Source organism: Alteromonas sp. ABV2_168 (assembly GCF_056161165.1).
Map to the genome: position 1 here is coordinate 1 of NZ_JBSWYQ010000002.1, position 57,671 is coordinate 57,671.

The 57,671-nt window shown below is 44.5% G+C and carries 52 protein-coding genes and 1 pseudogene (1 of these 53 running past the window's edge); 2 read left to right on the forward strand and 51 right to left on the reverse strand.

Translation table 11 applies throughout. The annotated features are described in order from the left end of the window. Nucleotides 1-569 precede the first annotated feature (569 nt). Nucleotides 570-1,301 carry a hypothetical protein gene (locus tag ACXAH4_RS02890; protein ID WP_474881080.1) on the forward strand — a complete coding sequence of 244 codons (732 nt, stop codon included), beginning with the start codon at nucleotides 570-572 and terminating at the stop codon, nucleotides 1,299-1,301. A 43-nt stretch (nucleotides 1,302-1,344) separates the two neighbouring features. Here ACXAH4_RS02890 and ACXAH4_RS02895 read toward each other — a convergent pair whose 3' ends face one another. The 36 genes and pseudogenes from ACXAH4_RS02895 to rnr form a co-directional block, all read right to left on the reverse strand. Next, entirely contained in the window at nucleotides 1,345-2,529 is a 1,185-nt protein-coding gene (locus ACXAH4_RS02895; RefSeq protein WP_474880663.1) for a nucleotide sugar dehydrogenase, read from the reverse strand. A 34-nt stretch (nucleotides 2,530-2,563) separates the two neighbouring features. Continuing rightward, nucleotides 2,564-4,282, reverse strand: a complete 1,719-nt coding sequence (locus ACXAH4_RS02900) for a glycosyltransferase family 2 protein (RefSeq protein ID WP_474880665.1) — start codon at nucleotides 4,280-4,282, stop codon at nucleotides 2,564-2,566. An 81-nt stretch (nucleotides 4,283-4,363) separates the two neighbouring features. Then, nucleotides 4,364-5,446: a dTDP-glucose 4,6-dehydratase gene (gene rfbB, locus ACXAH4_RS02905; RefSeq protein ID WP_474843481.1), complete on the reverse strand. Its 1,083-nt coding sequence runs from the start codon at nucleotides 5,444-5,446 to the stop codon at nucleotides 4,364-4,366. Then, entirely contained in the window at nucleotides 5,443-6,321 is an 879-nt protein-coding gene (rfbD, locus tag ACXAH4_RS02910) for a dTDP-4-dehydrorhamnose reductase (RefSeq protein WP_474880666.1), read from the reverse strand. The genes rfbB and rfbD overlap by 4 nt, the downstream gene beginning before the upstream one ends. Before the next feature lie 9 nt (nucleotides 6,322-6,330). Next, nucleotides 6,331-6,876, reverse strand: a complete 546-nt coding sequence (rfbC, locus tag ACXAH4_RS02915; RefSeq protein ID WP_474880668.1) for a dTDP-4-dehydrorhamnose 3,5-epimerase — start codon at nucleotides 6,874-6,876, stop codon at nucleotides 6,331-6,333. A 52-nt stretch (nucleotides 6,877-6,928) separates the two neighbouring features. Then, nucleotides 6,929-7,810, reverse strand: a complete 882-nt coding sequence (gene rfbA / locus ACXAH4_RS02920) for a glucose-1-phosphate thymidylyltransferase RfbA (protein WP_474880670.1) — start codon at nucleotides 7,808-7,810, stop codon at nucleotides 6,929-6,931. 166 nt (nucleotides 7,811-7,976) lie between these two features. Then, a pseudogene (locus tag ACXAH4_RS02925) lies at nucleotides 7,977-8,729 on the reverse strand (glycosyltransferase family 17 protein). 1,139 nt (nucleotides 8,730-9,868) lie between these two features. Beyond that, nucleotides 9,869-10,360 (reverse strand): hypothetical protein, encoded by a 492-nt coding sequence (locus tag ACXAH4_RS02930; RefSeq protein WP_474880672.1) that lies wholly within the window; start codon nucleotides 10,358-10,360, stop codon nucleotides 9,869-9,871. A gap of 95 nt (nucleotides 10,361-10,455) precedes the next feature. Beyond that, nucleotides 10,456-11,709, reverse strand: coding sequence for a glycosyltransferase family 2 protein (locus ACXAH4_RS02935; RefSeq protein ID WP_474880674.1), 1,254 nt, complete (start codon nucleotides 11,707-11,709; stop codon nucleotides 10,456-10,458). Between the two features lie 7 nt (nucleotides 11,710-11,716). Then, nucleotides 11,717-12,823 (reverse strand): hypothetical protein, encoded by a 1,107-nt coding sequence (locus tag ACXAH4_RS02940; RefSeq protein ID WP_474880676.1) that lies wholly within the window; start codon nucleotides 12,821-12,823, stop codon nucleotides 11,717-11,719. Then, nucleotides 12,807-16,025, reverse strand: a complete 3,219-nt coding sequence (locus ACXAH4_RS02945) for a glycosyltransferase (RefSeq protein ID WP_474880677.1) — start codon at nucleotides 16,023-16,025, stop codon at nucleotides 12,807-12,809. Before ACXAH4_RS02945 ends, ACXAH4_RS02940 begins: the two co-directional genes overlap by 17 nt. Nucleotides 16,026-16,034: 9 nt before the next feature. Further along, complete coding sequence (locus tag ACXAH4_RS02950) at nucleotides 16,035-16,772, reverse strand: hypothetical protein (RefSeq protein WP_474880679.1); 738 nt, start codon at nucleotides 16,770-16,772, stop codon at nucleotides 16,035-16,037. Between the two features lie 21 nt (nucleotides 16,773-16,793). Then, the gene (locus tag ACXAH4_RS02955; RefSeq protein WP_474880681.1) at nucleotides 16,794-18,767 is read right to left on the reverse strand and encodes a glycosyl transferase family 90; all 1,974 of its coding nucleotides are present in this window, start codon (nucleotides 18,765-18,767) and stop codon (nucleotides 16,794-16,796) included. Then, on the reverse strand, nucleotides 18,768-21,242 hold the full coding sequence (locus ACXAH4_RS02960) for a glycosyltransferase (RefSeq protein ID WP_474880682.1): 2,475 nt from the start codon (nucleotides 21,240-21,242) through the stop codon (nucleotides 18,768-18,770). It lies immediately after the preceding gene. Nucleotides 21,243-21,380: 138 nt separating this feature from the next. After that, a complete protein-coding gene (gene rplQ / locus ACXAH4_RS02965) occupies nucleotides 21,381-21,779 on the reverse strand; it encodes a 50S ribosomal protein L17 (protein ID WP_119499877.1) in 399 nt (132 codons plus the stop codon). A 41-nt stretch (nucleotides 21,780-21,820) separates the two neighbouring features. Next, a complete protein-coding gene (locus ACXAH4_RS02970) occupies nucleotides 21,821-22,810 on the reverse strand; it encodes a DNA-directed RNA polymerase subunit alpha (RefSeq protein ID WP_119499876.1) in 990 nt (329 codons plus the stop codon). 19 nt (nucleotides 22,811-22,829) lie between these two features. Then, a complete protein-coding gene (rpsD, locus tag ACXAH4_RS02975) occupies nucleotides 22,830-23,450 on the reverse strand; it encodes a 30S ribosomal protein S4 (RefSeq protein WP_119499875.1) in 621 nt (206 codons plus the stop codon). A 24-nt stretch (nucleotides 23,451-23,474) separates the two neighbouring features. After that, entirely contained in the window at nucleotides 23,475-23,867 is a 393-nt protein-coding gene (rpsK, locus tag ACXAH4_RS02980) for a 30S ribosomal protein S11 (RefSeq protein ID WP_070125761.1), read from the reverse strand. Between the two features lie 16 nt (nucleotides 23,868-23,883). Continuing rightward, complete coding sequence (gene rpsM / locus ACXAH4_RS02985) at nucleotides 23,884-24,240, reverse strand: 30S ribosomal protein S13 (RefSeq protein WP_119499874.1); 357 nt, start codon at nucleotides 24,238-24,240, stop codon at nucleotides 23,884-23,886. A 161-nt stretch (nucleotides 24,241-24,401) separates the two neighbouring features. Continuing rightward, complete coding sequence (gene rpmJ / locus ACXAH4_RS02990) at nucleotides 24,402-24,518, reverse strand: 50S ribosomal protein L36 (RefSeq protein WP_073325329.1); 117 nt, start codon at nucleotides 24,516-24,518, stop codon at nucleotides 24,402-24,404. Between the two features lie 25 nt (nucleotides 24,519-24,543). Further along, the gene (secY, locus tag ACXAH4_RS02995; RefSeq protein WP_119499873.1) at nucleotides 24,544-25,863 is read right to left on the reverse strand and encodes a preprotein translocase subunit SecY; all 1,320 of its coding nucleotides are present in this window, start codon (nucleotides 25,861-25,863) and stop codon (nucleotides 24,544-24,546) included. A 5-nt stretch (nucleotides 25,864-25,868) separates the two neighbouring features. Further along, complete coding sequence (gene rplO, locus ACXAH4_RS03000) at nucleotides 25,869-26,303, reverse strand: 50S ribosomal protein L15 (protein ID WP_474843511.1); 435 nt, start codon at nucleotides 26,301-26,303, stop codon at nucleotides 25,869-25,871. 3 nt (nucleotides 26,304-26,306) lie between these two features. Next, complete coding sequence (rpmD, locus tag ACXAH4_RS03005) at nucleotides 26,307-26,486, reverse strand: 50S ribosomal protein L30 (RefSeq protein ID WP_014950907.1); 180 nt, start codon at nucleotides 26,484-26,486, stop codon at nucleotides 26,307-26,309. A gap of 6 nt (nucleotides 26,487-26,492) precedes the next feature. Next, a complete protein-coding gene (gene rpsE, locus ACXAH4_RS03010) occupies nucleotides 26,493-26,993 on the reverse strand; it encodes a 30S ribosomal protein S5 (protein WP_119499871.1) in 501 nt (166 codons plus the stop codon). A gap of 12 nt (nucleotides 26,994-27,005) precedes the next feature. Continuing rightward, nucleotides 27,006-27,359 (reverse strand): 50S ribosomal protein L18, encoded by a 354-nt coding sequence (rplR, locus tag ACXAH4_RS03015; RefSeq protein WP_119503270.1) that lies wholly within the window; start codon nucleotides 27,357-27,359, stop codon nucleotides 27,006-27,008. Between the two features lie 12 nt (nucleotides 27,360-27,371). After that, complete coding sequence (gene rplF / locus ACXAH4_RS03020) at nucleotides 27,372-27,905, reverse strand: 50S ribosomal protein L6 (protein WP_474843514.1); 534 nt, start codon at nucleotides 27,903-27,905, stop codon at nucleotides 27,372-27,374. A 14-nt stretch (nucleotides 27,906-27,919) separates the two neighbouring features. After that, nucleotides 27,920-28,312 (reverse strand): 30S ribosomal protein S8, encoded by a 393-nt coding sequence (gene rpsH / locus ACXAH4_RS03025; protein WP_119499869.1) that lies wholly within the window; start codon nucleotides 28,310-28,312, stop codon nucleotides 27,920-27,922. A gap of 13 nt (nucleotides 28,313-28,325) precedes the next feature. After that, nucleotides 28,326-28,631, reverse strand: a complete 306-nt coding sequence (gene rpsN, locus ACXAH4_RS03030; protein WP_070125769.1) for a 30S ribosomal protein S14 — start codon at nucleotides 28,629-28,631, stop codon at nucleotides 28,326-28,328. A gap of 13 nt (nucleotides 28,632-28,644) precedes the next feature. After that, nucleotides 28,645-29,184, reverse strand: coding sequence for a 50S ribosomal protein L5 (gene rplE, locus ACXAH4_RS03035; RefSeq protein ID WP_119499868.1), 540 nt, complete (start codon nucleotides 29,182-29,184; stop codon nucleotides 28,645-28,647). A 16-nt stretch (nucleotides 29,185-29,200) separates the two neighbouring features. Beyond that, on the reverse strand, nucleotides 29,201-29,515 hold the full coding sequence (rplX, locus tag ACXAH4_RS03040) for a 50S ribosomal protein L24 (RefSeq protein ID WP_119499867.1): 315 nt from the start codon (nucleotides 29,513-29,515) through the stop codon (nucleotides 29,201-29,203). 12 nt (nucleotides 29,516-29,527) lie between these two features. Next, nucleotides 29,528-29,896 (reverse strand): 50S ribosomal protein L14, encoded by a 369-nt coding sequence (rplN, locus tag ACXAH4_RS03045; protein ID WP_070125772.1) that lies wholly within the window; start codon nucleotides 29,894-29,896, stop codon nucleotides 29,528-29,530. A 220-nt stretch (nucleotides 29,897-30,116) separates the two neighbouring features. Next, a complete protein-coding gene (locus ACXAH4_RS03050) occupies nucleotides 30,117-32,174 on the reverse strand; it encodes a GAF domain-containing hybrid sensor histidine kinase/response regulator (protein WP_474843518.1) in 2,058 nt (685 codons plus the stop codon). A 129-nt stretch (nucleotides 32,175-32,303) separates the two neighbouring features. Next, nucleotides 32,304-33,680: a DUF4397 domain-containing protein gene (locus ACXAH4_RS03055; protein WP_474843520.1), complete on the reverse strand. Its 1,377-nt coding sequence runs from the start codon at nucleotides 33,678-33,680 to the stop codon at nucleotides 32,304-32,306. A 231-nt stretch (nucleotides 33,681-33,911) separates the two neighbouring features. After that, a complete protein-coding gene (locus ACXAH4_RS03060; RefSeq protein WP_474843522.1) occupies nucleotides 33,912-36,029 on the reverse strand; it encodes a TonB-dependent receptor in 2,118 nt (705 codons plus the stop codon). Between the two features lie 177 nt (nucleotides 36,030-36,206). Beyond that, nucleotides 36,207-36,947 (reverse strand): 23S rRNA (guanosine(2251)-2'-O)-methyltransferase RlmB, encoded by a 741-nt coding sequence (gene rlmB / locus ACXAH4_RS03065; protein ID WP_119499863.1) that lies wholly within the window; start codon nucleotides 36,945-36,947, stop codon nucleotides 36,207-36,209. Beyond that, entirely contained in the window at nucleotides 36,948-39,347 is a 2,400-nt protein-coding gene (gene rnr / locus ACXAH4_RS03070; protein WP_474843524.1) for a ribonuclease R, read from the reverse strand. It lies immediately after the preceding gene. Between the two features lie 147 nt (nucleotides 39,348-39,494). Between rnr and ACXAH4_RS03075 the strand changes: the two genes are divergently transcribed. Then, nucleotides 39,495-41,189, forward strand: a complete 1,695-nt coding sequence (locus tag ACXAH4_RS03075) for an alkaline phosphatase D family protein (protein WP_474843526.1) — start codon at nucleotides 39,495-39,497, stop codon at nucleotides 41,187-41,189. A 32-nt stretch (nucleotides 41,190-41,221) separates the two neighbouring features. Here ACXAH4_RS03075 and ubiG read toward each other — a convergent pair whose 3' ends face one another. The 15 genes from ubiG to ACXAH4_RS03150 form a co-directional block, all read right to left on the reverse strand. Beyond that, complete coding sequence (ubiG, locus tag ACXAH4_RS03080; RefSeq protein WP_474843528.1) at nucleotides 41,222-41,986, reverse strand: bifunctional 2-polyprenyl-6-hydroxyphenol methylase/3-demethylubiquinol 3-O-methyltransferase UbiG; 765 nt, start codon at nucleotides 41,984-41,986, stop codon at nucleotides 41,222-41,224. Between the two features lie 151 nt (nucleotides 41,987-42,137). Next, nucleotides 42,138-43,565, reverse strand: coding sequence for an aldehyde dehydrogenase family protein (locus ACXAH4_RS03085; protein WP_474843530.1), 1,428 nt, complete (start codon nucleotides 43,563-43,565; stop codon nucleotides 42,138-42,140). 11 nt (nucleotides 43,566-43,576) lie between these two features. Continuing rightward, entirely contained in the window at nucleotides 43,577-45,217 is a 1,641-nt protein-coding gene (locus ACXAH4_RS03090; RefSeq protein WP_474843532.1) for an acetolactate synthase large subunit, read from the reverse strand. A 102-nt stretch (nucleotides 45,218-45,319) separates the two neighbouring features. Next, nucleotides 45,320-45,736 (reverse strand): DUF4112 domain-containing protein, encoded by a 417-nt coding sequence (locus tag ACXAH4_RS03095; protein WP_474843535.1) that lies wholly within the window; start codon nucleotides 45,734-45,736, stop codon nucleotides 45,320-45,322. Nucleotides 45,737-45,796: 60 nt separating this feature from the next. Continuing rightward, on the reverse strand, nucleotides 45,797-46,876 hold the full coding sequence (gene hemH, locus ACXAH4_RS03100) for a ferrochelatase (protein WP_474843537.1): 1,080 nt from the start codon (nucleotides 46,874-46,876) through the stop codon (nucleotides 45,797-45,799). A 187-nt stretch (nucleotides 46,877-47,063) separates the two neighbouring features. After that, entirely contained in the window at nucleotides 47,064-48,662 is a 1,599-nt protein-coding gene (locus tag ACXAH4_RS03105; protein ID WP_474843539.1) for an AbgT family transporter, read from the reverse strand. Nucleotides 48,663-48,876: 214 nt separating this feature from the next. Further along, nucleotides 48,877-49,761: a protease modulator HflC gene (gene hflC, locus ACXAH4_RS03110; RefSeq protein ID WP_474843541.1), complete on the reverse strand. Its 885-nt coding sequence runs from the start codon at nucleotides 49,759-49,761 to the stop codon at nucleotides 48,877-48,879. 3 nt (nucleotides 49,762-49,764) lie between these two features. Next, nucleotides 49,765-50,913, reverse strand: a complete 1,149-nt coding sequence (hflK, locus tag ACXAH4_RS03115; RefSeq protein ID WP_474843543.1) for an FtsH protease activity modulator HflK — start codon at nucleotides 50,911-50,913, stop codon at nucleotides 49,765-49,767. A gap of 113 nt (nucleotides 50,914-51,026) precedes the next feature. Continuing rightward, on the reverse strand, nucleotides 51,027-52,316 hold the full coding sequence (hflX, locus tag ACXAH4_RS03120) for a ribosome rescue GTPase HflX (RefSeq protein ID WP_119499853.1): 1,290 nt from the start codon (nucleotides 52,314-52,316) through the stop codon (nucleotides 51,027-51,029). Between the two features lie 17 nt (nucleotides 52,317-52,333). Further along, complete coding sequence (gene hfq / locus ACXAH4_RS03125; RefSeq protein ID WP_119499852.1) at nucleotides 52,334-52,588, reverse strand: RNA chaperone Hfq; 255 nt, start codon at nucleotides 52,586-52,588, stop codon at nucleotides 52,334-52,336. 80 nt (nucleotides 52,589-52,668) lie between these two features. Next, nucleotides 52,669-53,601, reverse strand: a complete 933-nt coding sequence (miaA, locus tag ACXAH4_RS03130) for a tRNA (adenosine(37)-N6)-dimethylallyltransferase MiaA (protein ID WP_474843546.1) — start codon at nucleotides 53,599-53,601, stop codon at nucleotides 52,669-52,671. Next, complete coding sequence (gene mutL / locus ACXAH4_RS03135; RefSeq protein ID WP_474843548.1) at nucleotides 53,598-55,406, reverse strand: DNA mismatch repair endonuclease MutL; 1,809 nt, start codon at nucleotides 55,404-55,406, stop codon at nucleotides 53,598-53,600. Before mutL ends, miaA begins: the two co-directional genes overlap by 4 nt. 19 nt (nucleotides 55,407-55,425) lie before the next feature. Continuing rightward, entirely contained in the window at nucleotides 55,426-56,760 is a 1,335-nt protein-coding gene (locus ACXAH4_RS03140) for an N-acetylmuramoyl-L-alanine amidase (protein WP_474843550.1), read from the reverse strand. A 41-nt stretch (nucleotides 56,761-56,801) separates the two neighbouring features. Further along, nucleotides 56,802-57,284 (reverse strand): tRNA (adenosine(37)-N6)-threonylcarbamoyltransferase complex ATPase subunit type 1 TsaE, encoded by a 483-nt coding sequence (tsaE, locus tag ACXAH4_RS03145; RefSeq protein ID WP_474843552.1) that lies wholly within the window; start codon nucleotides 57,282-57,284, stop codon nucleotides 56,802-56,804. A gap of 20 nt (nucleotides 57,285-57,304) precedes the next feature. Beyond that, nucleotides 57,305-57,671 carry the end of an NAD(P)H-hydrate dehydratase gene (locus tag ACXAH4_RS03150; RefSeq protein ID WP_474843554.1) on the reverse strand. The gene runs 1,133 nt beyond the window's last position, so 367 of the gene's 1,500 nt are visible here — the last part of the coding sequence; the start codon falls outside the window, past its right edge; the stop codon is at nucleotides 57,305-57,307.

Consider the following 57,671-nt stretch of genomic DNA (forward strand, 5'->3'; position numbering starts at 1 on the left):
TAGGCCTGCCGCCAGCGTTCAATCTGAGCCATGATCAAACTCTTCAATTAAATATATCGAAAAACTTTTATGAATCGTCGGTTGACACTCTCAACGAGTGCCCACACAGATTGTCTTGTTATAAATTTTTAAAGAACAATGCTAAGAATCTTCTTAGCTGCTTCAGTGTTTCTCCCTGAAGCGGGACGCGCATTCTACGCGCTTCGTTTTCAGTGTCAACATCTTTTTGAAATTTAATTTCTCAAGTGTTTTCAGTGAAAACTGTTATAACTCATCACGTTTGCTCTGTGTTATAACACTTCTTTAGTAGTCTCTTTCGTGACTCCCCGTCAGAAGTGGGGCGCATTCTAGAGATTTATAATCGCACGTCAACACCTATACCTAAAAAAGTTGTGTTTATGCGTTCGAATGATTACTTTATAGACTATACATACAATAATTAGACAATTTGAACTAATTGCGAATACGATAGCTCTATTATAAGAGCAATAATAGCGTCCATTAGGGACGCAATTTAATGAGGGTGGAGTATGACTCCCAGAGTTAGCATACCGTTTTTTGTAGTAGCTATGTGTTTACCCGCACTATGTTTCGCAGCATCTAACGCAGACACAGTTAAGAATAATAATGATGATTTTCAGATCCAGTTTCTGAAACGTCAGGTTGATCAAAACATGTCTATTGGCCGGGCTATCCGATCGATTGCCAGCCACTATCCCCAGGATGTGGTGTCTATTGTAGATGTTGCTCTGGATACTTATCCTGATAAATACCGCGAAATTATCTTTGCCGCCATTTCAGCACAACCCGCTTCTACTCAGGATATAGTGCAGATGGCAATTGAGAAAGATGTTAGTACCTGTACTAATATCGTAAAGCTGGCAATTCGCGCTGAGCCCAGTTATGTTGATTTTGTTGTTCAGGCCGCAGCCGATACGACGCCGGAAGAGCTGGATGAAATTGTTCGTGTAGCAGTACAAACTGAACCTGACTCGGCCGATCGTATTGTGCAAACATTATCTCAGGAACATCCCAATAAGGTGATAGAGATTTTGTCTACCGCACTCAATACTGTTCCTTATGTCGGCGAGTATGTTGTGGATGCATTGCTTGCAGTGTTCCCTGCCCAGTCGGATGAGGTAATTACCACCGCCCTGCAACAAACTCATGCAGAGAAAGAGCAGGCAATCCGGATATTGGAAACAGCGCAAAGTTATGGTGTCAGTGACGATAAGCTGGCTGAATATGGCCAGTCCATAGGTTTAACTGACGAAGACATACAGATAGTACTGAACAGATAAAACAAAGGGGAGCAAACGCTCCCCTTCTTGTTTTCTTTCTTAATTAGTCTGCACCGAACAAATCGCGGCTGTAGACTTTTTCAAGAACATCACGGATATCATCTGTCACACGGTTAGCAACAATAACATCTGACATTTCTTTAAACGCATTCAAATCGTTAATTACACGGGAATTAAAGAACTCATCCTCTTTAATAACCGGTTCATAGACCACCACTTCAATACCTTTGGCCTTAATACGTTTCATGATCCCCTGAATCGCACTGGCGCGGAAGTTATCCGAACCGGACTTCATGATCAGACGGAAAATACCGACAATTTTAGGACGGCGACTGATAATCGAATCAGCCACAAAATCCTTACGGGTACGGTTGGCATCGACAATTGCCTGAATCATGTTGTTAGGCACTGCGCTGTAGTTTGCCAGCAATTGCTTCGTGTCTTTAGGTAAGCAGTAACCACCGTAACCAAAACTTGGATTGTTGTAGTGTTTGCCGATTCGCGGGTCAAGGCCTACACCTTCGATGATCTGCTTAGAATCCAGACCATTACTTTCTGCATAGCTGTCCAGTTCATTAAAATAAGCAACCCGCATCGCCAGATAAGTGTTGGCAAAAAGCTTAATGGCTTCCGCTTCAGTACTGTCGGTAAACAGTACTTCAATATCTTCTTTAATTGCACCTTGCTTGAGTAAGCCAGCAAACACCTCAGCCCGCTCACTTCTTTCGCCCACAATAATACGGCTTGGATAAAGGTTATCGTAAAGCGCGCGTCCCTCACGCAAGAACTCAGGAGAGAAAAGAAGATTGTCAGTTCCGTGTTCTACTTTTGCTTCTTTAGTAAAACCTACAGGTACGGTTGATTTTACAACCATAACCGCATCAGGATTTACTTTCATTACAGTTTTGATGACTGCATCAACGCTGCCGGTGTTAAAATAGTTGGTTTGCGGGTCGTAATCAGTAGGCGTTGCGATAACCACGAAATCTGCATCGCGGTATGCCTCTTCAGCATCAAGGGTCGCTCTGAGATTAAGTTCCTTCTCCGCCAGATATTGAGAAATTTCTTTATCTTCAATAGGCGACTTCCGTGCGTTGAGCGTTTCTACCTTTTCAGGAACTAAGTCAACAGCAACAACTTCATTGTGCTGGGCAAGCAGCACTGCGTTTGATAATCCTACGTAGCCAGTCCCGGCTACTGCGACTTTGAGCTTTTTATTTGCTTCCATTTATATCTTTCTCCAACTTTAATTCTTAATTCCGTTAATTGCCGGACTCGCTGAACTCTTCTTTCGTTTTCACAGAAAAATTTTCCCGCTTTAACGTGAGGTTCGGGCTGTAGGCAGGATCATGTTGAATGTAATCACACCACTGTACCTGAAGATAATCGAGCTCTTTTTTGAATCTGGCTGCTTTCTCAGGGGACAGATCAAGCCCCCGGCTCACAGACTCATGGTGATAGAGCTCCGCTTCCGCGCAATACAGGTTCCTGACACCAGTTTCTCTGACCCTGAGGCAAAAATCTACATCGTTAAAGGCGACAGTGAGATCTTTCTCATTTAAACCACCTACTTCAATAAATTTTGATTTTTTCACCAGTAAACATGCAGCTGTTACAGCCGAATAATTCTGTGTGGCAATCAATCGTTTCAAATAACCCGGGTGATATCGGGGAAAATACTTGTGAGCATGCCCTGCTCCGCCACCATATCCCAGAACAACACCAGCGTGCTGTACCCTGCCGTCAGAATAAAGCAGTTTCGCACCTACACAACCGACATCATCTCTTAACGCATGACTCAGCATGTATGTTAACCATTCAGGTTTGATAACCTCTATATCATTATTGATAAGGCCAACAACCTCTCCTCTTGCATGTTGTACGCCAAAGTTATTAATGGCTGAGTAATTAAACTCACCCGGATATGACAATACGCGTATCTGCGGCTCCTGATTCAGTTTTTTAAAGTAATCAATGCTTTCCTGTTCATCTGAGCCATTATCAATAAGTAGTATTTCAAAATTATTGTACGTCGTTTTTTGTAAAATGGACTCAATACATGCCTGAACCAGTTCTTTTCCGTTCCTGGTGGGTATAATTAGCGACACTAACGGGTTGCTCAACACCGGCCACTGAACATGGTTTATGCCCAGTTCTTTATCGTAAACCGATACCGGCTTACCGGTTTCATTGAGTATGCAGGTAATTTCGTTTAACGCTCTCTCTTTGAGCGAGTCTTTACCCCGATGCACCAGCGTATAGGGAATGTGCCTGATGATAGTGTCTTTCTTATGTACTGCTATTTTTGCCAGCAGACCGGCAATAGTAGTTTCCTGACTGGCTATTCCTTTGATCAATTCAGCACTAAACATAACACCGGTATTGACATAAGCAGTTGAAAATAATAAATCCGGATTCCAGTCAGGCAAAAAATGGGGGGAAGTACGTTTTCCTTTTTTATCGAACTTGTCTGTATCGCAATAAAAAATATCTGCATCAGCACCTGATGACGCAAAAATATCAGAAGCTTCCTCAACAAGAGTATCACCACTGTTTACGAGGAGTACCCCAGATGATGCAGGAATGCCTGCAACGGCTTCGCAAATACTTGAGAACTCGTTGTTGCTGTTCGCAGAACTTTTTGTATTTACGACGAAAATGCGCTCAGAAAGAATTCCACACTTTTTTGCTGAACTCAGAGTCTGTTCTGATTGCTTCTTGCCCAACACAACAAGAAAGAGCGCATTGCCGGCAGAATCATTACCTGAGAAACTCTTTAGTGCCTGATTCTGCTCTTTCAAGTAAGCACCGTACAAGGCCATTCTTTTCTTCTTTGAAGGAAAGCCATAGAACAAGCCGGAGCGTTGTAATGAGCGACTGTAAAACTCCGTCAGCTTATGATTGTCTTTTAACCGGGCTTTAACGGATTTTGGTAACAGACCCACTGCTCCCTTTACCGTCATCATCGCAATTTTTTTCATACTGCCATTTTCCATGCGTGCAACAAAAGGCCGCGTTTAATAGCGGCCTTAGTATCTTAACATGATTGATTACAATGGTGCTTAGTTACCTGCGCCCAGACGCTCACCCTGATAGCTGCCGTCTAACACCGCTTTCCACCAGGCTTCATTGTTCAGATACCACTCGACAGTTTTGCGGATACCGCTTTCAAAGGTTTCCTGCGGTGTCCAGCCCAGTTCTTTCTGAATCTTGGAGGCATCGATGGCATAGCGCATATCGTGGCCGGGACGGTCTGTTACGTAAGTGATTTGCTCTGCGTACCTGGTACTTTTTGGCTTCACGTCATCCAGAATAGTACAGATGGTTTTCACCACGTCGATGTTCTGTTTCTCGTTATGGCCGCCAATGTTATAGGTTTCACCAATTTCACCGTTAAGGGCTACCACAACCAGTGCTCGCGCATGGTCTTCCACATACAGCCAGTCACGGATTTGATTGCCTTTGCCGTATACCGGCAGCGGTTTCCCGGCCAGAGCATTTAAGATAACCAGCGGAATGAGTTTTTCAGGGAAGTGATACGGGCCGTAGTTGTTCGAACAGTTGGTCACCAGTGTTGGCAGTTTGTAGGTGCGCAGCCAGGCACGGACCAGCTGGTCTGAAGATGCTTTACTCGCGGAATAGGGTGAACTGGGTGCGTACGGCGTTGTTTCAGTAAACAGTGGCAGTTCTGTGCCCTCTTCCACGTCATCCGGATGTGGCAGGTCGCCGTACACTTCATCGGTGGATATGTGGTGGAATTTAAAGCTGTCTTTTTTCTCACCTTCCAGCTTTGACCAGTACGCGCGAGCCTGCTCGAGCAACGTGTAAGTGCCGACGACGTTAGTCTGGATAAATTCACCCGGGCCGTCGATAGAGCGGTCAACGTGTGATTCTGCTGCCAGATGCATAACGATGTCAGGCTGGTGTGTGTTGAATACACGTTTTACTTCGTCGGCATCGCAGATATCTACCTTTTCGAAGAAGTAGCGGTCGCTGTCTGACACGGTAGTCAGTGACTCCAGGTTACCGGCATAAGTCAGTTTATCTACATTGATAACCGTATGGTCGGTATCGTTAATCAGGTGACGGACTACTGCCGAACCGATGAAGCCGGCACCGCCGGTCACTAAAATGGTTTTGCTCATTGTGTATTGCTCTGTTGTGCTTTCAGTGCATCCAGCATGGCGGAAAGTTGTGCACGCCAATGGGCAGGTTGCAATGAAGAAAAGGTTTCGCGGGTCAGGGTTTTATCCAGCACGCTGTAGTGCGGTCGCTTCGCCGGTGTGGGATATTGTGACGACGGAATAGGCAATACAGGAATGTTGTTTTCAAGCAGGCCTTTTTCGACTGCCAGTTCCTGAATGGCCAGTGCAAAATCGTACCAGCTGGTGACGCCTTCGTCAGTCCAGTGGTAAACACCGGCCGTCTTGTTTTGTGCCGCAAACAAACAGGCCTGTGCCAGCCCGCTTGCCAGTGTAGGCGAACCAATCTGGTCATCAATCACAGTGAGCTGTGGTTTATCTGCCATCAGGCGCAGCATGGTTTTGACAAAATTATTGCCGTGGGTCGAGTACACCCAGGCGGTGCGGATTAAACAGCTTGCATCCGGGATGGTGTTTAACAGCACTTTTTCACCATCGGCTTTGGTTTGTCCATATACGCCCTGCGGTTCAATGGTGTCATCCACCGTGTAGGGTGACCCCTTCTTACCGTTAAATACATAGTCGGTAGACACATGCACCAGGAAGATGCCGTTTGCTTTGCAGTACTCAGCAAGATTCGCCACACCCTGTGTATTAATCAGTGCCGCTGCTTCCGGTTCAGATTCTGCTTTATCTACTGCGGTGTATGCAGAGGCATTGATTACTGCATCCGGGCTGATGCTGTCCAGCTTATCAGTCAGTGCGGCCTTATCGGTAATGTCGATATCATCACGGCCCAGGCAAACAATCTTGTCACCGCCTGCCTGCTGAAGCTCGTAAGCCAGTTGTCCGGACTTCCCTATCACTACAATTGTCATAGGAATTCCTTAAAATGTCGGCGCGTTATTAAACGCCAGGCCATCCGCATCTTTTGCAGACAGCGACGGCGCTTCGCCATTTACCAGCGGCCAGTCGATACCGATAGTCGGGTCGTCATACTTCACCGACACTTCACTTTCAGGGTGATAATAGTCGGTGCACTTATACACGAACTCAGCTGATTCAGTGGTGACATAGAAACCGTGAGCGAAACCTGCAGGCACCCAAAGCTGGCGCTTGTTTTCAGCTGACAACAATACGCCTACCCATTTGCCGAATGTCGGTGAGTCTTTACGCATGTCCACGGCCACATCAAACACTTCACCGCTGACCACACGGACTAATTTACCCTGCGTCTGTTCCAGCTGATAGTGCAGACCACGCAGAATACCTTGCTTGGATTTAGAGTGATTGTCCTGCACGAAATCCACGTCCGCGCATTCCTTCTTGAACCAGTCTGTGCGAAACGTTTCTAAGAAAAAGCCACGCTCATCACCAAAGACGCGGGGCTCAATAATTTTGACATCCGGGATGTCGGTGGTTACTACTTGCATATACTTACCTGGATAAAAAATCGAATAATCTTTTTAGCGTGACAGCGTATCGTTACACTTTAACGCGGTCGCTGATGACTTTCATCAGATAATCGCCATAGCCACTCTTCTTGAGTGGGGCAGCCAGTTTTTCAAGCTGTGCTGCATCAATAAAGCCCATGCGATAGGCGACTTCTTCCGGACAACAGACTTTCAGGCCCTGACGCTTTTCGATAGCAGCCACAAAGTTAGCCGCATCCAGCAGGCTGTCCAGCGTACCTGTATCCAGCCAGGCAGAACCACGGCCCATCAGTTCGACTTTAAGCGAACCATCCTGCAGATAGAGGTTGTTCAGATCAGTGATTTCCAATTCGCCACGGGGGGACGGCTTAACAGCCTTAGCAAAGTCCACCACACGGTTGTCGTAATAATACAAACCGGTTACCGCATAGTTTGATTTAGGATTCGCAGGCTTTTCTTCGATAGAAAGCGCATTCCAGTCGCTATCAAAGTCCACCACGCCGTAACGTTCAGGGTCATTCACGTGGTAGCCGAAAACGGTAGCGCCAGACTCTTGCTCGTACGCATTCTGCAGAGAAACTTTCAAATCATGACCGTAATAGATGTTATCACCCAAGATAAGGGTACAGGCATCTTCACCGATGAACTCTTCACCAATGAGAAAAGCCTGAGCCAATCCATCTGGACTGGGCTGAGCAGCATACTGCACATTGATACCTAACGACGAACCGTCCCCGATCAATTCTATGAAACGGGCCTGCTCCTGCGGAGTACTGATAATCAGAATGTCACTGATCCCAGACATCATAAGCGTCGCAAGCGGATAAAAAATCATCGGCTTATCATACACAGGCATCAGTTGCTTGCTGACGACTTTAGTTAGCGGGTGAAGGCGAGTGCCTGAGCCACCGGCAAGTATTATTCCTTTTCTCATTACTTTCCCCAAAATTTGAGTAGAAGCCAACTGCATTTAACACTACCTATTATAATTGGATTTAATACAATAAATAAAGAACGAATAAATAAATAGATTTTTAGCTTTTAAATTAATGGAAAACGGTAAAAAATTCAGATAGCAAGCACACCAGATTAAATATAAATCATCCAATAAAATCTTTATATTTGGATAGATTGTTAAGCAATACGGACGGAAAACTTGAATCCAACTCAACAATAGTCATATCTTTGATATTCCTTCCGAAAAGATCCATATTATTTTCGACTCTGTGTCTAATAGCTTCTGTACTATAAAACTGCTCTTTATTGAACTCTTGGTGAGAAAAAGACCGAATTTTATCTGAGATTCTAAGCTCATCCATAAGATAGCTAAAATGCCAGCCGGCATTTTGAATTATCGGTGCACTATGTAACGTTCTAGCTTCATGTGGAGTGATAGAGAGATTTTTGTATTTGCAAGCAATAGCTTTGGACCAATAACCTCTGAGCAAATTGAACTTATAATAGAAAAACTTTTGCTCAAGAATATGTATATCATTTTCTGATATAGAACTGAGAACATTCTCTATCTTAGGAATCTCATCGATATCTGAAATCAAGATAAAATCATCAGATCTAGCACAACGAAGTCCTTCCAAAACAGCGTTTCTCTGGGTAATCTCTCTTACCCAAGCGTTAGAGGTTTTTGGAAATGTATCAACAACAACATGAATAATCTTATCATTAAAATCACTAAAAAGCTCTTCATTTTATTTATAAAACAATGGCTTATTTTCGCCATTGAATTTCATTGTTGCCTCCACTAGAACAAAATTATCGACTTTATCGTAAAGTTCAGCCAACCTTAATTCAAGAAGTTCCAGTTCATTATAAAAAATAAAGCAATCATAAACCATTTTAAAAAAATTAACTCCAAAACATATAATTCAAAAACTAGAAACTAAAAAGCAAGATTCCCAATGAAAATATAAGCATAAATATAGATAAGTAAATATAGACGTAATAACATTATTATAAGTAATTGTAGCAATAGATGTTTTCATATAAAAAAGAAAAATTAAGGGCAAATTACAAATAAATAAATAATCTGAAAAATCAACTTAAATTTTTTTCACCTAATACTAGAGGAAAACTTTCATTTATTCATAAAAAAACATACGAAAGATAAAACCCCATTGAATAAAGAATAAGGAAAGAAGGATAAGAATTTCATCTGACATAACTTGAAATTGATGGGAGAGAAAAAACTAAAATCACGGTAACAACTTATTAATAAGGGAATTGTCATTATGACTTTTATTTAAAAGACGCGCAGCAATTTCAGCATTCGGATAATCATTAACTTTTAAAGTATACTTAAATAATTCATTAATACCAATATAACTAGTTTCGTCAATAGAAAGTGACAATCTAACATTTTCTATTGCTTCAATTACATCTTCAGATGAAATTAAAACTCTAAGCTGCAACCTATAAAAATTAGAATTTTAGAATTAATCTCTAAGGCTTCTTCAATAAAAAAGAGCCTTGTGAAACTTTTTAAGACGATAATAGCATTCAGAAATATTACTAAATAAAAGCGGATCAAAACATCCCTTTCGATATAAAGACAAAGAAAACGACAATGAATCCGATACTCGGCCAAGATCAGAGAGTCGCTTAACTAAATGGTAATAAGCAGTCACCAATTCATGATTAAATTCAATTTCCTTCAAGCAAGCAGAGAAATATGATAGGACAAAGAGATCAGGATCGCTAATCTTTTGTAATAACAATTTTACGACCTCAAGAAATCCATTTTCGAAGGAGTTAAGTTGAAAAAGACACTTTAGAGAAAAATAATAAATATTCTGCTTATCAAACCTGAGAGATAATTGTCTGTAATATCTAGGTAGTTTACGTCTTACCCTTGCCAGGGACGAACAGTCGGAAGCAGTTAAATTACACGAAAATACACCATCTAAAAAATCAGATAAAATCTGTGATTATTGTAACCAACGCATCATGACGTGGCCAACAAAACGCATTCTAAGAGCTATAATTTTACTAGATTAATCAGATAAACGTTTAACATGTAAATTATCTTCAAAGAAAATGGGTCATAGGCCGAATAAACTTTACTTGCATTATCTAACGCTAAACGAGCATCAGCATAACGACCAGACCAATCGTGTTCACAACCCATAGGATAGCGACCGTCCCATGATACTAGACGCGGATTAAAAGTAGATTGTGGGTTGAAAGCTATAACTATCGAGTCTTTTACGGATGATGAGAATACTAAGGCTCCGCACCCACCCATAGAAGAGACGTAAAAATAAACCTTTTTAAAACTAGAAACAAATAATTGAAACTCAATAGAATCAAAAAAATCATGTAATTGAGTCCCGCGGTACCAATCAACATTTATAGTTTTAATACCAAGAACACAATAGCCCCTTTTTACTAAGAAAGAAGCGCCCCAACACTCCCTTCTATTGTCAATCCGAGAAACTTCTGGTTTATCTGCATTTTCAAATGTTATCACCAATTCATTAGTATCACGTTGAATATAATCGATAAAATAATTGATAATTGACGAAAAGATATGCCTGAATGACAGTTAACAATCTCTTTGAACATTTAGATTGTTCCAACATTATTAGACAATGCCTTTAACCGATTAAAGTTATCGATTATAACAGGACCATGGGGTCTACATTTACGTGCTAAAGAAATATATCGAAAAGCTTGTGTAAAATCTTTATTCGACTCAAATCGTACTGCAATATCATTAAGCTTAGCTGCATAATTATCAGTGAATATGGAATTATCAGAGTTTTCTAAAATTGAGATAATTTTATCATGGTATTCTGTTCCTTTAAGTACATTCAAATAAGAATCTAGGTGCGCAATAAGGACTTTAGGTGAAATAGACAAGACAGATTCAGATTTAATTTTAATTTTACTTCTTGCATTTTCTAACTCGAAAGCCAAGTCGCATCGTATTACAAACTCATCCAAACTCTGCCAATAATTATTTAATGCATTATTATTAATATCAATAGAAAAATCAAAAGATGTGGAGAACCCAGAACGATTATTTTTAATTGGCACTTGGACGCCAGGACGTTCTCTCATGAGCATAGCAGTATATTCTAGCTTCGAACGAACCATTCGATGAAGGAGGAAGAAACTTTGATTAACATCATTTGTTTTGAAAACTTGGTCATGTTCGCCATAACGAACTGGGCTTCCATTAGAAGTAATATGGATAAAATCATCATTATATTTTGAACAATGACACCTAAATTCCGTTATTCGAGAAAAAGAGGAGACAGCATGGATAGTTTTCATATGACGATTATATGAAACATTAAGATTATTAAAGGGCTTGAGAAATTCAGAATTGTCTCCATTCTGATTAAGCCAAGCAAACGATAAGGCATCAAAATCACTCATCTTTTTAATATATCGATTTATATTGAAATTAAAAGAATAATTAAATAGAAATTCGTCAACATCACAGTATAGCACATGAGTAATATCACGATGGTTGATTCTAATATGATTTGAAATAAAAGCATATGACAAAGACTGCATTTGTGGATTCTTGTCTTGAAGACATCCTTTATCAATCCAACTGACATCAAAAAAAGAAACATTTGGAAATAATAAATTAATCTTTGATAGGATGTCTAACGTGCTATCAGTCAATCTATTTATACCGATAAAGATATTTGTAAAACCAAAGTATAAATAATGATGGATCCACTCGTGAATATAAGCAGCCTCGTCCTTTGCAATTGCTACGACAGCAACTCTTGGATCATAAATTGTCGTAGCCTGATTGAAATCTGACTGTCTATTAATAACTCGATTAACATAATTAAACATGAATATACTACCGTCTTAGAAACTTTTTAAATAATCTATAGAAAAAAAACTTAGCTTTAAAGAAGTGAGCTTTTTTATAAAATTCTATAAAATAATCACAGTATGGCTCCTGTGAATCCATTGATTTCACTTTAGAATAAATGGACTCTAGGAAAGGATAAGCAAGCAAACCGAAACGAGCAGTAAGATACTGAGTAATTTTAATAAAATCAGACTTGAGTATAGACTGCTCATAACATTTCGGCGTAGAATAAAATTCTACTGAATCACGATATTTAGATAAATCAAATCGTTCAAACTTTACAATTATTTCGTCTATTCTAGATAAATAAAAACTCTTTATCATAGGTAGTTCATCTTTTGGAATAAAGGTGAAATTGTCTGTCCCACTATTATAAGCCTGAAGCAACCGATCAATCTTATGGTTATAATAATCACCTAAATCAAATTGATTTATCCACCTTTTGTATTCCAATGCTTCTAATTGATAGGATGAATTGATACGTAAATTTTTTCGTTTATAAGCAATAGTTATATTTAGAAACTCTAAAAAATCACAAACAATATCAAAATTTTGATTATCTCTATATATTCGTAAATTTAACGACTCATCTTTATATTTACTCTCATACTCAATCAATAGCGAAGCATGAGGAAATGTTCGAAAAGTAGAAAAATTAATTTTTTTTGTATGACGATTTCTTTTTATCCCTTGATTATAGTTGGATTCGATTATCTCAATTGGATTTCTTAAGTACGCTATAAATTCTGCATTTGGAACCAAAGCTTTTATTTCCAACATATGTTGTAGAAAAAATTCTGAGGACAAAAGAAGTATAGAAAAATCAGATTTATTAAATTGATCTATGAGTTCAGTAACCTTGAAATGGTCAATAGAAACTTTATTAATTCCTGAAGAGGATCTTTTTATATCACAAATAGATAAAATATTACCCGAACTAATAAGGTTTGCATCTAAATCGTGTTCGGGATAATAGATACCATGCTTAGACAAAAATACAATATTTTCTCTACACCAATGCTGTATAGCAGAAGTACCGGTTTTAGGTGGGCCAACATGAATAATAACCCGCTTGTTAACTACATTTTGCATTATTAACAGTATTCAGTCTAGATAAATGATTAGTAATAATTGAACTATATCCTGGTCGAAGAGTATCAACTACCTGTTTAAATTCTGTAATATCAACCTTTAGTGGGTTTGCCCTAACTAATTCAACCTTCAAAAATGGGAAATCATGTTCAATCAAAAGATCTTTCCAAAAATAATGTAAATTATTTAAATATGATAATTTAGTGGAATCCACGTAACTTACGCATTTATAATTACTGTTAAGATATCTGCGTATATACATAATTTCATTAAACAAGACTAAATCATTTTTGTCTTTAAAAATCTTTAGATCGGACCAAAATTTTTGAAAAATATGAGACTTTAATATTTTGGATTTATAAACAATAAAAAAACTCTGTAGATGATAGCTAATCTCGAAATTGTCTGAAATACTAAATAGATCGCAAGAATTAAATTTCTTAGAGTTAAATACTTTATCTAACGAAGATATCGGTCCATATACGCTATCATTACATAATAATAATTCTTCTAATGTTTCAAGCCTCTCACCTAGTTTATCAATTCCAGTTTTCCATGAACCAAAATCATAGCCAAGATTCTTTTTAACGACAATCAAAGCGCAATAGGTCATGATCTTAGTGAGCTCATCGGTGGAGATAGCAGAGCTTGTAGTCACAAATATAATTGAATATCGCTTACTCAATTCGCTCAAGTAATCTATAACATATTCGTCTATAATGTCTTGCTTATCAAAATGGGCAAAAATACACACTTTGTTTTTGACTCCATCTGTATTGCCAATTTCATAGATGATCTCCTCTTTATATGGTTGCGGAAGGTAGGAAAAACCATTTACTGAATTATATTTGTCAACATTAAAGATTGGGCTGTAATAATCAAGATTAATATTAAAATAAGGATCATATGATTCAAACAATTTAATATTCTTAGATATTAAAGTGTGTTTCTCTGAAGCTAGACGTTTTAACTTGTCTATATTATCTTCATAACCTCTACTAACTGACTCATGATGAATTGCTTCTACATAAGGGTTTAAAACATTCCTATAACCTTCATTTTGTATTTTCAGACATAAATCTACATCATTATAAGCAACTGCAAGCTTTTCATCAAAACCATGAACAATCTCAAATAGATCCTTTTTGACCATAAGCAATGCAGCTGTAACAGCTGAATAGTTTGCAACTGAATTTAATCTTGAAAAATAACCAGAAGAGGTAGAGCATTCAGCTTGAAAAGCTGTCATAACTGAATGAGGAGTGTAGGGAGTAATCACAATGCCAGCATGTTGAATCTTGCCATCTGGATAGAGCAGCTTTGCCCCTACGGCTCCAATATCACTTCGCTGTGAATAACTTAGCAATTGATGCAGCCAATCGCCATTTATGATTTCTATATCATTATTCAAGAAAACAATATGTTCACCAGATGAGAAATTATTAACAGCATAATTGTTAATAGCTGAATAATTGAACTTGTCATCGAATTTAATAAATTTTATGTTTTTATGAATTTCTGAATAATAAGCAGTTAGTTTTTTTATCTCAGGGGCAGTACTTTGATTATCAACAGCTATAATTTCATAATTCTTATAGTCAGTAAGATTAATTATAGATTCCAGACATGTTTTAAGTAGACTTGGTTTATCTTTAAATGGAATAACTATCGTGACTAGTGGATTTCCCACTATATCGTAATTAATTTTATAAGTACCTAGTGACTTGCCATAATCTACTTTCGCCAAAATATTGTTACGTTTTAACATTGCCTCTAGTGATTTTTTTCCTGCAAAATTTGCATAGGATTTTTCACCGAATGTTGCTGCAGTCGAGCCTGGAATTTTTCGCCAATGATATAAAACTTTTGATATGTGATATGGAGTAAAATTTTTGCATTCTGATAAACGCAAATATAGGTCATAGTCTTGTGCACCTTCGAAACCTGTCTTCCAACCGCCTACTTCGTCGACTAGCTTTTTACAAATTACACCTAGATGACTTACATAGTTGTGTGAATGGAACATTTCAGGAGAAAAGTCAGGCTTAAAATGTGGCTCTACGTGCTTTCCATTAATTTCAAGTTTGTCTTCATCAGAATAAACAAAAGTGATATTTCTATTTTGTAAAACTTTAACAACTTCGTAGAGAGCATCTACAGAGAGTTCATCATCATTATCCATTAGAGCAACAAAATCACCAGTTACATTTTCAAGTGCTTTATTTGAGCACAAAGAGATATTCTGATTATGCGAAGAATATATAACATGTATGTTATTGATAGATTCTAATTCTTTAAGATAATCTAATGTTAACTGATTACTACTATGATCGTCGCAGATGCACAGTTCCCAATTCTTATACCATTGATCATTAATAGATTTTATCGCCAATTTTAACCATTTGGGATCAACATTAAAAACGGGCATAACGATTGATATCGTAGGTTTATATCTAAAGTTTTCTATTTCGTAAGCAATTTCTTCAGTCTTGACGGGGCGTTGATATTCATACAAAGAAAGAGACCTTTTATATTCTCTAGTTCTTTCCTTTAATTCCTTATGGCCGAATAAAAGGAAATGCTCAAAATAGGAACAAAAATCTCCTAAAAGAATCAACATGTTTACATCTTTCGCGACCTCTGCATATAGTTTATTTTCATACCTAATTGAATATTTATAAGCTAGTTCACCTTCAGAAATTTTAGTTAGACCCACACTGGAGAAATGATTAAGTTCAGAGCCCGTTATATTAGAATCTAAGCCACATTCTTGAAGTGCGTTGATATAAAGAAAACCATCAAAGAAATCTTTAATTTTATCTTGTGTGAATAGCCTTTCAGAAAAATCGAACGGTAAGACCCTATCACCTAAGATTGCCTCTGCAAATCCGTGCTTTACGAAGTGATCATAACCATCTTTGAATTTTCCTATCTGTACAGCAGACCTAACATCTGGGTTTTGTTCAAGGTATAGATTCTCACTAAAGCCGCGGTAACCTGGAAATATTGCGAAAAAGATTCCTTCTGTCTTCCAATGATTCCGTGAATGTCTTATTTTATTAATTTTAACTTCTATAGAATAGTTTCTCTGTATAAGCTCCATCAGAGAGTGTTCTTTAAGATTTGAACTTGTGAAAACACTTAAAACTTTTCTTTTTCTAATCTTTTTTTTAAAGTTAATTAATTTTTTAAAAATTTTCAAATCCTATTCCTATTTCTCAAAAAAAAGTTTTTTCCATTCTGAAACATCGCCCCAGCGCATATTATTTTCTGGAATATAAAAATGCCTTTTTTCATCAAAGTGGAGAGAGTTTTCAATATTACCGTTAGAATAAACGACGATAAGATCGTAATTTTTAGCACCTATCTTTTCTAAACTATCCTTGAGCATATTATATCGGACATTATTTAAAGGCTGACCATTGACAGCCCTAAATATCAACGTCTTGTTTACACTACTCTGCAATATATATTTAGATTTAAACAATAAGTATTCAAATTGACTAATAACAGAACTCAAAAACATGGGAATGTCTTGATTATCAATCCGTCTTTTTCCGCCTTCATTTTGACTATAGCGCTTTTCTAAGCCCCTCAAATAAAAGTAATGGTGATAATAAATCCCGTAAAAAGTATTGAAGACAGAATCATTATTTTCCCACTTACTTATCGATAGATTTCTCAAGGAGAGAATATCTTTAAAATCATTATTAAATAATTGAACGGTTGATTCCAAAGGAGAGACTATGTTATCGAAAAAAAAAGCTCCTAACCTGTTCTCACCTAGTTCCCTAATTTTCACAGCGGGACCGCAATTTTCTCCAATTGAAAGCATAATTTTGCCATGGAAGTTAGAAATCTTATCTTTAAATTCTTCTTCCCTTTCTATTATATTCAATTGAGAATAGTTGATGAATCCATCAAATAAATATTTTTTAAGATCTTGCATTGAATAACTATTTATCACTTTCTACGCCTTAACAATAGAAAATTGCCTTAATAATGCATCCTCTAATGACTTTTCTACTTTATCATCAGAAAAAATGTGCATAAATTTTTTCCCATTTTCTGATATCTGTGAAATTAATTCGGGATTTTTTATAGCCCAAGCAACCATGTGTTCAAGATTTGAAAAATCTGCCTTAATAGGTACGTAATGTACATATGGTTGTAAAATCCCTTCCATTAACCAACTTTCTTTTGTCGGATTCGACATAAAAGGCACTGAATTCGATTTCAATATCCATTTCAATGATGTGGCAACATCATTACCTTCAAGAACTGCTATAAACTTATATTTTAGTTGTTCTTCGATAGTAAGGGGCTCTTTCAAGAGATGCTTCCATTCTCTTCCTTGAACAAGTTTTGAAAAACCTACATCGTACTTTTCGAAGTACTTATGAACAAACAAATATCTTGGGTTTTCCGATTCTGTATCATAACCAGTGCTTGCTCCGCGCCAAACAAGTGAATCTAGTTTCTCACGGAAATTTAACGTGTCGAAAAAATCTGAATGAGGCTTCCAATGACGGTCATAATTTAATCGAAGCAAAATTCCATTCAAAGTACTTACTGAACGCGCCTTTGTGAAAAATGGCTGAGATGTGTTGTGAATTTTATCACCGAAAGCTACAGGTAAAGAACAATCGAAACTATTTCTGCTTAATATATCTTTTAGATCACCAACATAGCTACCTGGAGTTTTAATATCTTTAGTTACATCGAATAAGAATATTTCATCACGCGCAAAATTAATTGGTACATCATTTTTAATGAAACTAGAATCATTAATCCCCCAGTAATAGTAGTATCTATACATAAAGTTACTAGGTTCTTTTAACAAAACATTCCTAAGTGTTAAAACGTATAAATAATCAATTTCAGGCCTATCATCGCATGTATTTAATAAATAATTAAATAGTGATATTAGAGAAACATCTACATCTTGCTTAAATGAAGATATATAAAGAGATAATGCTAAAATTTTTTGAGCTAAAATTAAGTCCGCGATATCAGACAATTTCGCTACCAAATGATTATTTATTTCAGATATTTCAAAGCTACTATAATGATCTTTAGCCTCGGTTATAAATTCTTCTGGTAGCGGAACTATTTCGCAATAAAAGTCTTTTTTCAATAATTTGTTAGATTCGAAGAATGTTTCTTCGTATATCTGATAATCAATTGAATTGACCTTTAAGTTATTAAGTTTGTAATTATCATTACTCGCATTAAGATTTGGTTTCGGCAGTTTATATTTTAAAAAGAACTGATTTATCAGGAATCTCGATTTATTGAGTTGAGGTTCACTTTCAGAAATTAAATCTAAACATTCTGGTAAATTACATTTTGATATAAATTCTTTAAAAAAATCTCTAAAGCTACTAAACAAATCAAGATTAAAAATGCAGATAGCCTCTAGTCCAAAATATCTAGACCAGAGAGAAATTTTGCTGTTGTAATCTAAAAGCTTCAATAATGATTTATTTAATTCCGGTAATACATTTTTTTCATGACCGCAAACTATACTTGATGGCATCTGATTAGATTGAAGCCCATTCGACGCTTGAAAATTAAAAAATCTTGCCACCTTTGCTTGGTTTGAAAGACAGAAAGTAATGACTATGCGATCAAATCTAGTAATTAGGAAATCTTTCAATCTAGATATTTCATATTCATCGTGCACGAATGACAGGTACTCGGCGGATATGATGCAATTATTCTCCGACGAGTCAACTAAATTATAAAATTTTTCAGATATGGAAGCATTTAAGATTTCACCTCTATTCACACTGATGGAACCAGAAGAATTACCACTCTCATTGAGATGAAGAAAGTTATAACCTTTCTCAGCCAATAAATTTTTATTGTTTAGAAGAGTCCTCTGAATTAGATTCGAATTTGTTGCAGGTAAACCTGCATGTATAATTATCTCTCTTGTCATTTACTTTGCCTCAACGATTTGAGTAATTACACTTTTTATAAAGTTTTTTTCAGAATATCGGTCAATTGCAAAGTTTATCTTCGGTTCATTTATAAGCTTAAGTGTTTTGGTTGTATAATCCGAAACTTCAAAAGCAATGAATCTTTCAGGCTCTTGCTGGCAAATAGCTTCGATGACTTCCCTAGGCCCGCCATTAGCCCAAACTATCGGTGTGCAGCCTGCACCAATTGCTTCCAAAGGTGTAATACCAAAATGCTCAAACTTCTCTGGGTTTTCAATGATGTCCTCACCAATACCTGTTCCATGCCAGTAGAAATCGGCCTTTTGGTATTGTTTGTGCAACTCTTCAAGTGTTGCATTCAAAATAATTTCAACATTTTTTGGTGCTATTTCTCTGATTCTTGCTAGATACTCCCTATCTTCCTGACTGGCACTTAAAGAACCGATTAAAGTTAACTTAGATTTCAGACCTTGTTTCTCTACTTCTTCATTTAGTCTTTTAAACTCAGTGACTAATTCATATTGTTTTTTACAATGTCCATTTGCAATAAATCTTCCAACAGACAATATCCGAACAACATTACTTCCTGAATTTCTTTTAACTTTTGGTATAAGTGGAACTGGAGGATTAATTACAATAACCTCTGGAGGATTAACAAATAACTTTCTAGCCTCAGCTAAATAAATATTTTTTGTAAATTCTGAGTTTACAATAACCTTCTGATAGTTCTCGACATTACGCCTAAAATTAGCCATATGTTCAGGGCTCATCTTAAATGGAAATTGACAATGATAGATATTGTTATGCTCTGATTTAGGAGTAATTCTAGGACTCAGTTCATTTCCCATTGCCATAAATAGGGAGATATCAGGTATCGAGTCTATTTCATCCTCACCAATCAAGTTGATATTCGTGATATCTAGACCTAATTCATTTGCTATATTAAATAGTCTATACTTTGAGTAGCGTTCAGGAGAACAAAAGTATGTTTTAAATCCGGATTTTTGAATTGCAATAGCAACTGATAATATATATCTTTCACCACCACCAGGCGTCAAATTATAGGGAGAATAAACTACAGCTACCTTATTAAGTTCTTCACCGGTCAAATAAGTAGCCATATTGTTAGGTATTTCTATTTTTGTTTTTGAGGTCAGACAATATGACCATTTTTCAACAAACTTTTGTCGGTTTGTCGAGATAAGGGAACCGAAATCAAAACCTATATCTTTATCCTTTGATGTAGCATTTTCTACATGCATTACTACCGCATTTGGCTGGTATCGTATTTTAAATCCTTCATTAGTGATTTTAGCAGATAAATCTGCATCTTCGTAATAGGCAGGTTCATATCTATAATCAAATCCATTCAACCTTTCAAAAAGATCTTTTCTTAATATGAAACATGCTGCAGAGATATGTGATACATCGCGAGTTATATTAAATGCACGTAGATTTGGATCGAGTCCCTTACCGATTTGCACATTTTGCCCACAGGGATTAATTTCGCCGCCAGCTTCTTGGAGTCGCAAATCAGGAAAAATAAATTTCGGCCCTACACCACCCACATCTTCATTTTTTAACTCTTCTAATAGGTATCTATCCCAATCTTTGCAAACAAAGGCATCATTGTTTAATAAACAAATATACTCAGAATTTGCAATCTCAACACCCAAATTATTTGCTTCTCCATAGAATCGATTGGTTCTATTTCTTAGAATTCTGATAAAAGGGTATGCCTCTAACTCTAATAACTTGTTAAATTCGTGTTCACGACTACCATTATCGACTACTATTATCTCAATGTCATTGTTATAGGTATTAAATAGAAGAGTATAAACACATTGAAGTGTCATAATACTTTTATTCCAATTTAATATGACAATCGATAAACTTGGATTTTGGCTACAGAGCTGGCCTTTAAATTTTTGAGCATTCTTTAAGAGTGTGAGTATTGGTATTGTTTCTTTTTGCTTTTTTTCTATTTCTATTAAGCTCAATGCTTCAGGAATTATACCTAGATTTGGTATTCTGTTTTCTTTGTGTCCATACTCAATATAGTGTTTCCAACCATAAGTGTCTGGGTATTTATGAGAGTAGAAATTTGCATCCCAAAATTGACAAGCATCAAGTTCTGTAGCTTTATTTGCGTCATCAGTTAACTGATAGCCTTCAGATAATTGATAATTTCTATAGTTACTAGATGGTGTCGCAATTCTATTTTCAGCTTTACCATGAGCGATATAATGGAAATAAGGATGTATCCCTTCTTTCTTCACATCTTCGTTTAGTTCTAAGTATTTAGTAGAAGAAAAATCTTTATTAGGATCTATCTCATAATTTCCAAAGAAATCATCTAGTTTGCCACCATTAGGTAACTGGAATTTCAAAAATTGATTATCTATATTTTTAATTATTTCTTCTTTAATCAATTTGTTATTCTCTAAGTGTAATAAAAAGCCTTCTTTATTCATTTTAATTCCTAGACGCTATTTAGTTCAACAGGTTACTACAATCACAAAAAAATTTATATAGTCGTATATTTCTTTATAAAACAAAAAACCCCGCTTTCGCGGGGTTTTTTAATATCGATAAATCGATGAAGTAATCTCTTACTCTTCTGTCGCTTCAGCTTCTTCAGAAACTTCAACTTCAGGACGGTCTACCAGTTCAACAAACGCCATAGGAGCGTTGTCGCCTGTACGGAAACCGCATTTCAGAATGCGAGTGTAACCGCCAGGGCGAGCTTCGTAACGAGGACCAAGCTCGTTGAACAGTTTACCTACTACCTCTTTATCACCTGTACGGGCCATAGCCAGACGGCGGTTTGCAACGCTGTCTTGTTTAGCCAGTGTGATTAAAGGCTCGATTACGCGACGTAATTCTTTCGCTTTTGGTAACGTCGTTTTGATCACTTCGTGCTTGACCAGTGAGCCGGCCATGTTTTTGAACATAGCTTGACGATGGCTGCTGTTGCGATTCAACTGACGACCACTCTTACGATGGCGCATAGTTTTATCCTTCTCTACAAATCAGTTTGATAAAAACCTGATTAATCTTTCTCAGCGATGCTCTCTGGTGGCCAGTTTTCCAGGCGCATGCCCAGAGACAATCCACGAGATGCAAGAACATCTTTGATTTCAGTTAGCGATTTCTTACCAAGGTTAGGCGTCTTAAGTAACTCAACCTCAGTACGCTGAACCAGGTCACCAATGTACTGGATAGCTTCTGCTTTCAAACAGTTTGCAGAACGTACAGTTAATTCCAGGTCATCAACAGGACGTAACAGAATCGGATCAAATTCCGGCTTCTCTTCTTTCTGAACAGGTTCAGAAACGTCACGCAGATCAACGAAGGCATCTAATTGCTCAGCCAGAATAGTGGCTGCGCGGCGGATCGCTTCTTCAGGATCCAGAGTACCGTTCGTTTCCATATCGATGATCAGTTTGTCTAAGTCTGTGCGTTGTTCAACACGGGCAGACTCAACTGAATAAGCAATACGTTCAACAGGGCTGTATGAAGCATCAACTAACAAACGACCAATTGGACGATCATCTTCCTCGGAGGAGCGACGAGTAGCAGCAGGAATGTAACCACGACCAGTTTCAACTTTAATGCGCATGCTGATTTCAGCTTCGCCGGTTAAAGTACAGATAACGTGCTCAGGGTTAACGATTTCTACGTCACCGTCATGCTGAATATCACCAGCAACAACAGGGCCAGCGCCAGATTTCACTATTGTCAGGGTTGCCTCAGTTTTACCTTCAAGGCGAACCGCTAAACCTTTCAGATTCAGCAGAATCTCGATTACATCTTCCTGCACACCTTCTTTGGTGCTGTACTCGTGTAATACGCCGTCAATTTCGACCTCAGTTACCGCACATCCAGGCATGGATGACAGTAAGATACGGCGAAGGGCGTTACCCAGAGTGTGGCCAAAGCCGCGCTCCAGTGGTTCCAAAGTTACTTTGGCACGAGTAGGAGAAACGTTTTCGATCTCAACTAATCTCGGTTTCAGGAATTCAGTCACAGAACCCACAATGCTTCCTCTTTAGTTAGCTTTACTTAGAGTAAAGTTCGACGATCAACTGTTCGTTAATTTCAGCAGACAGGTCAGTTCTTTCCGGAACGCGCTTGAAAGTGCCTTCCATTTTGCTGTTGTCTACTTCAATCCAGGTTGGCTTCTCACGTTGGTCAGCCAGTTCCAAAGCAGCAACGATACGCGCTTGCTTTTTAGCCTTTTCACGAACAGAAACCACGTCTTCGGCAGAAACGTTAAACGATGGAATGTTCACAACTTGACCATTTACCATGATCGCCTTGTGGCTAACCAGCTGACGTGCTTCTGCACGAGTGCTGGCGAATCCCATACGATAAACTACGTTATCCAGACGCTGCTCAAGAAGTTGCAACAGGTTTTCACCGGTGTTGCCTTTCAGACGGGCAGCTTCTTTATAGTAGTTACGGAATTGTTTTTCCAGAACGCCGTACATACGACGAACTTTTTGCTTTTCACGCAACTGTACACCGTAGTCAGACAGACGGCCACGACGGGCACCGTGCTGACCAGGCGCATTATCGATTTTACACTTAGAATCGATTGCGCGAACGCCGCTTTTCAGGAACAGGTCAGTTCCTTCGCGACGGCTAAGTTTGAGTTTAGGACCCAAATATCTTGCCATGTTCTTTCTCCAACTGTCCGGCGATTAAACGCGACGTTTTTTCGGTGGACGACAACCGTTGTGAGGAATAGGGGTCACATCGGTAATGTTTGTGATCTTATAACCAGTTGCGTTAAGTGCACGGATAGCAGACTCACGGCCTGGACCCGGACCTTTAACGAAAACTTCAAGGTTTTTCAGACCGTAGTCTTGTGCGGCTACGCCAGCACGCTCAGCAGCAACCTGTGCAGCAAAAGGGGTAGATTTACGTGAACCACGGAAACCTGAACCACCTGATGTCGCCCATGCTAATGCATTGCCTTGACGGTCAGTGATAGTCACAATTGTGTTGTTGAAAGACGCATGGATATGAGCCATACCGTCTGCAACCTGACGCTTAGCGCGTTTACGCGTAGTACGAGTAGGTGCTTTTGCCATAACTTAATCTCCCCGCTTACTTCTTAATTGGCTTACGAGGACCTTTACGGGTACGCGCATTAGTTTTAGTGCGCTGACCACGTAGAGGCAAGCTACGACGGTGGCGGATACCACGGAAGCAACCCAGGTCCATCAAACGTTTGATGCTCATAGATACTTCACGACGCAGATCACCTTCAACGGTGAACTTTGCCACTTCTTCACGAAGCTTCTCTACAGTTGCTTCGTCAAGCTCTTTTACTTTTGTTGATTCTGCAACACCAGCGTTAGCACAGATCTCTTTTGCACGAGTTGCGCCTACACCGTAAATCGCTTGAAGCGCGATTACAGTGTGCTTGTGTTCAGGAATGTTAATGCCAGCGATACGGGCCATTAACAGCACTCCTCTTAATTTTAATGTCGACGACCTAAAAAGCCCGATAGGATACTTACCCGACGACAAAATTGCAACTTAAGGTTCATAAAATCGAAATAGAGCAAGCTGAACCCAGTACGAGGTTCAGCTTACATTTCGAATTTTAACCGCGTTTTAGATTAGCCTTGACGCTGCTTATGCTTAGGGTCAGAGCTGCAAATCACACGCACAACACCGTTGCGCTTGATGATTTTACAGTTACGGCAAATCTTCTTTACTGATGCACGAACTTTCATTACATCACTCCGTAGTGCACTAATCTTAGCGGCCGTAGCCTTTCAGATTAGCTTTCTTCAGAACAGACTCATACTGACTGGACATCAGATGTGTCTGCACCTGTGCCATAAAGTCCATGATAACAACCACGATAATCAGAAGCGACGTACCACCGAAGTAGAACGGCACATTCCACGCAATCAACATGAATTCAGGCACTAAACAAATAAAGGTTATGTAAAGTGCGCCAGCCAGAGTCAGACGAGTCATTACCTTATCGATATAACGTGATGTTTGCTCACCCGGACGGATACCAGGAATGAACGCACCGGACTTCTTCAGGTTATCTGCTGTTTCACGCGGATTGAAAACCAGCGCTGTATAGAAGAAGCAGAAGAAGATAATCGCAGTTGCGTATAACATCACGTACAGCGGCTGACCAGGAGAAAGCATTAATGCTACGTCCTGCAACCACGCTGTAGATTCATTCTGACCGAACCAACCAGCAATGGTGGACGGGAACAGAATGATGCTGGATGCGAAGATTGGTGGAATAACACCAGCCATGTTCACTTTCAGCGGTAAGTGTGTGCTTTGCGCTGCAAAAACCTTACGGCCCTGCTGACGCTTAGCATAGTTCACAACAATACGACGCTGGGCACGTTCTACGAACACTACCAGGTAAATCAGGCCGATGACAATCACGCCAATCAACATCAGGAACAACAGATTAATGTCGCCCTGTCTTGCTTGTTCCGCTGTCTGACCAATCGCTGTTGGCAGACCGGCAACAATACCAGCAAAAATCAATATCGAGATACCGTTACCGATACCACGTTCAGTAATTTGCTCACCTAACCACATCAGGAACATCGTTCCTGTGACTAAGCTAACTACCGCTGTAAAGTAGAATCCGAAGCCAGGGTTTATAACCAAACCATTAATCAGGTTAGGCAGGTTCGTCGCGATTCCAATAGATTGGAACGTGGCCAGTACCAGCGTCAAATAACGCGTATACTGACTGATTTTACGACGGCCTGCTTCGCCTTCTTTTTTAAGCTCCATCATCGGTGGATGAACCACCGTGAGCAACTGCATAATAATTGATGCAGTAATGTATGGCATAATGCCCAAAGCCAGAACGGATGCACGCTCAAGCGCACCACCGGAGAACATGTTGAACATTTCTACGATGGTACCTTTTTGTTGCTCAAACAACTCAGCAAGAACTGCCGCATCGATGCCAGGAAGAGGCACATAAGAGCCCAGTCTGAATACGACGATCGCACCTAGTACGAACAACAACCTTGACTTCAGCTCACTCAAGCCGCTTTTCGCGCCTGAATCCAATCCTGGTTTAGCCATCTAGCTTATTCCTCTACTTTACCGCCGGCGGCTTCAATCGCTGCAAGAGCGCCTTTAGTAACCTTTAACCCGCTAACTGTAACAGCGCGCGATACTTCGCCGCTCTTAACTACTTTAACGAACTGCACGTCTTTCTTAACAAGACCAGCAGCTTTTAAAGAGTCCAGAGAAACCGTATCACCTTCAACCTTAGCGATTTCAGTCAGAGTTACCTGATCGGTAACAAAGCTCTTACGAGAGGTGAAACCAAACTTAGGCAGACGGCGCTGAATTGGCATCTGACCACCTTCAAAGCCTTGTCTGATGGAACCGCCTGAACGGCTGGTTTGGCCTTTGTGACCACGGCCACCGGTTTTACCCAGACCTGAACCAATACCACGACCTACACGCTTAGCTGCTGGTTTTGAACCTTCTGCAGGAGAAATTGTATTTAAACGCATGTCTTACTCCTCCACGATCTCAACCATGTAATATACACGGTTGATCATGCCACGTACTGCTGGGGTATCTTCCAGTTCACGGACATGGTTGATTTTACGAAGACCTAAGCCTTTAAGCGTCGCTTTGTGCTTTGGCAGACGGCCAATTGCACTTTTAGTTTGCTTTACTTTAATCGTTGCCATGTCTGATTACCCCAAAATTTCTTCTACAGACAATCCACGCTTCGCTGCAATACCCGCTGGAGAGTTCATCTCAGTCAGCGCGTTTACTGTTGCACGAACAACGTTGATTGGGTTTGTAGAGCCGTAGCATTTTGAAAGTACGTTCTGTACACCAGCTACTTCAAGTACTGCACGCATCGCACCACCGGCAATGATACCGGTACCTTCAGATGCAGGCTGCATGTAAACTTTAGAGCCAGAGTGACGACCTTTAATTGGGTGCTGCAACGTGTGACCGTTCAGGTCTACGTTAACCATGTTGCGACGCGCTTTTTCCATCGCTTTTTGGATAGCAGCAGGCACTTCACGTGCTTTACCGTAACCAAAACCAACACGGCCATTGCCGTCACCAACTACAGTCAGTGCAGTGAAACTAAAGATACGACCACCTTTAACCACTTTAGAAACGCGGTTTACAGCGATCAATTTCTCTAAAAATTCACCGTTTTGAACTTCTTGTTTAGCCATTATTCTTCACTCCTAGAACTGAAGACCAGCTTCGCGAGCTGCATCAGCTAATGCTTTTACGCGACCGTGGTATTTAAAACCGCTGCGATCGAAAGCAACAACTTTGATGCCTTTTTCGATTGCACGCTCGGCGATAGCTTTACCCACTGCCGCAGCTGCTTCTGCATTACCAGTTGCTTTCAGATCTGCTGCCAGACCTTTTTCAACGGTAGAAGCCGCCGCCAGTACCTCAGAACCGCTAGGCGCGATTAACTGGGCATAGATGTGGCGAGGTGTACGGTTAATTACCAGGCGATGCGCGGCCAATTCACGGATTTTAGCGCGTGCGCGAGTTGCGCGACGTAAACGTGATGTTTTCTTATCCATCGTATCACCCACCTACTTTTTCTTAGCTTCTTTACGACGAACGTTTTCATCAGCATAACGAACACCTTTACCTTTGTAAGGCTCTGGTGGACGGTAGCCGCGAATGTTTGCCGCAACCTGACCTACAACCTGCTTATCCGCGCCTTTAACGAGGATTTCAGTTTGTGTAGGAGTTTCAACTGTAATGCCTTCAGGCATTTCATAAACTACAGGGTGTGAGAAACCTAAAGTCAGGTTCAGTTTGGCACCTTGTGCTTGTGCACGGTAACCAACACCTTGCAACTGCAGTTTTTTCTCGAAACCTTCAGATACACCCAGGACCATACCGTTCAACAGCGCGCGCGCAGTACCAGCCTGAGCCCATGCATCAGCAAAACCTTCACGAGGAAGTGCTTTCAGCTGGTTCTCTTCTTGTACAACTTCAACAGCGTCGTTGAATACACGTACCAGTGTACCTTTACTACCCTTAACAGTAACTTCCTGACCGTTGATTTTAACTTCAACGCCAGATGCTACGTTAACAGGGGCTTTTGCTACTCGTGACATTTCAACTCCTCCGATTACGCTACATAACCGATGATCTCACCGCCCATGCCTGCTTTACGCGCAGCACGGTCAGTCATCACACCTTTAGAAGTTGACACGATAGCAACGCCTAAACCACCCATTACTTTTGGCAGCTCATCTTTTTTCTTATAGATGCGCAGACCAGGACGGCTTACACGTTCAATTGTGTCGATTACTTGCTTACCTTCGAAGTACTTAAGAGTAACTTCTAAAGTAGGCTTAACGTCACCAGAAGCAGCGAAGTCAGTGATATAACCTTCAGCTTTCAGTACTTCACAGATTGCTACGCGAAGTTTTGAAGAAGGCATAACAACAGAAACTTTCTGTGCCATCTGGCCGTTACGGATGCGGGTAAACATATCCGCGATAGGATCTTGCATGCTCATTTTTAGCTACTCCTTACCAGCTGGCTTTTTTCAGGCCAGGGACTTCACCGCGCATCGCTGCTTCACGCAACTTGATACGGCTCAGACCGAACTTACGTAGGAAACCGTGTGGACGGCCAGTAACGCGGCAGCGGTTTTGCTGACGAGATTTAGCACTGTCACGTGGCAGTTGTTGTAGCTTCAGAACAGCATCCCAACGCTCTTCTTCAGAGGCGTTAACATCGCTGATAATCGCTTTAAGTGCGGCACGTTTTTCAGCATACTTAGCGACAAGCTTTGCACGCTTTACTTCACGGGCCTTCATTGATTCTTTTGCCATAACCCTACACCCCTTATTTTTTGAATGGGAAGTTGAACGCGGTCAACAGAGCACGTGCTTCATCATCAGTTTTTGCACTGGTAGTGATAGTGATATCCATACCGCGTACTTTATCCACTTTATCGAAATCGATTTCAGGGAAGATGATTTGTTCACGAACGCCCATGCTGTAGTTTCCACGACCGTCAAAAGATTTTGAACTCAGGCCACGGAAGTCGCGGATACGAGGAATTGCGATTGAAATCAAACGCTCTAAGAATTCCCACATACGCTCGCCACGCAGGGTTACTTTACAGCCAATCGGATAACCTTCACGGATTTTAAAACCCGCAACAGATTTACGCGCAACGGTAACAATAGGTTTTTGACCTGCGATAGCAGCCATATCGGCAGTCGCATTCTCAAGAACTTTCTTGTCAGCTACGGCTTCACCTAAACCCATGTTTAAGGTGATTTTTTCAATCCGAGGGACTTGCATGACGCTTTGGTAACTGAACTGCTTAGCAAGGTCAGCTACTACCGTTTCTTTATAGAAATCATGCAGTTTCGCCATCGTACTCTCCAATTAATTAAACAAGTTCACCGTTAGACTTAAAGAAACGAACTTTCTTACCGTCTTCAGTACGGAAACCAATACGGTCAGCTTTACCCGTAGCAGGGTTAACTACCGCAACATTAGAAACGTGCAGAGATGCTTCTTTCTCAACAATACCGCCAGCTACGCCCATATGAGGGTTTGGCTTCTGGTGCTTCTTGACAAGGTTTACACCTTCTACAACTACACGGTCTTCAGATACCAGCACTTTCAGGACTTTGCCTTGTTTGCCTTTATCTTTACCCGCTAATACGACTACTTCATCATCACGACGAATTTTTCTAGCCATTATCGTGACTCCTTATAGTACCTCTGGGGCCAGTGAGATGATTTTCATGAAGTTGTCACTTCTCAGCTCACGTGTAACCGGTCCAAAGATACGCGTACCAATAGGTTGCTTATTGTTGTTTAACAATACAGCCGCGTTTGCGTCAAAACGGATGGTAGAACCATCTGCACGACGAACGCCTTTTCTAGTACGCACCACCACTGCGTTCAGTACGTCACCTTTTTTTACTTTACCGCGAGGAATTGCTTCCTTAACAGTAACTTTGATGATGTCACCGATACCTGCATAACGGCGATGCGAGCCACCAAGAACCTTAATACACTGAACCCTGCGAGCGCCGCTATTGTCGGCTACATCCAGGTTAGTTTGCATTTGGATCATGTTAGTGCTCCGCTCGATAATTAAGACTCTCTCGAGTCGTTTGCGCTGATAAAAGCAGCAGATATTGCCGCTTTTATGTACATACCCCCATAAAAAGGGCGCGAAACTATAACAGAAAAGATTGGGAAGTGATAGTGCGTTTTTGAATTAATTTTAGACGATTTGCTTACGGTGGTACCGGGCCTGTGCGCCTTAATGGCCGTGGCTGTGAATAGGTATGCTAAGCGAGTAAATATCGATGCAAACAGCGGGTAAACTGTTCTTTGTCAACGGGCTTAGTTAAATAGTCATTCATACCGGCAAGTAAGCATTTTTCCCGTTCACCCACCAGCACATTTGCAGTCAGTGCGATTATAGGGACAATCTCCGCCTGTCCGCCAAGCTGACGAATTTTTTTCGATGCTTCGTAACCATCCATGACCGGCATCTGGCAATCCATCAATATCAAATCATAGGGATGGTTACCAGCGATGCTTCTGATCACCATCTCAATAGCTTCAGCGCCATGGCCGGCGATATCACTCCCGATACTGAATTCTTTGAGCTGCTCTTTTACGACTATCTGATTGATTTCGTTATCTTCAACTACCAGTACCCGCTTTCCTGCCAGGTCCGCCGGTCTCAGTATGTCACCGGCGTCTTCTGTTTCATTTTCATGGTCTGACGCTTCATTCAGCTTCAGCGCAACGATAAACGTTGCCCCTTCTTCGGGTTTACTGTTAACACGAATACCGCCATGCATGTGCGCGGCTATCTGAGACACAATAGACAAGCCCAGTCCTGTGCCACCAAAGCGTCTTGTCGTATTGCTGTCACCCTGTCTGAACGGAGAGAATATGGTCGCCTGATGTTCCGGTGCGATACCAATTCCTTCATCACGGATCATAATCTGAACCAGATATTGCTGGCGGGCCTGCTTAATCGCTTTCAGTTTGATATTTATTGCACCACGGTCAGTAAATTTAATCGCATTACTGATGAGGTTTGTAAAAATTTGCCGTATCCGTGTTGGATCGGTAAGAAAAACCAGATCGTCAGTACCACGGGTATCGAGGGTCAATGAGAGTTGCTTTTTCTGAGCCGGCATAGAGAACAGCCGGTATTGTTCTTCAGCAATGCGGCTTAAGTTCACCGGAATGCTTTCAAGCTCCAGACCTCCGGCATCTATCTTTGAGAAATCCAGCACATCGTTAACGATTTGCAGCAAACTGGACGCACTCTCCCCCGCAAGTTTACAAAATTCGTTTTGCTGCTCCGTCAACGAGGTTTTCTTCAGGGCCTCCAGCATACCGACAATACCATTGATGGGCGTTCTGATTTCATGGCTCATGTTCGCCAGAAAAAGACTCCGTGACTCCAGTGCCTGCTCTGCCACATGACGGCGGCTCTCCAGTTCCCTGGCCACTTGTATTCTGTGGGTCACATCCTGCGTGGCACCGAAAAACCGGATATTGTCAGGATCACTGGTGTCCACGGCCCCCTGTGTCTGCACCCAGAATTGCCGCCCTCCCAGTGAAACAGCTTCAAACTCATGAGACCACGGCGCTTCATCTTCAACGGACTTTTCCATGAGTCCCCGCAAGATTTCCACGTCTTTATCGTGTTTTACCACCCGTTGCATGGTGTCGAAGGTGATGTGATCCCCTTCGGGAATTTCAAACAGTTTTACCAGAGAATCAGACAAAGAGATTTCACCGGTATTGCGGTTTATTTCCCAGGTACCCACTCTCGCCAGCTCTGACATCTGTAAATGCAGTAAATGCTGATGTTGTAATGCTTTTTGTTGTTCAACGATGGCCTGAAGCTGATGTTCACGGGCAATCTCAGTACCCACCCACTCCGCCAGAAGCACAATGTAATCAAGCTCGTCATTGTCGAACTGGCGTTCTTTGGCATCAACCCGGGAGAAATTCACTGTGCCGTAGCGTTCGCCGTTGACGAAATAAGGAATACCGATATAGCTTTTAAGTGCAAAAGCCTGATAAGCAGGATGAGACACGCCGGGGGATTTTTCAGCATCGTGATAAGCGACAATACCGTCAGCTGCCAGGGTGTCGCGGCAGTAGGTATTTTTCAGTTCAAAACTGTCGCCCTTCTGGAGCGCATCTTCGGGAGAAATGGCAGAAACGACCGTATAGACGCCATCTTTGATATGACTGACAATGCCAAGCTCCATGTCGAAGGCATCAAGACCAAGCTGTAACAGCCGCTTTAATTTGTCTTCAGTCGAGCTTTTACCGTCTGCAGAAATAGCATGTAACGCTTTTATCAGTTTCATATTGCCCCGTTTGAACGCTTAGGACTCTCCTTAAAGATTAACACACAAAATAAAACGGGGTGGAAACATTCCCTGTTTCCACCCCGCCGTTCACCGGAAAGGGGCGCCGGTGCTTTCGTTAATCACGTATCAGTACAATACGTTGATTTCATACCCTGTTGCTGTATCTGCAGGCTCTACAGTAACGATGTAGTTTTCTTCTTCTGTGAAACCATACAGTGCAGTACGGTCAAGCAGTACCTGTTCATCGTTTTCGTCTTCATATACTGCGATGATTTCGTAGTAGTCAGAAGGCAGAACCAGCGTGCTGCTTTCAGCAAGCTCAAGATTCATGGTGTAGTAATCGGCAGTGTCGATAGTTTCATCGCTGCGCACCAGATAGAAATCGATATTATCGAAATCGCTTACCAGATTGATGAAGTTAACGGTTTTGTCGTAAGACTGGGGCAGACCACTTTCAACAAACGTCGCTGCAGCCAGTTTGCCGTCAGCTTCGTAAATCATAATCGCCTTACTTTCGCCCTGATTAAGGGTGATCAGCTTGTTAGTCAGCGCTGTTGCACTGCCGTCTTCAGTTTGCACAGTAACACGGTAGTCACCGTATTTGATTTCGGTAAAGTCAGACAGTTCACCGGCAGACAATGTGAATTCTGTGTCTTCTTCACCGTCATTGCCACCGAAGGTAACCGTCAGCGGTGATGTGGATTCTGTGCTGTTGTAGATACGGTATTGTGCATCAGCATCTACGTCTGTCACATTTGTCACATATGAAGAATTCAAAATAGTATCAATAGACATACCTGCCTGAATAGCACCACTGACGTCACGAATAGCTAGCACATACTCAGTATCGTAAGTGAAATCCAGTGTTTGTGATTCGAAAACCACGTCGGTAGAGCCCGGTTCTGTCAGATAAATCGTGTATTCATCTGAATCAAAATCTTCACTGTCGTCATCCGGATCCCAGAAAGTCATTTCTGACAATTCCTGATAAGACACAGTACCCAGATAGTTTGCCGCTTCAAACGGGTCGCCGTCTTCAGCCAGGTAAAAATCGTACTGAGATTCATCCACCATCATGCTGGTAACGAACAGACGGAAATGGTCATCTAAAGACTCACGCTCAAATTTGTATTCGATGAATTCAGGCTGACTGAAATCACCGCTCAGGACGATCAACGTTTTGTAACCGGTACTGAGGTTGACCGTCATCTCTTCAAGCAGGATTTCCTGATCGTCAGAATCGGTGCGGATGAATTCCAATTCCAGGTCACCGGAATCAGCTGAAATCAGTGAGGTTGTGTCACCGAATTGTGCAGAACCTAAATCGTCGCCGTCAACTTCACGCATTGTGACAGTTGCCCCGTTAGGTGAAGCATTGTAAAACTGAATGTATGCGTACGAGTAGTCTGAACTGCTGTCTGACCCGCCGCAGGCGGTCAGGCCAACAGCAACGCCAACGGCAGCAAACAACTTAATAAGCGACTTAAGTGTGCGGGATACCATAAAAACGTAAATCCTTAACTGAAAGTAGTGATTGATGTCCGGATTAACCGGAACGTCGTTATTTTACCCCGTTAAGTCTCTCTGAAACCCGCGTCAGTTCGACGATTTACGCAATCTTTGCACTGTTTACATTGAACTGAAGAATCGAACAATTTGATCCATTTATGCAACAAAAAGGCCGGTAAACACCGGCCGTTTCACTGTATGCTGAAAATAAGCTTATTAATCAGCTCAGAAGCGGTAAGTCGCTGCAACTCTTGCGTGCAGCGGTGCGCCTGTACTGATGTTGTTGTCATTGTGTGCTGAGGGGAAATACTGCGTATCAAGCACGTTATTGACGTTGAGCTGCAATGACAATGCATCGCTGTGAGTATAGAACACAGCAGCATCAAAGCGTGTAAAGGAAGGTAAAGTCACATTGTTACTCAAAGACGCATACTGCTCTGACTGATGAACAATACCCAGTCCCCATTGCCACTTCTCGTCAATCAGGAATTTGTTCCATACACTGAACATATGCTCCGGCAGTTGTGCCAGTCGCTGACCTTCACCGGAACCGGCGCCGGAAACACTGGTCTGGTTGCCATCGAGGTAGCTGTAACCGCCGGTCACAGACCATGAATCTGTGATATATCCCGACAACTGCAACTCGAAGCCCTGTGTTTCTGTGCCGGTCAGTTGTGACACCTCAGGATTGTCCGGATCCACTGTGGCACCGTTTTCTCTTTCCACTTTGAATGCGGCCGCAGAAAGGTTCAGTGAATCAGTCAGGTTCCATTTAAAGCCCACTTCCGTATTCCTGAACTCTTCAGCATCCAGAGCCGCAGAACTCAATGACAAGGTAAGGAACTGATCGCCGGAGCGTGGCAGGAAAGACACACTGTAACTGGCGTACAGTGAAATATCTTCCGCCGGTTTAAAAATAACACCAAAGCGGGGAGAGATTTCACTGTCATCACTGGACAGCAAACCGTTGTTGCCATCTTCTGTGCCATCGTTAATTTCAATCTGATCGGTGACATCAATATTAAAGCTGTCGTATCGCAAACCGGCAACCAGTACCCAGTTTTCACCCAGTCCGATTTCATCCTGCACAAATGCAGAAACCACACTGACATCAGACGCACGGTCTCGTACCGGAGCCGTTAATGTGTGTGCCGGAACAACAAGGGGATCGCTGAAAATAAATGACAGTTTGTCACTGCCATTTTCAAGGAACTGGTTGTCCATGCGCGCATTCTCTGTGCTCTGATCAGCATATTCAGCACCGGCCAGTACAGTGTGAGAAACTGCCCCGGTATCAAACTGACCAATAGCGTTAAGCTGCCACAGGAAGTTTTCCCGCTGTGTGGTATCGCGGTAGCCGTCGAGAGTGACAAACTGGGATTCATCATCGAAGGCAGTGGGATACAAGTTCTGATAAGCCTTATCGTAGTCAGCAAACTGCACAGTAGTATTCACTGACCACTCAGCTGATAATTTATGATCCAGCTTTACGCGGGCAATGTGAGCTTCCAGCGTGGTGTTGTTGAAATCTTTATCACCGAAGAATGTATCGTAAACGCCGTTTAACGGCTTTCCGTTCAACGACGGGATCCCTCTGTCCACCAGCCTGTCATCATTCACATACTCATAAGATGCATTCAGAGAAGTGACGTCGCTCAGCGCAAGATACCAGGTCGGATTAAAAGCATAACGGTTGCCCTCTTTGAAATCGCGGTGACTATCAACACTGTCTGCCGCTGCATTCAGACGGAATGCCTGGTCTTTATCGATAACGACGTTGGTATCAAGTGTAATACCGCCGGCACTGAACGTATCGATATTCCCGCTCAGAACTGTGAAGTCTGATGATACATCAGCGGTTTTGGTTACGCGGTTAACCACACCACCACCACCACCGCGGCCAAATAACAGTGCATTGGAACCACGCATGATTTCAATACGCTCTATGTTATAGAGCGGACGGAAATACTGCACATCATCCCGTAAACCATCAACAAAGAAGTCAGCAGTGGTGTTCTGACCGCGAATAGTGATCTGGTCCCGGTGATCTTCACCCAACCCGATACTGACACCCGGGGTATATTGCATAGCATCAGCAACGCTGAACAGACCCTGCTCTTCAATTTGTGCTTCACCGATAATAGATGCTGACTGCGGCACATTCAGCAATAACGTGGGTGTTTTCACCGCGTCTGCGACCTGCTGGCCGAAGAAGGCACCGCGGATAGTGATACGTTCTACACTTTCTTCCTGCGCCTCAACCTTAGCCTGTTCCTGAGCAACGACGTTACCTGACACACAAAGGGCGGAGAGAATACTGAGTGACAAAATAGACTTTTTCACAATGATTATTACCTGTTGGTTGGTCCTGACGCGGTAATAATAATGATTCTCAGTATTTTTTTAAGAAATATTTAATTAAATATTTAAAATAAGTGAATATTATACTTGAGTAAATGCCCGAAAGAGTGCGGGCTGCGGGTGTAAAAAAGGCCACAAAATGTGGCCTTGATTTGAAAATCAGCTCTGGCGTTGCCTGACTATTTCGTACAAACACACCCCCGTCGCCACCGACACATTGAGTGACGACACAGCGCCGGCCATGGGTAATTTAACTAACTGGTCACAATGCTCACGGGTGAGTCTGCGCATGCCTTTGCCTTCAGCGCCCATTACCAGTGCTGTGGGCCCTTTCAGGTCAACATCATAAATAAGCTGTTCTGCTTCTCCGGCAGTACCGGCAATCCACACGCCTTTTTCCTGCAAATGCTTGAGCGTACGGGCAAGGTTGGTAACCTGAATAAGCGGAACAGACTCTGCGGCACCACAGGCAACTTTTCTGGCTGTAGCAGTAAGGCCACCGGATTTATCCTTGGGTACGATTAACGCATGCACACCGGCAGCGTCGGCGGTACGTAAACAGGCGCCAATGTTATGAGGGTCGGTAACACCATCAAGCACCAGCAGAAAAGGTTCTGCGTGACGGCTCAGGATAGCATCAAGATCGGCTTCATCCAGCGCCCGTGCAGGCTTGGCACGTGCAACCACGCCCTGATGCTGTTCGCCCTGCACTTTATCATCGAGTACCTTGCGCTGACAAAACTGCACGCTGATCCCAAACCGTCTGGCCTGATTAATAATATTCTTGAGACGGTCGTCATCACGGCCTTTGAGTACCAGTACTTCCAGTACCCGCTCCGGCTCGTTTTCCAATACCGACTGCATGGCATGCAGACCATATAACCATTCTTGTTGCGCCATTTACTTTTTCTTACCTTTACCTGATTTACTACGGGATTTCTTCGGCGCACGGGTTGCCGGCTTCTTACTGTCAGAACGGCGATCGGTTTTACCTTTCTCCCGCGATTTACGCCCTTTTCCGGTGGCAGACGATTTACCGCCTTCTCTGCGGTCAGTCGTGTTCCTGCGATCACCGGCAAATTTTGATGCTGCCGTTCTCACCTGCACTTTTTTGCCACCGCGGCCGCGCAGCATAGTGCCGTCGAGAATTAAATCAATCTTTCTTTCATCCAGGTTCACCGCTGCCACTTTCACCGATAAGGTATCGCCTAAGCGGAACTGCCGTGCGCCGGACTCACCTTGCAAAGTTTGTTTAACATCATCATAGCGGTAGTAATCATCGTCCAGAGACGTAATGTGAACCAGGCCATCAATATGGTAGTCCGTAATACGCACAAATAAACCGAAGTTAGTCACTGAACTGACAACACCTTCAAAGGTAGAACCCACGTGATCCTGCATAAACTCACACTTGAGCCAGTCGGCCACATCACGGGTAGCATCATCGGCACGACGTTCGGTCATGGAGCACTGTTCACCGAGTTGTTCCACTTCCTCAACGGTATACGCTTTCGGGCCGGTAACCTTTTGCTTCTGCTTTTTAAGAATCGCTTTAATGGCGCGGTGCACCACTAAGTCCGGATAACGGCGGATTGGCGAGGTAAAGTGTGCATACTCTTCCAGCGCAAGACCAAAGTGTCCTACGTTATCGCAATCGTAAACCGCCTGCTTCATAGAGCGCAGCAGCATGGTTTGAATAAGCTCCTGGTCCGGACGGGCTCTGATCTTATCTACCACATCGGTGAAATCTGCAGGGCTTGCCCCTTCAGTGATACGATGGGGAATGCCTACTTCTCCTAAATAGGAGGTAAATGCCGTCAAACGGTCTGCATCAGGTTTGTCATGCACCCGGTATAATGCAGACTGGTTATGCTTCTCCAGCATTTTTGCCGCACTGACGTTCGCCATGATCATGCACTCTTCAATCATTTTGTGCGCGTCGTTACGGACTACCGGTACAATGTTTTCTATCTTGCGCTGAGCATTGAAAACGAATTTACTTTCCTGCGTTTCAAACTCAATGGCACCACGCTGGGCACGGGCACGTTTCAATGCCCGATACAAATCATGCAAGTTACGCAGATGAGGCACCTGAGCCTCGTATCGCTGATGAAGTTCCTTATCACCTTCCAGGATCTGCCACACTTTGGTGTAGGTCAGACGGGCGTGAGAGTTCATCACCGCTTCATAAAACTGATACTTATCCAGCTTTCCCTGCTCAGTAATCGTCATTTCACAGACCATACACAGGCGGTCTACTTCCGGATTCAGTGAACATAACCCGTTCGACAGCACTTCCGGCAACATGGGAATAACCTGATCAGGGAAATACACGGAATTACCACGATTCTGTGCTTCTTTATCGAGGGCCGTACCCAGCTTCACATAAGTACTCACATCGGCAATGGCCACCCACAACTGCCAGCCCCCTTCATCCAGCGGCTCACAGAACACAGCATCATCGAAGTCACGGGCATCTTCACCGTCTATCGTTACCAGTGGTAACTGACGCAGATCGATGCGTCCTTCTTTAGATTCTTCCGGTACGTCTTCAGTAAACCGCTTAACGTAGCGCTCAACAGCGTCAGGCCAGACATGAGGGATATCGAAGGTACGCAGGGCCATTTCGATTTCCATGCCGGGCGCCATGTGGTCACCGAGGATTTCGATAATTTTTCCGACAGGACTGATGCGGCGGCGGGGACGCTGAGTGATCTCAACAACCACCACCTGCCCCATACGGGCACCTTTCGTTGCTTCCGGCGGGATCACAATTTCATGCTGAAGACGGCTGTCATCAGGCATCACAACGGCAATGCCCTTTTCTACGAAGAACCGGCCGACAATGGGCTCACTGCGGGGCTCAATAACCTGATTGATGAAAGCTTCCCGGCGTCCACGGCGGTCGGTACCGCTTTCACGGGCTTCAACGTAATCGTCGTGCATGAACAGATTCATCTGTCCGGCACTGATAAATAAATCGCCGCTGTTGTCTTCAGGGCGAAGGAAGCCGTAACCGTCACGGTGACCGATAATACGGCCACGGATCAGTTCATCACGGTTTTGCAGCGCATATTTCTTCTGCTTGGTAAACTGCACCTGGCCCTGACGCTCCATGGCGCGCAGGCGGCGCTGAATGCCAATCCGGCTGTCTTCTTCGAACGCGTCCACCAGCGAGCAGATTTCTAAAAAAGACAAGGGCTTGCCCTGCTCTTTCATGACAGACATTAAATACTCACGGCTGGCTACCGGATTATCGTATTTCTCTTTTTCTCGCTGAAAATGGGGATCGTCGCTCATGTACTCACTTATTGATTTTGCTTTGGCGCCATTATAACAGTTATTTGCCAAAAGCATTGCACTGTTCAACAGTTATCCAACTCCACCTGCCACGAATTCGTCATATATGCTGACTAGTATGAGCTTTTACCCGGCTCAGGATGACACATGGACCGCCGTTTATTTCTTAAATTATCCGCCGCACTGAGCGGCAGTATGGTTATTTCTACCGGTTTAACCGGGTGCACTTCAACTGCAGGCTTACCGGAGAATCCGGTTTCTTTTTCTCATGGTGTTGCCAGTGGTGACCCGTCTGCGGACAGCATTATCTTATGGACCAGAGCAGTGCCTGCCGGCAACTCCCCTTCGGCAACGGTTTTCTGGGAAATTGCAGCAGACAGTAACTTCTCAGATATCATCCGTTCGGGACATGCCAAAGCCATCGCTGCCCGTGACTACACAATAAAAGTAGATGTACGGGAGTTATCACCGTCCACCCGCTATTTTTACCGGTTTTCAACTGCCACAGAAACATCACCTGTGGGGAAAACACTTACTTTACCGGCGGGAAAGGTCGACAACGTCAAACTCGGATTGTTCTCCTGCTCAAACTACCCTGCCGGTTTTTTTACGCCCTATCTGGCAGCTTCTGCAGATGAGAGTATCGACTTTGTATTGCATCTCGGTGACTATATTTACGAATATGCCGGGGACGGCTACGCCACAGAGCGTGCTGCTGAATTAGGCCGCACATTCGCCACTGATAACAATGAAGAAATTATCACCCTTGCGGACTACCGGAACCGGTACGCGATTTACCGCACTGATAAAGGCTTAAAAGCCCTGCATCAGAATAAGCCCTGGATTGTAGTGTGGGACGACCACGAAGTGGCAAACGATACCTACACCACAGGTGCCGAAAACCACCAGCCGGATGAAGGCGACTTCTTTAAACGCCGCGCCGCTGCGGTACAGGCCTACTATGAGTGGCTGCCCATCCGGCCACCGGTGAGCGACACAGATCCAACAATCTACCGTACGTTCGAATTTGGTGACTTGCTGTCACTGTACATGCTGGACACCCGTATTATCGGACGGGATAAGCAACTTAGTTACGCCGCTTTTACTGACGAAGAGACCGGCCAGTTTGATGACATCGGCTTCACTGCCGCGCTGATGGCAGAAGACCGCACTATGCTGGGCTTGCAACAACGGGACTGGTTATTTGAATCCCTGGAAAAGAGTAAAGCGACCTGGCAGGTGCTGGGACAACAGGTATTAATGGGAAAAATGTTTTTCCCGGCAGAAATTTTCTCCGGTACACCACGGGAAGAAATTCCTTCAAAAATCCATGCTCTTGCTGATATTCGCCGCAAACAAATTGCCGGACAACCGGTGAGCGATGAAGAAACCGCGCGGCTAAACACCACGATGGCATATAATCTTGATGCCTGGGACGGCTATCCGGCAGAACGGGAAACACTTTATAAGCAGTTCAGGGAAAAAGGAAAAGCGGCGATCGTCTTTGCCGGCGATACGCACAACGGCTGGTGCAACAAACTGACCACCGGCAACAATCAGGCTGTAGGTATAGAATTCGGCACATCCAGTGTCTCGTCTCCCGGAATGGAGAGTTATCTGACGATGGATAACAATGAGGCACACCGCCTGGCACAAGCTCTGCCCCTGCTGGTGAAAGATCTTGAATACTGCAATCTGAACCTGAGAGGATACATGACAGTGACCTTTACGCCTCAGGAGGTAGAGGCTAACTGGTTATACGTAAGCAGTATTTCATCGGAAGATGTGCACATAGCCAGTGTCCATACCGCCAGGTTCACCCAACCTGAGCTGCTAAGCTGACCAACCCACTACCGGACGGGAAGACCGCACTGTCAGGTCTGCTTTTTATAGCAGCAGAGATAGTTTACCGCCATGGAAGGCGTGGTTTTCCAGTGTCCGGTGAGCGGGTTAAGCTTAAACCCGCTTTGTGTGTGACGTACAAACTGACTGCCTGTCCAGCTGTCAAGCTCCTCAGGTGTCACGAACTTTGACCAGCTGTGCGTACCCACCGGCAGATAGCGCATAACATATTCGGCCCCCACAATAGCAACAATAAAACTGCGAAAAGTACGGTTTAAGGTTGCCAGAATGAGTAACCCGCCCGGTTTAACCATGGAGGCGCATTCCTGAATCAGCGTTTGCTGATCAGGTACATGTTCTACCACCTCAGCATTGATAACCACATCATACTGTTGTCCTTTATCTGCCCATTCACCGGCCAGACAATGGTGGTAGCTTACAGGCAAGTTTTGCTTCAGTGCATGCCGTCTTGCAACTTCGACACTGGTCGCACTGGCATCAATGCCGGTCACGTCTGCGCCACGCTTAGCCAGAGGCTCGCAAATCAACCCGCCGCCACTGCCAACATCCAATACTGATAAGCCCTCAAACAATGCATCGGCCAATCCCTTAGGACGAAAATGCTTATTGATAGCCTGTTCGATAAAATCTACCCGCGCGGCATTGAAAGACAGCGCGGTTTTATATTTACCGTCAGGATCCCACCATGCATCAGCCAGCGCATCAAAGCGGGCGATTTCCTGAGCGTTCACATTCGCTGTCGCAACCGGTGGGCTTAACTGACTTTTATCTAACATATTGAGGCCTGTTCACTGTTATCAGGGATAATAGAGACAACTTTTCTTTTATTAAATCAACCTGGCGGATGATAGCAAATGAAAAAAATCTCACGTAGGGTTTCAGCCGGTAGTGACACCGGCCCGGGTTTATTCCCTTACTGACGGTGGATCAGGGTGTTCTGATAACCATCAGCCTGGTTTCGGTCATATCTTCAATGGCATAGCGGATCCCTTCCCTGCCAAGGCCGGAATCCTTCACCCCGCCATAGGGCATATTATCAACCCGCCAGCTTGGCACATCGCCGATCACTACGCCGCCGACTTCCAGAACATCCCACGCTTCATGAGCTTTATACAAATCACGGGTGAAGATGCCTGCCTGCAAACCATAGCGGCTGTTATTAACCTCTTTTAAGGCTTCGTCATAATCGTCGAATGGCACTAAAACCGAGAGCGGCCCGAAAGCCTCTTCTGCACTGGCGTTACAGTCTGCCGGTACGCCTTCCATGACGGTGGCATCGAGCATAGCGCCTTTTCGTGTGCCACCACACAGAACCGTTGCGCCGGCCTCTCTGGCTTCGTGGATCCAGTCCTCCAGCCTTTCCGCCTCAGACTCTGAAATCATGGGGCCGATAAACGTGTTTTCATCTGCAGGATCGCCGGCCACTAATGCCGATACTTCATGAACGAATTTTTCACGGAAGGTTTCATAAATGTTTTTGTGTACCAGTATACGCTGCACACTGATACAGCTCTGACCGGACTGGTAATAGGCGCCAACGATAATGCGTTTGATAGCATCATCAATATCAGCATCTTCATCCACGATGCAGGCAGCGTTACCGCCAAGTTCCAATACTACTGGCTTTTTACCGGCTTTGGCTTTAAGTGCCCAGCCCACATCGGGGGAGCCGGTAAAACTCAACAGCTTCAACCGTTCGTCAGTAGTAAACAAATCCGCACCGTCACGGTTACATGGCAGAATGGAAAATGCCCCTTCAGGTAAATCTGTTTCTGCCAGCACTTCACCGATAATCAACGCGCCGATGGGTGTTCTTGAAGCAGGTTTCAGAACAAACGTACAACCGGCAGCAATCGCCGGCGCGACTTTATGCGCGGCCAGATTTAACGGAAAGTTAAACGGCGAAATAAATGAACAGGGACCAATGGGCACCCGCTTTGTCATGCCCTGGTAGCCGGAAGCGCGGTCGGATATCTCAAGGTTCAGCACCTGACCTTCTATACGCACACATTCTTCAGCCGCTATCTGAAAAGTATCAATCAGGCGGGTTACTTCTCCCTGCGCATCTTTTATCGGTTTTCCGGCTTCAATACACAGCGCCATTGCCAACTCGTCCTTACGTTCTGTAAAGCGTTTTACGCAATGTTCCAGTACCGCTTTACGTTCATAGGGCTTCATAGCCGCCATGGCCGGTTGCGCCTTTTCTGCCGCAGCAATGGCTTTGTCGATAACATCAGCACCGGCTTTGGCCACTCTGGTTGCCACTTCACCGGTATACTTGTTCGTAACTTCCAGATCGGTATTAGCAAACACAGGTTTGCTTGCAAGATAGTAGGGATAGCTTTCATTCAACATGTAAGAACTCCTTAAAGCTTGTCACTTAATTCGCGGATTGTCTGATTCAGCGTTTCATCATTCATGCTGTAATCAACCGGGCAGTCCACCACATGAACGCCGGGCGTATTAATGCACCGGGTGATAACCTCGCTGAGTGATGTGGTATCTTCGATGCGCCAGCCTTTGGCGCCATAGCTGTTGGCATATTGCACGAAGTCAGGATTCCCGTAGTCCAGCCCGAAGTTGTCGAAAGACATATGAGCCTGTTTCCATTTGATCATGCCGTAAGCGTCATCCCGGAGAATAATGACAGTCAGATCGAGATTGAGTCTGACGGCAGTTTCCAGTTCCTGACTGTTCATCATAAAGCCACCGTCACCGCATACACTGATTACGGGCTTGTCAGGGTTAACGAGTTTTGCAGCAATAGCAGATGGAAGACCGGCCCCCATAGAGGCAAGGGCATTATCAAGCAGTAATGTGTTGGGGTGGTAAGCCGGATAGTTTCTGGCAAACCAGATTTTGTACACGCCGTTATCCAGCGTCACAATACCTTCATCCGGCATCACTTTGCGGATATCGCGGACAAAACGTTCCGGCAGAACCGGAAACCGGTCATCATCTTCCGCTTCCCGCCTGTGGTTGACATAGGCATCGTGCACATCTTTATAAAAATCCAGCTTCCAGCCGGACTGAGGCGATACCTTTTCCTTTATTTGCCAGATACTGTTAGCGATGTCGCCGACAACTTCTGCCTGAGGGAAGTACACAGGGTCAACAGCGGCCGGCTCAAAATTAATATGAATAACTTTCTTTCCGTCGTCGTGCATAAAAAACGGCGGCTTCTCAACCACATCATGGCCTACATTGATAATGAGATCAGCACGGCTGATGGCACGGTGGACAAAGTCACCGTCGGATAACGCAGTGTTTCCGGCAAACAGAGGATCACTTTCATTAAGCACCCCTTTTCCCATTTGGGTGGTGACAAACGGGATCCCTGTTTTATCTACAAACTCTCTGAGCATTTTTGCTGTGAGTTTACGGTTTGCGCCGGCACCGATAAGTAACAATGGAGACGCAGCCCTTTCAATCATCTCAACAGCTTCGCGGATGGCTTTATACTCTGCTATCGGTCTGCGGGTATAACTGGGCTTCAACAGGGACGCTGAAGTGCTTTCATCAGCAATGTCCTCCGGCAATTCAATGTGCACTGCGCCGGGGCGTTCTTCTGATGCAAGGCGGAAAGCTTCACGCGCCACAGACGGGATACGGTCACCGCTGACAATCTGGGTTGTGTATTTAGTGATAGGACGCATCATATCTACCACATCAATGACCTGAAAACGCCCCTGTTTGCTGGTTTTTACCGGCTTCTGGCCAGTGATCATTAACACCGGCATAGCGCCGAGTTGCGCATAGGCGGCGGGCGTCACTAAATTCGTTGCGCCGGGGCCGAGAGTAGATAAACAAACGCCAACTTTACCGGTGAGCCGGCCGTAGGTGGCGGCCATGAATCCCGCTCCCTGTTCGTGGCGGGTCAGCACAAGTTTAATGTCAGATGTGCGGAGAGATTCCAGTAAATCGAGGTTTTCCTCACCCGGAATACCGAAGATGTATTCCACACCTTCAGCTTCAAGCGCTTTAACAAAGAGGTCTGAGGCTTTCATTCCGTTCTGTCGCTCCTTACGTTTACTAGCAGGTAAGGTGTGCTACGGCGGGAAAGCTAAAAGCGATTAGGTTTGTTTACAGTTCCGGGCCGGAACGCCGGGTCAGTCGGTGAGTTGCTCCTGCCAGGCTGACAATTTTTCCTGCGTGGCGCGGTCGACCGCAGCCTTATTATTACTTATCCACCACTTCTCCATAATCTGCACATTTTTACTGTTAGATTTATAAAAGAAGTCGGCAATATCGCCAACAAACGGGATGAAGCCGAGAGCGAAGTCCATAATAGAATTACGTACCATAGTTTTAAGCAAGCCGGATGGCATGCCCATCTTTTTTCCAAGAGAGATAATACGAAAACCGGCAATGAGCATGGCAGCGTCACCGGCGCCCGGGATGAGACCGATAATAGAATCAAGCCCGATACGGAAGGGAATAACAGGCAACTTTATCGCCGTATCCAGCATGTTTGCCCATTTTTGTGCCTTGAGCAGCTCTTCCGGAGCTTTTACATTACTGTCCATGGTCATTCTCCTGTTCAACGATAAATAGCCGGGCTAATCCGGCTTTTATCACCGGACAGCTTACCTGTCTGCACCGAGGGCTTTAGCCAGTGCTTCCCGTTTACGGTTTTGTGCAGAAGCCTGCCAGCCGTGCAGATTACGTTCGATGAGCGTCATTAACGTATCTATATGTGCCGGTGAGTCGTTTAGCGCAGGAATATATTCAAAACGCTTTCCGCCAGCTTCCATGAAGTAGTCTTTGTTTTCCTCACCGATTTCTTCAATGGTTTCCAGGCAGTCCGCAGAAAATCCGGGGCACAGTACCTGCACGGACCGCACGCCTTTACCCGGCAATCCTTTCATGGTTTCGTCAGTGTAAGGCTGAAGCCACTCTTCGCGGCCAAAACGGGACTGGAAGGTGGTCATGTATTCGTCTGATTTCAGATCCAGCGCTTCAGCCAGCAATCTTGATGTTTTATGACACTCGCAGTGGTATGGATCACCATTGGTCAGATAACGCTTCGGGATCCCGTGATAGGACATAACCAGCAAATCAGCTTTCCCGTTTTCCTTCCAATGCTGCCTGACACTCGCAGCCAGCGCTTCGATGTAGGCGGGTTCGTCATTGTAGTGCGTTACAAAGCGCAATTCCGGCATCCAGCGGCGGCGGGTAAAATCGGCTGCCACAGCATCAAAAGTCGACGCAGTGGTGGATGCACAATATTGCGGATACAGCGGCAGTACTACCAGCTTTCTCACGCCCTGACTGAGCATTCTGTCGATGGCAGACGCCACGGACGGCTGCCCATAGCGCATGGCAAAATCAACTACCACATCGTCGCCGTATTTCTCCCGGCACTTCTCTGCCAGTGCTGCATGCTGAGCCTTAGTGATCGCCATTAACGGTGAACCTTCGTCTGTCCACACTGTGGAATAGGCTTTTGCAGACCGTCCGGGCCGGAAGTTAAGGATCACCCCGTTGAGTACGAACCACCAAATCAGGCGGGGAACTTCGACAACCCGGGGATCGGAAAGAAACTCTTTCAGGTAAGGCTTCAGCGCTGCTTTAGTCGGCTGCTCAGGTGTACCTAAATTGGTGATCAGCACGCCCAGCCGGTCTGCCTGGCCATGTGTGAAATGGGTAGAGTTAATATATTTCATGCTGCTTTACCTGAAATCGCTGCCAACTAATCAAAAAGACAATTAATTATACTGAACCTGAGACAATTTTGATCCCCGGAATCAGACATTTATAACGATTATTTGATTCAGTTTAAGCGATTACTATCGCTGCGGGTCGCCAATAAAAAAGGCCGGTATTCGCCGGCCTCAGAGACTTTACATTTCGTTAAGGTGTATAGAAGGTTGCCGCACCCGGTCCAACAGGCATACCAAGAAGGAATACCCAGAAGAAAAACAGCAGCGACCAGCCAAGGATAAACACCATAGAATAAGGCAGCATCATGGCAATCAGAGTGCCCATTCCGACATCCTTACGATACTTAGCCGCCATAGCGAGGATCAGACCGAAATAGCTCATCATCGGCGAGATCACGTTGGTAACCGAGTCGCCGATACGATATGCAGCCTGAATCACTTCCGGTGCGTAACCTAATAGCATCAGCATGGGCACGAAAATGGGCGCAGTCACAGCCCACTGCGCCGAGGCACTGCCCAGCGACAGATTCACCAGTCCGCACATTAAAATAAACAGAATGAACACCGACGGCCCGTCAAGACCCGCGGCCTGCAACAGCGCTGCACCTTTAACGGCGAGGAACGTACCAAGGTTTGTCCATTTAAAGAAGGCTACAAACTGGGCGGCGAAGAATACCAGCGTGATGTAGAGACCCATTGCTCCCATACTTTTGGACATGGCGTTAATTACATCGCGGTCGTTTTTCATCGAACCAGTTACCCTGCCGTACACGAAGCCGGGTATAGCAAAGGTAATGAAAATAAAAGCAACGATACCTTTAAGAAAAGGCGAACCGGTTATAAGGCCGGTTTCCGGATTTCGCAGCGGGCCATTTTCAGGTACAACGGTAAGTGCCAGCACAGCACACACTGCAACGAATGCAAGTCCGGCCATTTTCAGACCTTTCTTTTCCAGAGCCGTTGGCGCTTCCATGGACTGGCCTTCCAGTTCCACAGAGGCATCCGATTCGTTGAACCTACCCAGCCTTGGCTCGACAATTTTTTCAGTCACAAAGGTGCCCATGATGGCAATGACAAAGGTACTGATGAACATGAAATACCAGTTTACTTCCGGGCCAACCACATATTCAGGGTCAATCATATGCGCGGCGGCTTCAGTGATGCCGGAAAGTAACGGGTCAACGGTGCCAAGTAACAGGTTTGCGCTGTAACCCGCCGACACGCCGGCAAATGCAGCAGCCAGCCCGGCCAGCGGATGACGCCCCAGAGAATGAAAGATCATGGCTGCAAGCGGAATAAGGACAACATATCCCAGCTCAGATGCGGTATTTGAAAGAATGCCGGCAAACACCACGGCGAATGTGACCACGCGCTTAGGTGCACCCATCACCAGGGAACGCATCAGCGCGGAAAGCATACCGGAGTGCTCTGCCACAGAGACACCCAACAATGCCACCAGCACGGTACCAAGCGGAGCAAAGCTTGTGAAGTTGGTCACCAGACCGGTAACGATACGCTGAAGGCCTTCAGCACTCATCAGCGAGATGACTTCAATCATGCCGTCTGCTTCGCGGCCTTTTGCGCCTACAGGACGGGGATCAGCCACAGCCACATCGAAGTAGCCCAGGATGCCACTTAAGATGACGATGAATACAGATAGTAATGCGAATAATGTGATCGGATGCGGCAACAAATTCCCGAGCCACTCAACGGTAGCCAAAAATCGTGCGAACCATCCGCTCTGTGCAGCATCCCCGCGGGACGGCACCTGAGACTGATTGGAACTCAAGATAAACCTCTGTCGTTTTTATTCAGATCTGCATTTTATGCAGCCTGATTATAATAATGTCGCGCACAGTATAGCGAATAAACAGCGTCTTCGCAGCAAAAGGGCTGTAAAGCGGCTATTTTCCATACTTTAGGACGACGAAAAAAACGTCTGACAGTGGGTTTTAAGGGCATAAAAAAACCCGCTTAAAGCGGGTTTTTCAGTAAGTTACGATTTATTTACCCTTGGAATTATCCAGGTATTTAAAGAAATCGCTGTCCGGTGCAAGCACCATCACGTCATCTTTACCATTGAAGCTCTTACGATAGGCATCCATGCTGCGCAGGAAGCTATAGAAATCGGGGTTCTTCGAGTAAGACGTTGCATAGATTTGTGCTGCCAGTGCGTCACCTTCACCACGTACCTGACGGGCATTACGCTCCGCGTCTGCCAGCATAACGGTAACTTTTGCATCGATATCTGCACGGATCACTTCGGCTTGTTCCTGACCTTCCGAACGGTGCTCACGGGCTACCGCAGCACGCTCTGCACGCATACGCTGGAAGATCGCGTTACTGACTTCGTTAGGCAGGTTAATTTGCTTAACCCGTACGTCAACGATTTGAATACCCAGTTCTTTAGATGATTCGCTGGCTTGTTCCATTGCCTGATTCATCAGTGCAGAACGCTCACCGGATACGATTTGTGCAATGGTGCGGGCACCGAATTCAGAACGCAGACCGTTGTTCACCTTCTGTTTCAGAAGCGCCTCTGCCTGCAACTTATTACCACCTTGTGTAGAGAGGTAATATTTTGCGAAATCAGCAATTTTCCACTTCACATAGGAATCGACAATAAGGTCTTTCTTCTCTGAAGTAACGAAGCGATCAGGCACATCATCCAGCGTTTGAATGCGGGCATCCAGACGACGGACAGAATCGATAAACGGCAATTTGAAATGCAGGCCGGGCTCGAATACGCGTGTTTCGCCGGTGGCGTCATCACGTTGTACTTTACCGAACTGAATAACAATTGCTCTTTCGCCTTCGCTTACGACAAATAACGAGCCGGACAGCAAAATAACAAACAGTACTACTACTGCAATGAGTAAGTTCTTCATGCGTTATTCTCCTCCGTTACCGAAACGACTGTCACGGAAACCGGAACTCTGCGTTGCTGAGCCCGATGAGTTACTGCCGGATGAAGATGGCAGCGACTGATAAGACGAAGATGAACGGGCCGGCGCAGATGATGATTTTTGTTCCATCATTTTATCCAGCGGCAGATACATCATGTTATTTCCACCTTTGCTGTCGACAAGCACTTTGCTGGTTTTACCCAGTACTTCTTCCATCGTTTCCAGATAGATACGCTCACGGGTAACCTGAGGCGCAGCTTCAAACTGAGGCAGCAGCTCAGAGAAACGGGCCACTTCACCCTGCGCTTCCAGAATGACACGCTCTTTGTAAGCCTGTGCTTCTTCGTTCATCCGGTTAACCTGACCACGGGCACGGGGTTCAATTTCACGTGCGTAAGCTTCGGCTTCGCGGATGAAACGCTGTTCATCTTCCTGAGCAGCGATAGCATCATCGAATGCATCTTTCACTTCTTCAGGCGGACGGGCATCACGGAAGTTCATGTCAGTGATGGTGACACCAAGATCGTAAGGTTCAAGAATAGATTGCAGCTCTTCCCAGACACGTTGACGGGTAACCTCACGGCCATCGGTTAATACGTCATCCATTTGTGAGTGACCTACAACATAACGGATTGCACTGTCGAGTGCCTGGCTCAGGCTCATTTCAGGGCTGGTTACCGCAAACGTCCAGCGATACGGGTCTACCACGCGGTATTGCATTTCCATCTGAACACGCACCACGTTTTCGTCTTCCGTCAGCATGGAGCCGCTCGAAGCCTGGTCGCGGATAGATGTGACATCAACCGGAATAACGGTATCGATAAAGGTTGGCTTCCAGCGAAGTCCAGGTTCTACCTGCTGAGAATATTCACCGAAACGAAGCACTACACCACGTTCTGATTCACGGATGGTATAGAACCCGCTTACCACCCAGATTACGGCCAGCAGCGCGATTAGAATAGCAGCGCCGACTGTGCCCAGGCTTTTACCTGAACCACCGTTGCCACCGCCCATTTTTCCGAATTTACCAAACAGGTTTTTGAACACGTCGTCCAAATCCGGGGGCCCCTGATCGCGACCGCCGCGGTTTTTCCACGGGTCGTTATTTTTGCCACCCGGCTCATTCCAAGCCATGCTGATACTCCATAAGTGGTTAACCCCCGATAACTGAATAAGCTGCCCGCGATGAACAGCCGTTCAATTATTTTGGGATCTGATTTTAAAATCTGTCGTTACGAATCTGTCGTTTAATGATGTACCACATAGCCGGACAAGCCGTCATCAAGGCGTTTTTCTAAACGGTTCCAGTCGCTGGTGGGCATTCTTACATCCACTACCCAGTCACCGCCGTCGTCATAGGCCTCATTTGCGATACAATTTAAATCATACAACACCCCGCGCAATTTACTTTGCGCCGGGGGGATCCGCAGTGTGTAACTTACCATGCTCTGTCCTAAGCAATCGGTAAGTGCTTTACTCAATAAATCGAGCCCCTCTCCGGAATGAGCAGACACCCATACACGAACAGGTACACCCTCGTCGTCTCTATCTATACGCGGTGATATTTCATCAAGTTTATCAATCTTATTACAGATTATTAATTGTTGAATATCATCTGCTTCAATTTCTTCAAGCACCGCATTCACTTCATCCATCGTTTCACGGTAGTTTGCTTCTGCCACATCAACAACATGAAGCAGTAAATCCGCTTCCTGTGTTTCCTGTAACGTGGCTTTAAATGCTGCAACCAGGTCGTGAGGGAGATGACGGATAAACCCGACGGTATCTGCCAGAATAGCCGGCCCCACATCCTGCAAGTCAATTTTGCGCAGAGTAGGATCCAGCGTGGCAAACAGCTGGTCAGCTGCATACACGTGGGAATTTGTGATGGTATTAAATAACGTCGATTTCCCTGCGTTGGTATAGCCAACCAGAGAAACCGTGGGAATTTCGGCACGTTTGCGCGATCTGCGCCCTTGCTCACGTTGTTTCTGTACCTTCTCCAGCCGACGGAGAATGGCTTTAATACGGCCACGTAACAACCGGCGGTCAGTTTCAAGCTGTGTTTCACCCGGACCACGCAGACCTATCCCGCCTTTCTGGCGCTCAAGGTGTGTCCATCCACGAATTAACCGGGTAGAAATATGTCGAAGCTGTGCCAGTTCCACTTGCAACTTACCTTCATGTGTCCGGGCACGTTGTGCGAAGATATCGAGGATAAGGCCGGTACGATCTAAGACCCGGCATTTGCAGATGGCTTCGAGATTCCGCTCTTGAGACGGCGATAACGCATGATTGAAAATCACTACATTAGCATCATGCGCTTTCACAGAAGCAGCAATCTCTTCGGCTTTACCAGAACCAACGAAATACTTAGCATGTGGAGCACTGCGCGACGTCGTAAGTACGTCTACCGCATTCACTCCCGCAGAAGATACGAGCAATTCAAGCTCGGCGAGATCTTCTTTGCTGTTCTCGTCAGCAAAATTTACATGAACAAGAATAGCCTGTTCACCGGCTTCATAACGGTCAAACAAGCAATGTACCTTTTAAATTATTCACTTTTACTATTTTCAGCATCCCCTTGGGTTGAGCTAGGCATAGTGATAGCACGTGATGGTACAACCGTTGAAATGGCATGCTTGTAAACCATCTGGCTAACTGTGTTTTTCAACAGAATCACGAACTGGTCGAACGATTCCACTTGCCCCTGAAGTTTGATCCCATTTACCAGATAAATGGATACGGGAATACGCTCTTTTCTTAACGCATTCAAGAATGGGTCTTGTAGTGATTGCCCTTTAGCCATTTGATATCCTTAGTTTTTATTATTTCCATGGCAAACATATACGTTTGCCACCGCGCTTAATGTATAACACACTCCAACACTTAAAGTGTGATTTTTGACAAAATATTCGTCAAATTATGGTTAGCAAACGTGTCAAGCCAGTGCAGTTCCGGCCAGCCTCTTAACCAGGTCAGCTGCCGTTTTGCAAGTTGACGCGTTGCAATAATACCTTTCTCACGCATTTCTGCATAGTCGAGTTGCCCTTGTAAATACTGCCACGCCTGACGGTATCCTACTGAACGTATAGAGGGTAAATCTTCATGAAGATCACCCCGGGCAAACAATGTCTTCACTTCATCAATGAAGCCATCTTCAAGCATCATATCGAACCGCTGTTCAATACGACCGTGTAACACTGCTCTGTCTTCCGGTGCTATCGCAAATTGCGTCACCTGAAAAGGACATGGCTCGCCTTTTTCGGCCTGCCAGTCAGTGAGGCTGCGGCCGGTCGACCGGTAAACCTCAAGCGCCCGTGTTACACGCTGCGGATCATTCGGGTGAATGCGGGCGCCACTTACAGGGTCTACACGAGATAATTCATCGTGTAAGGCTTGCCATCCATGCGCCCCGGCATCCCGGACAATGCCCGCTCTCACCTCATCGTCAGACTTAGGTAAGGGCGAAATACCATTTATCAAGGCATTAAAGTACATCATCGTACCACCCACCAGCACTGGCAATTTGCCGCGCTGATGGATATCGTTAACCAGCGAAATGACATCCCGGCGAAATTCCGCCACGGAATACGTTTCTGACGGATCGATAATATCAATCAGCCAGTGTGGCGCCAGCGCCTGTTCTTCCGCGGTCGGCTTTGCCGTACCGATGTCCATGCCTTTGTACACCAGTGCTGAGTCAACACTGATAATTTCACAAGGTACGCGTTGTGACAGCTCCAGCGCCAGACCTGTTTTACCGGAAGCGGTAGGCCCCATAATACTTACGACGGGCTTCATATTCTGACTTTCACTCATTCCGGCCACGTCTCTATTAATCTGTCTGCAGGCTGGCTGCGCCCCTGTTGTTCCAGCACAGTAATCTGTTCGCTGACAGGCATCGATTCAAATCCGTGCCACACTGCTGTAAGAATATCAGCCGGTACGGTTGTCACTGATATTAAAGACTTTAGCACATCATTCAGGTTCTGCCCGCCGGAAGTCAGCATGGCCGGAAACCAGTTCACCCAGGGAAAATGTCTGCATCCTGAAGGTGCCTGTTGTAACCGGTATTTACCTGCCACCAGACTGATTTCAAAGTGGTGATCTTGCAAAACCTCAACGGTTTGTTCACTTACATTCGTGTTGGCCACTGATACCGGCATCAGCAATGGTTGCGATGTGCCGGCCAGCTCAATTTGAGCCGCCACCCACTGGGCGATTATAGCGTTTACAGATAAAAGCAAACAGTTGTTTTTATGACAGTAAATTCTTACATATTCATTTAACTGCAAGAATGATAACGCAGAGGTCTCCTGCGTATCAATCTGTGAGCTGAGCAAAGTGCTGTAGCGCTGCCCGTAATCGGCCACCGTTGCGGCAGGCACCGGTGCACTGCGGTGACGGCCCGTTCCTCCTGCCGCCCCGCTTCCTTGATAGCGTCCCTGTGCAGTTCCGGCAGAGGAACCAGCAAAAGACTGTGAAGACCGCGGCACGGATTGCGTTGCTGTTGTGCTGTATCCGTTATTTTCCGGCGAAAGCCCCTGATGCGTACCCTGCGGTTGCGCCGGTGTAAGGGGGCGAATGTAATCGTGTTCCGGCTCATCAAACTGCGCTGTCTCACCGGTGTCACCGTCACTGAGCGCATCTGCCACGGCCTTACAGATAAAATCATGTACAAGACGGCTTTGCTGAAAGCGAACTTCATGTTTAGCCGGATGCACATTCACATCGACATCACGGGGATCAACGGTCAGGTAAACCACGAAAGACGGTTGTTCCAGCACACCCCACACACTTTCATAAGCCTGACGGATTGCGTGCAGGATGAGTTTGTCCCGCATACCCCGGCCGTTTACAAAACTGAACTGGCTGTCGGTACTGCTTCTTAGCATGGTCTCATTGCCCAGCCAGGCTTCAAGTGTCATGCCGTCATAGCCGGTTTGCACGTAAACCGCGTTGCTCAGAAACTTTTGCCCCATTACCGCACTGATACGGCGGGTCAGAGGATCAGCTGACGAAGCCTGATAACGCTTTGTCATCTTGCCGTTGTGTTTCAGCAAAAAGGACACGTCGGGATGGCTGAGTGCAATCCTGCGGACCACATCTTCGATATGCTGATATTCGGTTTTTTCAGTGCGCAAGAACTTGCGTCTTGCCGGCGTATTGTAAAACAAATCAGCCACGTCGATAGTCGTGCCATTCGGATGGGCAACCGGGTTTACGGTGACCTCCATGTCACGACCTTCACAGTGAGCCTGCCATGCCTGTTCCTGATCTTCCGGTCTGGAAGTCAGAGTAAGCCTGCTGACTGAGCTGATACTGGCCAGTGCTTCACCGCGGAATCCTAACGACATGATTTGTTCGAGATCATCCAGCGTTGCAATTTTACTGGTTGCATGACGGCTGAGCGCCAGGGGTAATTCGTCTTTGCAGATGCCGCCACCGTTGTCACGCAATCTGATGCGCTTTTGCCCGCCTTTTTCAATATCCAGTTCGATACGTGTGGCACCGGCGTCGAGACTGTTCTCAATTAGTTCTTTAACAACAGACGCAGGTCTTTCTACCACTTCGCCGGCAGCGATTTGGTTCGCTAACTGCGGTGGGAGTAGCTGTATAGGCAAGGGAATTCCAGACTTTGTTTCAGGTTCTCGGGATGGTCAGTTCCTGACCAATCTGTACGGTGTCGCCGCTAAGGTTATTTGCCGCTTTAATGGTACTGATTTTGACATTGTAACGTTGCGCCAGCAAGGACAATGACTCACCACTGCGAACCTTGTGAATTAAATTACGGGATTTTTGTGAAGCCCATAAGGTGCCGTCCGGCGGGACCTGACGAAAATACGTCTTGATTGCCTCAAACATTGAGGTAGCCAGCCGCTCGCGGTATTCACTCCAGTTCAGGTTTTTTTCTTCCTGCGGATTACTGATAAAACCGGTTTCTACCAGAATTGACGGAATATCCGGCGCTGTCAGAACGGCGAGACTGGCCGCCTGCGGAGAAGACTTGTGCATACGTGTTACGCCACGCAACTCTTTTATCACTTTCTGACTGAGGTCGTAGCTGGCTGACATAGAATGATCCATGGACAAACCGAGAATGGTTTCTGCCAGATAACGCTCGCTGGCGTTATCAGAAATCACTTCTGCTGCGCCGCCCAGTAATTCAGAATGCTGTTCGGTTCTTTCCAGCCAGCGACCCAATTCAGTATCAGCACGGCGCATTGACAATACCCACACAGATCCGCCTCTCGGACCGGCTGTGGTAAAGGCATCAGCGTGTATTGAAATCAGTAAGTCAGCTTTACTTTTGCGGGCGATTTCTGGTCTGCGGTTCAGCCCGACGTAATAATCGCCTTCCCGTGTCATTACTGCACGCATGCCGGATTCCGCATTAACCAGTTTTTCAAGGTATTTGGCAATACTCAGGGTAATGTGTTTTTCGTAAGTACCGGCACGGCCGATAGAACCGGGGTCATTACCGCCGTGACCCGCATCAATGGCAACAATAATATCGCGGTCCCGACTGTTGTTTTTCGTATCCAGCACGACGGAAGTCGACGCCAGTGGCGCAGCGGGGCCGGGGTTCGGATCAATTAAGTCAACCACGAGGCGGTGTCCGTAGGGACCATCAGGCTCAACAGGAAAAATGGAAGGCTTTGCCTTTCTCGCCATTTCGATAACGATGCGGGCTGACTGACTGTTCTTTGGTGTTGAGTGGCGCACCCGCTTTACCAGGTCACCGGTGATATCAGCCTGTGACAAATCGCTGCCGTTATCGGTATCCGCAAGGTCAATAACCAGCCTGGCAGGGTTGTCTAATGAAAAATAGGTAAATTCAGGCGCCGTTTTAAGATCGAGCACAACGCGGGTCCTGTCACCGGAAGGTGCAGCCCTGACTCCGCTAATCTGGTTTTGTGCCCAGGCAGCGCATGCCAGTGACCACAAACAGATTGTGTAAACGATTACGCGCAACATATTTCGCCCTGAAAATTTCCTTTCGTCAGCTTTTTTATTTTTTATGGGGCACTCAGTGCACAAACAACAGCATCACCGTCCGCTGATTTCGCGGCAATGTGCAATGTCCGCACATCATCATGTGAGTTAATACTAATCACTAAATCCGCAGATGCCAAGAACTCGGCCCCTTTTTGAGGCCATTCAATCAGACAAACGCTCTTTTCACCGAAGTAATCACGGATCCCCATGAATTCCAGTTCTTCAGGATCCGCCAGACGGTACAGATCAAAATGATAAACAGAGACTTCATCCAGTTCGTAAGGTTCCACCAGGGTATACGTGGGGCTTTTTACGTGCCCCGCGTGTCCGAGTGTTTGAATGAAAAAGCGGGAAAATGTCGTTTTGCCGGCGCCCAGGTCGCCTTCCAGATAAATCACCAGGCCGGCTGGCAGTCTGCTCTTAACAGCGCTGGCTAATTGCTCTGAAATTTTTTGTGTGGCTTCCGGTGAATCTGACCGGAAAACATGTTCTGCGTACGACATAAACTCTGCTTCAACAAATACTACTGGTTGATGAGCACCCTGACGGCGTCAAATAAATCGCTGGCAATCATACCACGTTGGCCGTACAAGTCAGCCAGATCATCTCCGGCTTTAGCATGCACAGTGACGCCATATTTTGCTGCGATATCCCGTGACAGCCCCTGCGCTAGCAGCGCTCCCAGGATACCACTGAGCACATCACCGCTACCCGCCGTTGCCATACCCGGATTACCGTGTTTGCTTACCCAGGTAGACCGCTCGTTATCAATAATGGTTCCCGCGCCTTTCAGCACACAGGTGGCATGATAACGCTGGGCGCATTGTCTGGCATAATTAAAGCGTTCAGCTTCCACATCATCCACAGACACACCCAGCAGGCGCGCCGCT

Bases quoted from the DNA above. Each gene is read 5' to 3' on its own strand.
- ACXAH4_RS02890 (WP_474881080.1), top strand. From the start codon at position 570: ATGTGTTTACCCGCACTATGTTTCGCAGCATCTAACGCAGACACAGTT.
- ACXAH4_RS02895 (WP_474880663.1), bottom strand. From the start codon at position 2,529: ATGGAAGCAAATAAAAAGCTCAAAGTCGCAGTAGCCGGGACTGGCTAC.
- ACXAH4_RS02900 (WP_474880665.1), bottom strand. From the start codon at position 4,282: ATGAAAAAAATTGCGATGATGACGGTAAAGGGAGCAGTGGGTCTGTTA.
- rfbB (WP_474843481.1), bottom strand. From the start codon at position 5,446: ATGAGCAAAACCATTTTAGTGACCGGCGGTGCCGGCTTCATCGGTTCG.
- rfbD (WP_474880666.1), bottom strand. From the start codon at position 6,321: ATGACAATTGTAGTGATAGGGAAGTCCGGACAACTGGCTTACGAGCTT.
- rfbC (WP_474880668.1), bottom strand. From the start codon at position 6,876: ATGCAAGTAGTAACCACCGACATCCCGGATGTCAAAATTATTGAGCCC.
- rfbA (WP_474880670.1), bottom strand. From the start codon at position 7,810: ATGAGAAAAGGAATAATACTTGCCGGTGGCTCAGGCACTCGCCTTCAC.
- ACXAH4_RS02935 (WP_474880674.1), bottom strand. From the start codon at position 11,709: ATGTTTAATTATGTTAATCGAGTTATTAATAGACAGTCAGATTTCAAT.
- ACXAH4_RS02940 (WP_474880676.1), bottom strand. From the start codon at position 12,823: ATGCAAAATGTAGTTAACAAGCGGGTTATTATTCATGTTGGCCCACCT.
- ACXAH4_RS02950 (WP_474880679.1), bottom strand. From the start codon at position 16,772: ATGCAAGATCTTAAAAAATATTTATTTGATGGATTCATCAACTATTCT.
- ACXAH4_RS02955 (WP_474880681.1), bottom strand. From the start codon at position 18,767: ATGACAAGAGAGATAATTATACATGCAGGTTTACCTGCAACAAATTCG.
- ACXAH4_RS02960 (WP_474880682.1), bottom strand. From the start codon at position 21,242: ATGAATAAAGAAGGCTTTTTATTACACTTAGAGAATAACAAATTGATT.
- rplQ (WP_119499877.1), bottom strand. From the start codon at position 21,779: ATGCGCCATCGTAAGAGTGGTCGTCAGTTGAATCGCAACAGCAGCCAT.
- rpsD (WP_119499875.1), bottom strand. From the start codon at position 23,450: ATGGCAAGATATTTGGGTCCTAAACTCAAACTTAGCCGTCGCGAAGGA.
- rpsK (WP_070125761.1), bottom strand. From the start codon at position 23,867: ATGGCAAAAGCACCTACTCGTACTACGCGTAAACGCGCTAAGCGTCAG.
- rpsM (WP_119499874.1), bottom strand. From the start codon at position 24,240: ATGGCCCGTATCGCTGGCATTAACATTCCTGAACACAAGCACACTGTA.
- rpmJ (WP_073325329.1), bottom strand. From the start codon at position 24,518: ATGAAAGTTCGTGCATCAGTAAAGAAGATTTGCCGTAACTGTAAAATC.
- secY (WP_119499873.1), bottom strand. From the start codon at position 25,863: ATGGCTAAACCAGGATTGGATTCAGGCGCGAAAAGCGGCTTGAGTGAG.
- rplO (WP_474843511.1), bottom strand. From the start codon at position 26,303: ATGCGTTTAAATACAATTTCTCCTGCAGAAGGTTCAAAACCAGCAGCT.
- rpmD (WP_014950907.1), bottom strand. From the start codon at position 26,486: ATGGCAACGATTAAAGTAAAGCAAACTAAAAGTGCAATTGGCCGTCTG.
- rpsE (WP_119499871.1), bottom strand. From the start codon at position 26,993: ATGGCTAAACAAGAAGTTCAAAACGGTGAATTTTTAGAGAAATTGATC.
- rplR (WP_119503270.1), bottom strand. From the start codon at position 27,359: ATGGATAAGAAAACATCACGTTTACGTCGCGCAACTCGCGCACGCGCT.
- rplF (WP_474843514.1), bottom strand. From the start codon at position 27,905: ATGTCACGAGTAGCAAAAGCCCCTGTTAACGTAGCATCTGGCGTTGAA.
- rpsH (WP_119499869.1), bottom strand. From the start codon at position 28,312: ATGAGCATGCAAGATCCTATCGCGGATATGTTTACCCGCATCCGTAAC.
- rpsN (WP_070125769.1), bottom strand. From the start codon at position 28,631: ATGGCAAAAGAATCAATGAAGGCCCGTGAAGTAAAGCGTGCAAAGCTT.
- rplE (WP_119499868.1), bottom strand. From the start codon at position 29,184: ATGGCGAAACTGCATGATTTCTATAAAGAAACGGTAGTAGCTGACCTT.
- rplX (WP_119499867.1), bottom strand. From the start codon at position 29,515: ATGGCTAGAAAAATTCGTCGTGATGATGAAGTAGTCGTATTAGCGGGT.
- rplN (WP_070125772.1), bottom strand. From the start codon at position 29,896: ATGATCCAAATGCAAACTAACCTGGATGTAGCCGACAATAGCGGCGCT.
- ACXAH4_RS03050 (WP_474843518.1), bottom strand. From the start codon at position 32,174: ATGAAACTGATAAAAGCGTTACATGCTATTTCTGCAGACGGTAAAAGC.
- ACXAH4_RS03055 (WP_474843520.1), bottom strand. From the start codon at position 33,680: ATGGTATCCCGCACACTTAAGTCGCTTATTAAGTTGTTTGCTGCCGTT.
- rlmB (WP_119499863.1), bottom strand. From the start codon at position 36,947: ATGGCGCAACAAGAATGGTTATATGGTCTGCATGCCATGCAGTCGGTA.
- rnr (WP_474843524.1), bottom strand. From the start codon at position 39,347: ATGAGCGACGATCCCCATTTTCAGCGAGAAAAAGAGAAATACGATAAT.
- ACXAH4_RS03075 (WP_474843526.1), top strand. From the start codon at position 39,495: ATGGACCGCCGTTTATTTCTTAAATTATCCGCCGCACTGAGCGGCAGT.
- ubiG (WP_474843528.1), bottom strand. From the start codon at position 41,986: ATGTTAGATAAAAGTCAGTTAAGCCCACCGGTTGCGACAGCGAATGTG.
- ACXAH4_RS03085 (WP_474843530.1), bottom strand. From the start codon at position 43,565: ATGTTGAATGAAAGCTATCCCTACTATCTTGCAAGCAAACCTGTGTTT.
- ACXAH4_RS03090 (WP_474843532.1), bottom strand. From the start codon at position 45,217: ATGAAAGCCTCAGACCTCTTTGTTAAAGCGCTTGAAGCTGAAGGTGTG.
- ACXAH4_RS03095 (WP_474843535.1), bottom strand. From the start codon at position 45,736: ATGGACAGTAATGTAAAAGCTCCGGAAGAGCTGCTCAAGGCACAAAAA.
- hemH (WP_474843537.1), bottom strand. From the start codon at position 46,876: ATGAAATATATTAACTCTACCCATTTCACACATGGCCAGGCAGACCGG.
- hflC (WP_474843541.1), bottom strand. From the start codon at position 49,761: ATGAAGAACTTACTCATTGCAGTAGTAGTACTGTTTGTTATTTTGCTG.
- hflK (WP_474843543.1), bottom strand. From the start codon at position 50,913: ATGGCTTGGAATGAGCCGGGTGGCAAAAATAACGACCCGTGGAAAAAC.
- hfq (WP_119499852.1), bottom strand. From the start codon at position 52,588: ATGGCTAAAGGGCAATCACTACAAGACCCATTCTTGAATGCGTTAAGA.
- miaA (WP_474843546.1), bottom strand. From the start codon at position 53,601: ATGAGTGAAAGTCAGAATATGAAGCCCGTCGTAAGTATTATGGGGCCT.
- ACXAH4_RS03140 (WP_474843550.1), bottom strand. From the start codon at position 56,760: ATGTTGCGCGTAATCGTTTACACAATCTGTTTGTGGTCACTGGCATGC.
- tsaE (WP_474843552.1), bottom strand. From the start codon at position 57,284: ATGTCGTACGCAGAACATGTTTTCCGGTCAGATTCACCGGAAGCCACA.